Source organism: Streptomyces sp. SD15 (assembly GCF_054462255.1).
In genome coordinates, this window is the sequence record NZ_JBTLMO010000001.1 from 227,007 (window position 1) to 284,677 (window position 57,671).

Annotated in this window: 46 protein-coding genes, 1 tRNA gene and 4 pseudogenes (1 of these 51 only partly in view); 17 read left to right on the forward strand and 34 right to left on the reverse strand. The window is 68.5% G+C overall.

What is annotated here, in order from left to right; genetic code table 11:
• Both ACX28W_RS01000 and ACX28W_RS01005 read left to right on the forward strand, forming a co-directional pair.
• Positions 1-1,028: the 3' portion of a CaiB/BaiF CoA-transferase family protein gene (locus ACX28W_RS01000; protein WP_458996823.1), read on the forward strand. Its footprint begins 1,306 nt before the window's first position; only the last 1,028 of its 2,334 coding nucleotides appear in the window; its start codon lies off the left edge, out of view; it ends in the stop codon at positions 1,026-1,028.
• 5 nt (positions 1,029-1,033) lie between these two features.
• A complete protein-coding gene (locus tag ACX28W_RS01005; protein ID WP_458996986.1) occupies positions 1,034-2,536 on the forward strand; it encodes an AMP-binding protein in 1,503 nt (500 codons plus the stop codon).
• A 13-nt stretch (positions 2,537-2,549) separates the two neighbouring features.
• Here the strand turns inward: ACX28W_RS01005 and ACX28W_RS01010 are convergent, their stop codons facing one another.
• From ACX28W_RS01010 to ACX28W_RS01025, 4 genes and pseudogenes are all read right to left on the reverse strand, one after another.
• The gene (locus tag ACX28W_RS01010; protein ID WP_458996824.1) at positions 2,550-2,672 is read right to left on the reverse strand and encodes a hypothetical protein; all 123 of its coding nucleotides are present in this window, start codon (positions 2,670-2,672) and stop codon (positions 2,550-2,552) included.
• A complete protein-coding gene (locus ACX28W_RS01015; protein ID WP_458996825.1) occupies positions 2,669-2,845 on the reverse strand; it encodes a hypothetical protein in 177 nt (58 codons plus the stop codon). The genes ACX28W_RS01010 and ACX28W_RS01015 overlap by 4 nt, the downstream gene beginning before the upstream one ends.
• A 497-nt stretch (positions 2,846-3,342) precedes the next feature.
• Positions 3,343-4,500 (reverse strand): annotated as a pseudogene (locus tag ACX28W_RS01020) (PP2C family protein-serine/threonine phosphatase); the annotation flags it as partial.
• A gap of 107 nt (positions 4,501-4,607) precedes the next feature.
• Positions 4,608-5,366 (reverse strand): IclR family transcriptional regulator, encoded by a 759-nt coding sequence (locus tag ACX28W_RS01025; protein WP_458996826.1) that lies wholly within the window; start codon positions 5,364-5,366, stop codon positions 4,608-4,610.
• Between the two features lie 200 nt (positions 5,367-5,566).
• Here ACX28W_RS01025 and ACX28W_RS01030 point away from each other — a divergent pair, with 200 nt between their 5' ends.
• Entirely contained in the window at positions 5,567-5,752 is a 186-nt protein-coding gene (locus ACX28W_RS01030; RefSeq protein WP_458996827.1) for a CsbD family protein, read from the forward strand.
• Positions 5,753-5,826: 74 nt separating this feature from the next.
• Positions 5,827-6,282, forward strand: coding sequence for an ATP-binding protein (locus ACX28W_RS01035; RefSeq protein ID WP_458996828.1), 456 nt, complete (start codon positions 5,827-5,829; stop codon positions 6,280-6,282).
• A 110-nt stretch (positions 6,283-6,392) separates the two neighbouring features.
• Here the strand turns inward: ACX28W_RS01035 and ACX28W_RS01040 are convergent, their stop codons facing one another.
• Positions 6,393-6,776: a hypothetical protein gene (locus tag ACX28W_RS01040; RefSeq protein WP_458996829.1), complete on the reverse strand. Its 384-nt coding sequence runs from the start codon at positions 6,774-6,776 to the stop codon at positions 6,393-6,395.
• Positions 6,777-7,130: 354 nt separating this feature from the next.
• Here ACX28W_RS01040 and ACX28W_RS01045 point away from each other — a divergent pair, with 354 nt between their 5' ends.
• On the forward strand, positions 7,131-7,835 hold the full coding sequence (locus tag ACX28W_RS01045; protein WP_458996830.1) for a GAF and ANTAR domain-containing protein: 705 nt from the start codon (positions 7,131-7,133) through the stop codon (positions 7,833-7,835).
• Between the two features lie 227 nt (positions 7,836-8,062).
• Here the strand turns inward: ACX28W_RS01045 and sbnA are convergent, their stop codons facing one another.
• Genes sbnA through ACX28W_RS01070 form a run of 5 tightly spaced genes read right to left on the reverse strand, consistent with a single transcriptional unit; the run spans position 8,063 to position 17,129 of the window.
• Positions 8,063-9,094 (reverse strand): 2,3-diaminopropionate biosynthesis protein SbnA, encoded by a 1,032-nt coding sequence (gene sbnA / locus ACX28W_RS01050; protein ID WP_458996831.1) that lies wholly within the window; start codon positions 9,092-9,094, stop codon positions 8,063-8,065.
• A gap of 37 nt (positions 9,095-9,131) precedes the next feature.
• A complete protein-coding gene (gene sbnB / locus ACX28W_RS01055) occupies positions 9,132-10,205 on the reverse strand; it encodes a 2,3-diaminopropionate biosynthesis protein SbnB (RefSeq protein WP_458996832.1) in 1,074 nt (357 codons plus the stop codon).
• On the reverse strand, positions 10,202-11,206 hold the full coding sequence (locus ACX28W_RS01060; RefSeq protein WP_458996833.1) for a TauD/TfdA family dioxygenase: 1,005 nt from the start codon (positions 11,204-11,206) through the stop codon (positions 10,202-10,204). Before ACX28W_RS01060 ends, sbnB begins: the two co-directional genes overlap by 4 nt.
• 42 nt (positions 11,207-11,248) lie before the next feature.
• Entirely contained in the window at positions 11,249-14,512 is a 3,264-nt protein-coding gene (locus ACX28W_RS01065; protein WP_458996834.1) for a non-ribosomal peptide synthetase, read from the reverse strand.
• Between the two features lie 13 nt (positions 14,513-14,525).
• Positions 14,526-17,129, reverse strand: a complete 2,604-nt coding sequence (locus ACX28W_RS01070) for a Pls/PosA family non-ribosomal peptide synthetase (RefSeq protein ID WP_458996835.1) — start codon at positions 17,127-17,129, stop codon at positions 14,526-14,528.
• Between the two features lie 936 nt (positions 17,130-18,065).
• Here ACX28W_RS01070 and ACX28W_RS01075 point away from each other — a divergent pair.
• Complete coding sequence (locus ACX28W_RS01075) at positions 18,066-18,884, forward strand: methyltransferase (protein ID WP_458996836.1); 819 nt, start codon at positions 18,066-18,068, stop codon at positions 18,882-18,884.
• Positions 18,885-19,023: 139 nt separating this feature from the next.
• Positions 19,024-19,200 carry a CsbD family protein gene (locus ACX28W_RS01080; protein WP_458996837.1) on the forward strand — a complete coding sequence of 59 codons (177 nt, stop codon included), beginning with the start codon at positions 19,024-19,026 and terminating at the stop codon, positions 19,198-19,200.
• Positions 19,201-19,611: 411 nt separating this feature from the next.
• Here the strand turns inward: ACX28W_RS01080 and ACX28W_RS01085 are convergent, their stop codons facing one another.
• Complete coding sequence (locus ACX28W_RS01085; RefSeq protein WP_458996838.1) at positions 19,612-20,211, reverse strand: TetR-like C-terminal domain-containing protein; 600 nt, start codon at positions 20,209-20,211, stop codon at positions 19,612-19,614.
• 97 nt (positions 20,212-20,308) lie between these two features.
• On the opposite strand from ACX28W_RS01085, the gene ACX28W_RS01090 reads away from it, so the two are divergent.
• Positions 20,309-21,055 carry an SDR family oxidoreductase gene (locus ACX28W_RS01090; RefSeq protein WP_458996839.1) on the forward strand — a complete coding sequence of 249 codons (747 nt, stop codon included), beginning with the start codon at positions 20,309-20,311 and terminating at the stop codon, positions 21,053-21,055.
• Between the two features lie 210 nt (positions 21,056-21,265).
• Positions 21,266-21,778 carry a peptide-methionine (S)-S-oxide reductase MsrA gene (gene msrA, locus ACX28W_RS01095; RefSeq protein WP_266590675.1) on the forward strand — a complete coding sequence of 171 codons (513 nt, stop codon included), beginning with the start codon at positions 21,266-21,268 and terminating at the stop codon, positions 21,776-21,778.
• A gap of 153 nt (positions 21,779-21,931) precedes the next feature.
• On the opposite strand, the gene ACX28W_RS01100 is transcribed toward msrA, so the two are convergent.
• From ACX28W_RS01100 to ACX28W_RS01185, 18 genes and pseudogenes are all read right to left on the reverse strand, one after another.
• A complete protein-coding gene (locus ACX28W_RS01100; RefSeq protein ID WP_458996840.1) occupies positions 21,932-22,909 on the reverse strand; it encodes a sugar kinase in 978 nt (325 codons plus the stop codon).
• Positions 22,910-22,919: 10 nt separating this feature from the next.
• Positions 22,920-23,828: an SMP-30/gluconolactonase/LRE family protein gene (locus ACX28W_RS01105; RefSeq protein WP_458996841.1), complete on the reverse strand. Its 909-nt coding sequence runs from the start codon at positions 23,826-23,828 to the stop codon at positions 22,920-22,922.
• Positions 23,825-24,460, reverse strand: a complete 636-nt coding sequence (locus ACX28W_RS01110; RefSeq protein WP_458996842.1) for a bifunctional 4-hydroxy-2-oxoglutarate aldolase/2-dehydro-3-deoxy-phosphogluconate aldolase — start codon at positions 24,458-24,460, stop codon at positions 23,825-23,827. The genes ACX28W_RS01105 and ACX28W_RS01110 overlap by 4 nt, the downstream gene beginning before the upstream one ends.
• Positions 24,461-24,487: 27 nt before the next feature.
• A complete protein-coding gene (locus tag ACX28W_RS01115; RefSeq protein ID WP_458996843.1) occupies positions 24,488-25,285 on the reverse strand; it encodes a hypothetical protein in 798 nt (265 codons plus the stop codon).
• Positions 25,279-26,424: a galactonate dehydratase gene (dgoD, locus tag ACX28W_RS01120; protein ID WP_458996844.1), complete on the reverse strand. Its 1,146-nt coding sequence runs from the start codon at positions 26,422-26,424 to the stop codon at positions 25,279-25,281. The genes ACX28W_RS01115 and dgoD overlap by 7 nt, the downstream gene beginning before the upstream one ends.
• Positions 26,421-27,182, reverse strand: coding sequence for a FadR/GntR family transcriptional regulator (locus tag ACX28W_RS01125; RefSeq protein WP_458996845.1), 762 nt, complete (start codon positions 27,180-27,182; stop codon positions 26,421-26,423). The genes dgoD and ACX28W_RS01125 overlap by 4 nt, the downstream gene beginning before the upstream one ends.
• 49 nt (positions 27,183-27,231) lie before the next feature.
• Complete coding sequence (locus ACX28W_RS01130) at positions 27,232-27,990, reverse strand: SDR family NAD(P)-dependent oxidoreductase (protein ID WP_458996846.1); 759 nt, start codon at positions 27,988-27,990, stop codon at positions 27,232-27,234.
• Positions 27,991-28,072: 82 nt separating this feature from the next.
• Entirely contained in the window at positions 28,073-30,184 is a 2,112-nt protein-coding gene (locus tag ACX28W_RS01135; RefSeq protein WP_458996847.1) for an alpha-galactosidase, read from the reverse strand.
• The gene (locus tag ACX28W_RS01140) at positions 30,181-31,104 is read right to left on the reverse strand and encodes a carbohydrate ABC transporter permease (RefSeq protein ID WP_458996848.1); all 924 of its coding nucleotides are present in this window, start codon (positions 31,102-31,104) and stop codon (positions 30,181-30,183) included. Before ACX28W_RS01140 ends, ACX28W_RS01135 begins: the two co-directional genes overlap by 4 nt.
• Positions 31,104-32,000, reverse strand: coding sequence for a carbohydrate ABC transporter permease (locus tag ACX28W_RS01145; protein WP_458996849.1), 897 nt, complete (start codon positions 31,998-32,000; stop codon positions 31,104-31,106). Before ACX28W_RS01145 ends, ACX28W_RS01140 begins: the two co-directional genes overlap by 1 nt.
• A 2-nt stretch (positions 32,001-32,002) precedes the next feature.
• Positions 32,003-33,295 carry an ABC transporter substrate-binding protein gene (locus ACX28W_RS01150; RefSeq protein ID WP_458996850.1) on the reverse strand — a complete coding sequence of 431 codons (1,293 nt, stop codon included), beginning with the start codon at positions 33,293-33,295 and terminating at the stop codon, positions 32,003-32,005.
• Positions 33,296-33,632: 337 nt separating this feature from the next.
• Positions 33,633-33,893, reverse strand: a pseudogene (locus ACX28W_RS01155) (glycoside hydrolase family 27 protein); the annotation flags it as partial.
• 135 nt (positions 33,894-34,028) lie between these two features.
• On the reverse strand, positions 34,029-34,313 hold the full coding sequence (locus ACX28W_RS01160; protein ID WP_458996851.1) for an integrase: 285 nt from the start codon (positions 34,311-34,313) through the stop codon (positions 34,029-34,031).
• Positions 34,314-34,691: 378 nt separating this feature from the next.
• Positions 34,692-34,799, reverse strand: a pseudogene (locus ACX28W_RS01165) (YbhB/YbcL family Raf kinase inhibitor-like protein); the annotation flags it as partial.
• Between the two features lie 240 nt (positions 34,800-35,039).
• A complete protein-coding gene (locus tag ACX28W_RS01170; RefSeq protein ID WP_458996852.1) occupies positions 35,040-35,789 on the reverse strand; it encodes a hypothetical protein in 750 nt (249 codons plus the stop codon).
• 7 nt (positions 35,790-35,796) lie between these two features.
• Positions 35,797-37,857, reverse strand: coding sequence for a hypothetical protein (locus ACX28W_RS01175; protein ID WP_458996853.1), 2,061 nt, complete (start codon positions 37,855-37,857; stop codon positions 35,797-35,799).
• The gene (locus ACX28W_RS01180) at positions 37,857-38,273 is read right to left on the reverse strand and encodes a hypothetical protein (RefSeq protein WP_458996854.1); all 417 of its coding nucleotides are present in this window, start codon (positions 38,271-38,273) and stop codon (positions 37,857-37,859) included. The genes ACX28W_RS01175 and ACX28W_RS01180 overlap by 1 nt, the downstream gene beginning before the upstream one ends.
• A 98-nt stretch (positions 38,274-38,371) precedes the next feature.
• Positions 38,372-39,598, reverse strand: a complete 1,227-nt coding sequence (locus ACX28W_RS01185; RefSeq protein ID WP_458996855.1) for a DNA sulfur modification protein DndB — start codon at positions 39,596-39,598, stop codon at positions 38,372-38,374.
• Positions 39,599-39,751: 153 nt separating this feature from the next.
• On the opposite strand from ACX28W_RS01185, the gene ACX28W_RS01190 reads away from it, so the two are divergent.
• Genes ACX28W_RS01190 through ACX28W_RS01220 form a run of 7 tightly spaced genes read left to right on the forward strand, consistent with a single transcriptional unit; the run spans position 39,752 to position 51,550 of the window.
• Positions 39,752-41,455 carry an N-6 DNA methylase gene (locus ACX28W_RS01190; protein WP_458996856.1) on the forward strand — a complete coding sequence of 568 codons (1,704 nt, stop codon included), beginning with the start codon at positions 39,752-39,754 and terminating at the stop codon, positions 41,453-41,455.
• Complete coding sequence (locus tag ACX28W_RS01195; protein WP_458996857.1) at positions 41,452-43,518, forward strand: type I restriction-modification system subunit M; 2,067 nt, start codon at positions 41,452-41,454, stop codon at positions 43,516-43,518. Before ACX28W_RS01190 ends, ACX28W_RS01195 begins: the two co-directional genes overlap by 4 nt.
• The gene (locus ACX28W_RS01200) at positions 43,515-44,789 is read left to right on the forward strand and encodes a restriction endonuclease subunit S (RefSeq protein WP_458996858.1); all 1,275 of its coding nucleotides are present in this window, start codon (positions 43,515-43,517) and stop codon (positions 44,787-44,789) included. The genes ACX28W_RS01195 and ACX28W_RS01200 overlap by 4 nt, the downstream gene beginning before the upstream one ends.
• Positions 44,786-46,042, forward strand: a complete 1,257-nt coding sequence (locus ACX28W_RS01205) for an AAA family ATPase (protein ID WP_458996859.1) — start codon at positions 44,786-44,788, stop codon at positions 46,040-46,042. Before ACX28W_RS01200 ends, ACX28W_RS01205 begins: the two co-directional genes overlap by 4 nt.
• Complete coding sequence (locus ACX28W_RS01210) at positions 46,039-46,662, forward strand: DUF4276 family protein (protein ID WP_458996860.1); 624 nt, start codon at positions 46,039-46,041, stop codon at positions 46,660-46,662. Before ACX28W_RS01205 ends, ACX28W_RS01210 begins: the two co-directional genes overlap by 4 nt.
• A 5-nt stretch (positions 46,663-46,667) precedes the next feature.
• Positions 46,668-49,871 (forward strand): type I restriction endonuclease subunit R, encoded by a 3,204-nt coding sequence (locus ACX28W_RS01215; RefSeq protein ID WP_458996861.1) that lies wholly within the window; start codon positions 46,668-46,670, stop codon positions 49,869-49,871.
• 38 nt (positions 49,872-49,909) lie between these two features.
• Entirely contained in the window at positions 49,910-51,550 is a 1,641-nt protein-coding gene (locus ACX28W_RS01220) for a protein kinase domain-containing protein (protein WP_458996862.1), read from the forward strand.
• Positions 51,551-51,602: 52 nt separating this feature from the next.
• On the opposite strand, the gene ACX28W_RS01225 is transcribed toward ACX28W_RS01220, so the two are convergent.
• Positions 51,603-51,788: a DUF397 domain-containing protein gene (locus ACX28W_RS01225; protein WP_458996863.1), complete on the reverse strand. Its 186-nt coding sequence runs from the start codon at positions 51,786-51,788 to the stop codon at positions 51,603-51,605.
• On the reverse strand, positions 51,785-52,618 hold the full coding sequence (locus ACX28W_RS01230; protein WP_458996864.1) for a helix-turn-helix domain-containing protein: 834 nt from the start codon (positions 52,616-52,618) through the stop codon (positions 51,785-51,787). Before ACX28W_RS01230 ends, ACX28W_RS01225 begins: the two co-directional genes overlap by 4 nt.
• Positions 52,619-52,763: 145 nt before the next feature.
• Here ACX28W_RS01230 and ACX28W_RS01235 point away from each other — a divergent pair.
• Positions 52,764-53,203 (forward strand): annotated as a pseudogene (locus tag ACX28W_RS01235) (ATP-binding protein).
• A 15-nt stretch (positions 53,204-53,218) separates the two neighbouring features.
• Here ACX28W_RS01235 and ACX28W_RS01240 read toward each other — a convergent pair.
• The 3 genes from ACX28W_RS01240 to ACX28W_RS01250 all read right to left on the reverse strand — a co-directional run bounded on the left by ACX28W_RS01240 (position 53,219) and on the right by ACX28W_RS01250 (position 57,550).
• Positions 53,219-55,354, reverse strand: coding sequence for an AIPR family protein (locus ACX28W_RS01240; protein ID WP_458996865.1), 2,136 nt, complete (start codon positions 55,352-55,354; stop codon positions 53,219-53,221).
• A gap of 157 nt (positions 55,355-55,511) precedes the next feature.
• Positions 55,512-55,599 (reverse strand) — tRNA-Leu (locus ACX28W_RS01245).
• 397 nt (positions 55,600-55,996) lie between these two features.
• The gene (locus tag ACX28W_RS01250) at positions 55,997-57,550 is read right to left on the reverse strand and encodes an aldehyde dehydrogenase family protein (protein ID WP_458996866.1); all 1,554 of its coding nucleotides are present in this window, start codon (positions 57,548-57,550) and stop codon (positions 55,997-55,999) included.
• Between the last annotated feature and the right edge of the window lie 121 nt (positions 57,551-57,671).

Genomic DNA, 57,671 nt, shown 5'->3' on the forward strand with positions numbered 1-57,671 from the left:
ACACCAACGGCTACTTCAACGAGGTCAACCGCAACAAGCACAGCGTCGCGCTCGACACCAGGTCCACGGAAGGCATCGCGGTGCTCCGCGAACTCATCGTCTCCTGCGACGTCCTGGTCGAGAACTTCAGCTCCACGGTCATGAAGAAGCTCGGCCTGGGCTACGACACGCTCCGGGAGATCAACCCGGGCATCGTGTACGTGAGCATGTCGGGAATGGGACACACCGGGCCACGCAACGGCTGGGTGTCGTACGCCGACACCGTCTCCGCGAGCGCGGGGCTGACCGGACTGACCGGCTGGGGACCGGACGACGTGGTGGGCGTGATCTACGGCCACGGCGACATCGTCGCGGGCCTTCAGGCCGCTCTCGCCACCGTCGCCGCTCTCGAGTACCGGGCGGAGACCGGCCGCGGGCAGCACATCGACCTGTCCCAACTCGAGGCGATCACTGCCCACATGGGCACCAGCCTTCTCGCGGAGCCCGGGACCGCGCCGATCGGCAACACCCACCCGAGCTGGAGCCCGCAGGGCGTCTACCAGTGCCTCGGCGTCGACCGCTGGCTGGCGGTCAGTGTCCGCTGCGACGCCGAGTGGGCAGCGCTGTGCGAGGTGATCGGGCAGCCCGAACTCGCCACCGACGAGCGGACCCGCACGGCCGAGGGCCGCAGGCGTGAGAGCACACTGATCGACGACGCGCTCGGCGCCTGGTTCCGCGGAATGCCCGCCGACGCCGCCGCGGAGTTGCTCCAGGAGCGTGGCATACCGGCCGGAGCGGTACGGGACGGCCGGGACCTCGTGGAAAACGACCCGCAGCTACGGGCCCGCGGGTTCTACGTACGCATGGAGCACCCGGCCGCGGGTTCCTTCCTCCACGAAGGGGTACCGATCCGTCTCACGCGCACGCCCGGCGGCATCCACAAGCCCGCCCCGCTGCTCGGCGCCGACACCGACGCGGTCCTGCGCGACTGGGCGGGCATCGCACCGCAGCGGCTTCGGCAACTGCACGAGGCCGGAGTCCTCGTGTGAACGGCATGACGATCCCGGGGCTGCTCGACGCCGCGGCAAAGGAGTACGGCGACCGGGTCTTCCTCCGCGCGGGCAGGACGGACCGCACCTACCGGCAGACGCGTGAGGCCGCGGCGAGGATGGCCGGAGCGCTCACCGCGCGGGGCTGTCGCCCCGGCGACCGGGTCGCGGCCTTGCTCTCCAACCGGATCGAGTTCGTCGATCTGATCCTCGGCTGCGCGTGGCTCGGCGCGGTGCTGGTGCCGCTCAACACCGGCCTGCGCGGCCAGGGACTGCAACACGTACTACGAGAGGCGAAGCCGTCCTTTCTGCTCGCCGAGGCCGAGTCGGCGGACCGTGTGGCCGAGGCAGGCTTCCGGGGGACGCTCTGGATCGTGGGCGAGGAGGACGCCCCGGCACCGGCCGAGGCCGAGGCGCTCCCGCCCGCCGCGGTACGTCCGTACGACACCGCCTCGATCCTGTTCACGTCGGGCACCTCAGGGACGCCGCGGGGCGTGTGCTGCCCGCATGCCCAGTTCGCCTGGTGGGGCCGCAATGTCGCGGGCTCATTGCGCCTGAACGCCGACGACGTGCTCTACAACTGCCTTCCGCTGTTCCACACCAACGCCCTCAACACGCTGGCGCACGCCATCGCGGTGGGCGCCACGTACGCACTCGGCGAGCGGTTCTCCCCCGCCAAGTACTGGGCGCGGCTGACCGAGGCCGACGCCACCGTCGTATACCTGCTGGGTGCGATGGTGCCCATGCTGCTGGCGCAGCCTCCGGGTCCCCAGGACCAGGCTCATCGGGCCCGGCGGGGGCTGTCCCCCGCCACGCCGGGCCCGGCGTGGCGGCCCTTCCGTGAGCGCTTCGGCATCACGCTCGTCGACGGGTTCGGCTCCACGGAGACGAACCTCGTCATCGGGTCCACCCCCGAGGAGCAACGGCCCGGCCTCATCGGCACGGTGCGCGAAGGCTTCTCCGCACGGGTGGTCGACGAGGACCTCGCGCCCGTCCCGGACGGCACGCCCGGCGAGCTGATCGTACGCAGCCATCAGCGCTACGCCTTTTCCACCGGCTATCTGGGAGACCCGGCGCAGCCCGCCGACTCGTGGCGCCGGACGGGTGACCGGGTGATCCGAGAGCCCGACGGCTGGTTCCGCTTCGTCGACCGGATCAAGGACGTCATCCGGCGCCGCGGCGAGAACATCTCTTCGTACGAGGTGGAGTCGGCCGTCCGCTCACACCCTGCGGTCTCCGAGGTCGCGGCCTTCCCCGTCGCCTCGGAACTGGCCGAGGACGAGGTCATGGTGGCCGTCGTCGCGTGGCCCGGCCGCGTCCTGGATCCCGCGGACCTGGTCCACCACTGCGCGGGCGAGCTGCCCGCCTTCGCCGTACCCCGCTATGTGGACGTGGTTCCCGAGCTGCCGCTCACCGAGACCGGCAAGATCCGCAAGGCGGTGCTGCGTGCCCGCGGCGTCACGACCGCCACCTGGGACCGGACTGCTCATGCTCTGGGCGCGACGTGATCGACCGACTCCGTCATCGGCTGAGGCGGGCGATCAGCGAGCGTTCCTTGAACGCGCGCAGCACGGCGAGCTCGGTGCCGCGCTTGGCCGTGGGGTAGAACCCGCCGGCCTCGTCGTCCGGGTCACCGTCGATCACGGCGGCGTGCTCGTCGGCGCCGTGCGGTTTCGGTACACCATCCAGCCGGCGACGTACCCGAAGTGTCGGACCCGGTCGGCCAGGAGCGCGCTGCTGTCGGCGACAGCCCGGGGCGCTCCGTTCCAGGTGTCGAAGGCCGCGTCCCACTTCTGGTCGCCGATCGCCCGGCGCAATGCCTGCGGATCGGTCCGGTCGGCGAGCAGGGACTCGCCCCCCCTCGGCGGCGGGTGCGCTGAGGCCGCGGTGGAGAGTGCTCACTTCGTCACCGCGCGCCAACGCCGGCGGTGGCGACCACCGAGATCAGGGCCTGTTCGGCCCGCCGCCGTTCAAGGAGCCAGTGCGGGAAGCAACCACCCTGCCGCGGTTCGGGAATGGCGAGCCGCACGGGGCGTCGGCCTCCGCGGACATGAGCGCGTCGGCGAACGTCTTGACCATGCGGGCATCAGCCAGTAGCCGTAGCGCCCCCCGGGGTCGAACCCGTACCCCACTTCCATGGACGCAGCCACGCTCCCGTTGCGGCCGCCCGGCGTGAAGGCGGCGAGGGGACACCCGGGTCCGCCGCTCCTTCGGCCTTTGCGACAGCCGGGCTTCCGCCGCCCGAGCCCGCGGCAGAGGTCCGGGAACGGGCACGGGACGAGACTGTCGATTCGGGAACCGCCGGTTCGGAAGCGGTCGAAACGGTCGGTTCGGAAGCGGTCGGCTTGTGGAGCAGGAGCAGCGCCGCGTCGTCGTGCAGTCGGCCACCCACATGCGCCAGCAGTTCGTCATGGAGGGCGGTGAGGGTGCGCGCCGGATCATCGGACACGTGGCGGGCCAGCCCTTCGGCGAGCGGGTAGAACTCACGGCCGTGGTCGCGGGCCTCGGTGACCCCGTCGGTGTAGAGCAGCAGATGCTCTCCGTCGGCGAAGGGCAGCACCTGGAGGCTCGGGGCCTCGCCCGAGAGCGCGCGCAGTCCGAGAGGCGGGACCGGATGGGTGGGCTCCACCGCCATGACGCTTCCGGACGCGCGTACCAGCAGCGGAGGCGCGTGTCCGCAGTTGACGATCTCCAGATGGCCTGCCTGCGGGTATCCGGCGACCACCGCGGTGACGAAGTCGTCACTGCCGAGATTGCGCGCCAGGCTCCGCTCGATCCTGTCGACGACGGCGAGGAGATCGGGCTCGTCGTAGGCGGCCTCTCGGAAGATACCGAGCACCAGTGCAACGGTCCCCACGGCCGGCAGCCCCTTGCCGCGCACATCCCCGACGATCAGCCTGACCCCGTACGGGGTGGCCACCAGTGCGTACAGATCCCCTCCGATACGAGCCTCCGCCGCCGCGGCGCTGTAGCGGACGGCCACCCGGAAGGGGCCCACGGTCTCCGGTACGGGCTTGAGGAGCGCATGCTGAGCGGTCTCCGCGACCGAGCGAACGTCCGCGAGCACCCGTTCACGACGTCCGCGCAGCGCGCTGGCCAGGCCGCTCGCCAGAGTCACGGTCACCAGGGCGGACAGTACGGCCGCCAGTTCGCAGCCCCGAACACCGTCCCGGATACCGAGCGCCGCGCACAGCGTCACCGCGAGGAAACCGGTGCAGACGACTCCGCGCGGCCCGTTGGTGGTGGCGGCCAGCGCGGGCCCGGCCGCGAGCAGCGGCAGCCAGGCCATCCCTGCTCCGCATAGGAGATCGACGAGCACGACGGCCACGACGATCAGCACGGGCAGTACAGACGTACCGGCGGCCAGTTGTGCGGCGGCACGCCTCTGCACCGACGCTCCGAGAGTGGCGATGCGGTTCCCGCAGGGCCGCTCCGGCGAATGGTCGCCACCATGGTCTCGGGCCTGACTCATGTTCGTCCGCAAATCCTCACCTGGTGTACGCGGGAGGGAGAGAACTCCCGACATGTCCGTTTCATCCAGGAAACGGGGTCGGCTCGAGTGCCGCAAGGACATGATTTTCAGATAGTGAGCGAAAGGCTCCTGGTCACGCGATTCGCGGTCGAGATCAGCCGCGCCCGGATCTCCTCCAGTCGGGAAAGCCGGCTCACCGGCATGGAGACACCGAGCGAGCCGAGCGTGTCCCGGCTGTAGACGGGCACGGCGACGCAGACCGTGCCGACGGCGTACTCCTCCAGGTCCGTGACAGCCGGGGCCGCGGGTGAGTCGTCGAGTCGCCGGAGCAGTTCCGGAGAGCTGGTGATGGTCCGTGGCGTGAGGTCGGCGAGGAAGTGCCGGGAGAGGTAGTCCTTGCGGGAGTCGTCGTTCATTTCTCGCAGCACGGCCTTGCCCAGCGCGGTGGCGTGCCCCGCATCCTCGAATCCCACCCAGAGGTCGACCCGGGGCGCCCGGGGGCTGTCGACGATCTCCGCGACCCGGATCTCGCCCTCCTCGTAGAAGGTGAGGTAGGTGGCGGTCGCAAGCTCGTCCCGCAGAGCGGTGAGCGTGGGGCGGACACGGCTGAGCAGCGCCTGTCCGCGGCCTGTGGTGTGCAGCGTCTGCAGCTTGTCGCCCAGGACGAACCCGCCGTCGCCCAGCTTGCGTACATATCCGTCGTGACACAGCGTTCGCAGCAGGTGATAGGCAGTGGCCAGGGGCAGGCCCGTCTCGCGTGCCAGCTGCTTCGCCGGTGCGCCGTTCTCGTGCGCGCTCACCGCCTCCAGCAGGCGGAAGGCGCGCTGCACGGAAGTGATGAGCGTAGGGCCGTCCTGAGCACGCATACGACCAGCGTGCGCCGGGCGCACGGCGCAGGCAAGGCACACACAGCCCGTCCCCAGCGGGGAATTTCCTTTCCGAGAAAGGAATAATTCGACCCTTTTGGGGAACCGCAGATTTGTCGACCGGCCGTGTTTGGACTGAATTTCCCCGGTCAGCCGTAGTAGTAGGTCGCACCGTCGAAGCAGTGAGGACGTGATCTTCCATGGCCAAGCACCAGAAGGCAAAGGCCAAGGCGGAGCAAGCCAAGGGAAAGACCAAGGAGGCCGCCGGGCGTGCTGTCGGCAACGAGGGTCTGACCGCCGAAGGCAAAATGGAGCAGGCGAAGGGCGACGCCCGCCAGGCCAAGGAAAAGACGAAGGACGTAACGAAGGACGTATTCCGGCACTGAGGATCACCCATTGCGCAGGGCCCGCCGCACGCTCTTGCGGCGGGCCCGCGTCTTTTCAGGCGAAGGAGAGAGAAATGTGCGGGGAGCACCGGCCGCACTCCACCGACGCGGCGACCGCCCCGGGCCGGCTGCGCTCGCCCGGACCGCGCAGTCCCGCCGAGGTGCGTGAGGCGGTCAGGCACGTGCTGGAAGGCGCACGACGATCCCGCGGGCATGACACCACAGGCGAAGACGACGCCGTGGGCGACGCCCTGCTCGTCGCCTCGGAACTCACCACGAACGCGATGCTGCACGGTGGTGGTGTCACCGAGTTCGAGGTGATGCTGGTCGACGGGGACATACACCTGTCGGTGAGCGACCACAGCCAGAAAGTCCCCATGCCGCCACGGCGCGTCGACGAACCGGGGGCCGGAGGGATCGCGGGCCATGGCTGGCCGATCGTCTGCCGCCTCGCCCGCGACATCATCATCTCGGACCTCCACGCCGGAGGTAAGCGCATCACGGCCGTCGTACCGCTCTCACCCCGGTAAGGACCACCGCGGGCGCGCCGACGGGATCGGTCACGGCACTGGTCGGGGTGAAGACCATCGACACCGGTCCGGGTGAAGACCACCGACGGCCGCCACTCCACTTCCCGAGTTCACGCCGTGAGGACCTGTCGGGATGCCCCTGCCGCGGAGGGTGCACCCCGCACGGCGAGGCGCACCGGGTACGTGGTCTTCGACGGATCCACCACTGGGTCCCCCAGCACGATCCGGCCCGCCGCATGCAGCGCGTCACACTCGTCGGTGGGCAGGGCCACATAGCAACCTCCCCGCCCTGTACCGGAACTGAGTGCCTGCCAGTAGCCGTACCGGCGACGCCCGTTGGCGTGCACGGTGAGGCAGACGGGGACGCGCTGCACGGTGATGAGCCGCAGAACCTCGGCACCGCCGGGGCCGAGGGGAGCGGGCGTTCCCGGGCGGAGCGTCGTCAGCGGGCTCCGGTCGGGGCTCGCGGCGCGGCGGCGGAGAGCGGGCGTCATGTGCAGGCGGCCTTTCGACGGACGGGTTCGATCGCGTACCGCCGGGAGCGGTGACGTTCTCGCTGCTCACCATTGTTCCGGAGGGCACTGACAACGCGGTCGGGACCGCTCCGGAACACTCCCCTGAACCCGTTGCCGAAGGGCGTCCGTGCGCGAGGGGCGCGACTGTCCGGCTCACGAAACGGACTGCTTGAACGTGAAACGGGCTGCTTGCACTGAAACGGACATGGACGGCCGGCCCTTCGCGGGCACGGCCCCCTGAAAATGCCCGTCCGGCGCGGCAGGGAGGCCAGGTGGCAAGATGGGACCGCGGATGAGGCGCGATGGCGCTTCAACAGATAAGCAGGTGGGCACATGTCCCATGAGCCCGGCGAGGTCTGGGAGCGGTTTGCGGTCGCCTTGGCGGAAATGGCGCGGGATCTGCTGGCACAGGACTCGGTCCAGGACACTTTGGACCGCATCGTGGAGCATGCGACGGTTCTGATCAACGGATGCGACGACGCCGGCATTCTCACCGTGCGGCGGGGTGAAGTGCACGCCCTGGCGGCGACGAGCGACGTGGTGCGCCGCGCGGACCGGATACAGCAGGATCTGAGGGAAGGCCCGTGCTTCGACGCCGTGACCGAGCGCCGGCAGGTCTACACCATCGAGGACTCGCGGCGGCCGCATGAGCGCTGGTCCCGCTTCGCCCCCGAGCTGAGGAAGCTGGGCATCGGGAGCGTGTTGGGTTTTCTCCTGTTCACCGAGGACGACGAGCTCGGTGCTCTCAACCTGTACTCCCACCGGCCGGACACCTTCGACGAGGCCGCTCGGCGTGCCGGCTGGATCCTCGCCTCGCACGCGGCCGTGGCCTTCTCCGCGTCTCGCACGCACCAGCAGCTCGGCCACGCCTTGGAGACCCGTCACGAGATCGGCGAGGCCATGGGCATCCTCATGGAGCGCCACGGTCTGAACGAGGACACGGCGTTCAAGGTGCTCAAGAAGGCGTCCCAGGACCACAACATCAAACTGCGCGAGATCGCCCGCCGCATCTGCGAAACCGGCGAGAAGCCCGGCTGACCGCTCCCGGGCACGGGACAACGACCGCGTTGCCGGTCACCGCCGCCCGAATCCAGCAGGTCGCCGTCACGACGAATCCCTCGGACCCTTGGACGGCCTCGAGCAGGAAGCCGTCGACTCCGGAGCGGAGGCGCGTGTGCGTAGGGGGACGGCTGGGGTCATCCGGCCGCTGGGCAGTCCGCGGCCGGATTCGGCGTTGGTGTACGGCCCGAGCCTGCTCCCAGCCGTCAGCTCTGCGGATTCCGGCGTCGGCCCGGTCTCCGCGGCATGGGCTGGGCTTCCCGGGAACCGGCGGTCACTTCCTCCGAGTCGAGTATCTGGTCGCCGTACACATCCTGTATCCAGGTGGTCTGGTAGACCGTGTCGAGGTAGCGCTCTCCGAGGTCCGGGGAGATGGACACAGCGGTGAGGCCAGGCGTTTCGTTCTGAGCCAACCAGTCCATCGCGCCGCTGACCACCGTTCCGGTGGAGCCGCCGAACAGGAAGCCGTGTCCGGCCAGACGGTGGCAGGCGCGGATGGTGTCGGCCTCCTCGACCCATATCACCTCATCCACGTAGGACTCGTCCAGCAGCGGCGGGCGCATGCTCATGCCCAGGCCGGGAATCAATCGACGGCCCGGCTCACCGCCGAAGGCCACCGAGCCGACGGTGTCCACCGCGATGATCCGCACGGGCCGGTGCCACTGGCGGAAGTAGCGCGCGCAGCCCATCAGGGTTCCGGTGGTGCCCGCCCCGACGAACAGCACGTCCAGCTGCGGGAACTGGAGGGCGATCTCCGGCGCCGTCTTGCGGTAGTGCGCCCGCCAGTTGCCCGGATTGGTGTACTGGCTGAGCCACACGTATCGGTCGTCGGAGGAACACAACTCGCGTACGTAGTCGATCCGCGCGCCGAGGAATCCGCCGTTGGCGTCCAGGTCGGCGATGACGTGCACCTCGCCGCCCAATGCCTCCATCAGCAATCTGGTCGACAGATTGCAACGGGAGTCCGTCACGCACAGAAACCGGTAACCCTTGCTCGCGGCAATCATGCTGAGCGCTACACCCAGGTTTCCGGACGAGGACTCGACCAGAATCGAATCCGGCATCAGGAGTCCGTCCCGCTCGGCGGCCTCCACCATCTCTACCGCGGCCTTCAGTTTGATCGAGCCCGCGAAGTTGAAGCCCTCGCACTTCAGGTAGAGGGAGCGCCCATAAATCGGCTGGAGGTCGACATAGAGTTGACTCTCGTTGAAGGCATGGGGATCGGAGATGACGGGCACGCTGGCCTCCTGATGCCAGGGCTGACGGACAGGGTGATCAGCCGTATCGGCGCAGTTCGTGGAAGAAGTCGTCGATGAGGCGGAGGTGTCCGGCCCTGGCCACTTCGTCGTAGACGTACTTGCCGACAGCGAGGTCGAGGACACCGAGTCCGAACGGCGAGAAGATCACAGGCCGGTCGGTCGGAAGAGTGATCCTTCCTGTCATGACATCGTTGAGGGTGCCGTCCAGGAAGCCGCGGTTGCCGACGAGTTGCTCGGCCAGGTGGGGAGAGGTGTCGGCTTTCAGACAGTGCTCGACGTCGTCGACGATGTTGGCCGAGCCGAGCAGGATGTCGGGGGCGAGATCGCGCAGCGACACATGCAGGACCACGGGATGGTGGGTGAACCACGCCGGGTCGGTGACGTGGGGCTTGCCTGCGATGGTGGCGAAGACCACCAGGTCGCTGGAGCGGATCAGGTCCTCGGCGCTGCCGTGGCTGACGACCTGGCCGGTGGTGCCGGCCTGCTGCAGATAGCCGCAGAAACCGGCGGCGCTGTCGGCGGACACGTCGTGCACACCGATGGTGTCGAAGGTCCAGCCGGTGCCGGCCAGGAAGGTGTGGATGTAGCGGGCGATCAGCCCCGTACCGAAGAATCCGATACGGGTGGGGCGGGGCCTGGTGCGGGTGAGCCAGTCCGCCGCCAGCGCAGCGGATGCGGCGGTTCTGGTGGCGCTGATGATGGAGCTTTCCAGACAGGCGAACGGATAGCCGGTGTCGTGGTCGTTGAGGATGAGGACCGCGGAGGCTCGGGGCAGGCCTGCTTCGACGTTGGCGGGGAAGCTGGAAACCCACTTCAGGCCGTCCACGCGTACCGGCCCGCCGATGGAGGCCGGCAGCGCGATGATCCGGGCTGTGGGGCGGTCGGTGAAGCGCAGGAAGTACGACGGGGGATTGACCGAGTCACCGGCGCCGTGCAGCCGGTAAGTGGCCTCGACCAGTTCCACGATCTGCTTCTCACGCCCGGCGAGCGCCTGCTGCACCTGGGCACCGGAGATCACCGCGAAGGACGGCGCCGAAGGCGGATGGGAGGCGGTGCCCCCGGCGGTGGCGGGGGACGTCACAGGGTTCATCGCTGACTTGCCTCCGGGGTCGGGCGGCCATCGGCCAGTCGCTGGGGCTCGGCCATGGCGACCAGCACCTGGCGCTCCCCTGTGTAGGCCTCTCTGCTGTGTGCGGTGCGAATGTTGTCGACCAGCATCACGTCACCGGCCTGCCAGGGCTCGCGTCGGGTGTGGTCCTCGTACGTGGTGTTGAGCAGCTGGACGATGTCCTCGCCGATCGGAGTGCCGTCTCCGAAACGGGTGTTGAACGGCAGTCCGTCTGCGCCGTAGACGTCCACCAGGTACTCGCGGACCTCCGAGGCAAGCGTCCACTCGTTGAGGAAGGCGATCTGGTTGAACCAGCAGCGCCGGCCGGTGAGAGGGTGCCGTACCACCGCGCTGCGGCGCTGCCGCGTGCGCAGGGACCCGTCGGGCTGCCAGGCGAAGTCGATGGCCTGGGCGCGGCAGTACTTCTCGATGGCAGCGTGGTCGTCGGTGCCGAACGACTCCGCCAAAGACGCCCCGATCTCGTCGTTGTAGCTGCGGGTGAGCAGCCAGCCCTCACGCTCGAACCGCTCACTCAGCGCGGCGGGCAGCGCCTGGAGCACTTCTTCCGCGTCGGCCACCGCGGTCGCCCCGCCTTGGCCGGGCGCGCCGAGACACGCGAAGAGCATCAGGCCGGGGACCTCCAGCAGGTAGCTCAGCTCATGGTGCATGCACATCGGCTGGTTGGTCGGCCAGGTGGTGGAGGAGTACAGCCCGGGGGCGTAGGTCTCCCGGGGGGCGAAAGCCTCCCTCTCCGTCATCAGAGAACCGGCCAGCTTCGTGAAGACCGCACCGACCTCGTCCGGCTCCCGCAGCCCCAGACCACGGACGAGAACCACTCCGTGCTCGGTGACCAGCGTCCGCAGCGCGTCGCGGTGCTCCGCCGCCCACCTGGACGCCTCGACAGGGGCGTCGACACGCAGGATCGGCGGCTTTCCCGATGGCATTTCCACCTCAAGCGTGGATGCCGGGGATGAGAACGACATCTCGTTTTCCTTTCGTTCGTCACCGGGGAGACTCAAGGACGTTCAGGAGGGGGCCGGCACTTCGACGGCGTTCAGTACGGCCTGCGCGGCTTCGGCCGGACGGGTGCGCAGGAAGTAGTGGCCGCCGTCGGCGAGCTCGCGCAGGTTCACCTGCTCGGCCAGGAGCCGCCAGTCCCGGTGGCGGTCGGGGAAGTCCTCCGTGTTCGGGTCGTCGGCGGCGACGACCACGGTGACCGGCGCGGAGAGCTTCACCGACGGCGGGGATTCCAGGACATCGGCGAAGTAGCGGTGGGCGGACACGCAGTCGTGCCGGTAGGCGGCCCCGACATGCTCGGCGTGCTGTGCGCTGATCTCACCGAGCTCGGTGTAGCCGCTGTCGGCGCTCAGCCTCGCGGCGATCTCGGCGCCGCTCTGCCTCGTCAGTTCGGTGATGGCGGCGCGCCGGTCGATGGCCGTGCCGAGCAGCTGCGCGCCGAGGAACACCCGCGGTACATCCACCCCGCGCTCCTGCAGCCTTCTCGCCGTTTCCACGGCGGGCGCGGCGCCCGAGGAGTGGCCCCACAGCATGACCCTGGTCAGGCCACGCCCGGTGATCTCAGCGATGACCTGCTCCACCACCTGCGCCATCGGCGCGAACGGCTCGTTACGGGCGGCGAGATCGTGACCGGGCAGTTCGACGGCGTAGACCGCCGGCCCGCTGCCCGCCAGGGCGCTCGCCATCGGCTGGAAGTTGACCGCGTTGCCGCCTGCGTAAGGGAAACACACCAGGGCGCACTCCGGCGCACCCTTCGCTTCCGACAGCGGTTGTAGCAGCTCTGCACGCTGCGTGGCTGTGCCGTCGAGGAGCGTGGCGAGGTCGGCGAGTTTCGGGTGACGGGTGATGTCCTTGAGGGACACCGCACGGTCCAGAGCGATGCTGAGTTTCACTGCCGACAGTGAGGTGCCGCCGGAGTCGAAGAAGTGGTCCTGCCGTCCGATCCGGTGCCGGGGGACGCCGAGCAGCTCGGCCCAGGCGGCTACCAGCTTCCGCTCGGTCGGGGTGCGCGGGGCGCGGTGATCGTCCCCGGCGACATCGTTTTCCATGCTCGGCGCGGTCTGTTCGGCCAGCGCGGTCAGGGCCTTTCTGTCGATCTTGCCGTTGGCGGTCAGCGGCAGGCTGGGCTGCCGGTGAAAGGCGGTCGGGACCATATAGGCGGGGAGTGTGGCGTCCAGCGCCTGACGCAGCGCCGCCGTCTCCTGGCACCGACCGGTGTAGAAGGCGATCAGGTGCCTGCTGTCGCCGGCAAGCTCGGCGACGACCACCGCGGCGTCCCGCACTCCGGGAACCCGCAGCAAGGTGTTCTCGATCTCACCGATTTCGATACGGAATCCGCGGATCTTGACCTGGTTGTCCCGGCGGCCGAGGAACTCCAGCTTGCCGTCGGGATGCCAGCGCCCCCAGTCGCCTCCCAGGTAGAGCCGCTCGCCCGGCCGGTACGGATCACCCAGGTACGCCGCCCGGGTTCGTTCGGGATCATTGACGTAGCCCCGGCCCACGCAGACCCCGGAGAAGGCGATCAGCCCGGGGGCGCCCAGCGGCACCAGCGACAGCTGCTCATCGACGACGTACACCTGCACGTTGTTGACCGGACGCCCCAACAGCACACGGTCCGGCACCTCGTCCATGACCTCGTGGTTGGTGTCGTCCGAAGTCTCGGTCAGCCCATAGGCGTTGACCAGTTTGATCCCCGGCTGAAGGGCGAACCAGCGCTGGACCAGTTCCCGCTTCAACGCCTCGCCGGTCACCGACACACATGCCAGGTCGGGCAGTTCGCGGGGATGCTGCTCCAGATAGGAGACCACCACCTCCAGATAGGAGGGCACGACCTGCACCACCGCGACCCGGCCGCGGACCAGCGTGTCGACGAATCGCTCCACGTCCACGATCACGTCCTGCTCGACCAGCAGTGTCCGCCCGTCCACGAGCAACGCGGCCACCAATTGCCACAGTGAGATGTCGAAGCACTGCGGTGCCGTCTGCGCCACCACCTGCCCCGGACCGATCTCCAAGTCATCGATCTTGGCGTACAGATGATTGAGCATGCCCGCGTGCTCGCACATCGCCCCCTTCGGTTCCCCGGTGGAGCCGGAAGTGAAGTACATGTACGCCAGCTGATCGGCCGTGACCTTCACCCCGACGTCACCGTCGGCGTGCTGCTGCGCATACGCCTCCTCGACCAGCAGCCTCTCGACGTCCGGCAGCGTGTCCAGGGCCCGGTCGAGGGCCTGCTTGCTGCCGGACTCGGTCAGTACCATCCGGCAGTCGGCTCGCGACAACGTCGCCGCGATACGGCCGGCCGGAAAATGCGGCTCGATCGGCAGATACACGCCTCCGGCCTTGAACACCGCCAACACCGCGGCCAGCCAGTCGAGATTGCGCTCGGTGACCACGCCCACCACGTGTTCCCGGCCCAGTCCGCGCGCCAGCAGCGCCCGCGCCAGCCGGTTGGCCCGCGCATTGAGCTCCCCGTACGTCCATGAGTGATCGCCGTGCACAGCCGCCACCGCCTCCGGATGCGCCCGCACGCGCTGCTCGAACAGCTCATGCGCCCGCCCTTCCGGCAGCTTCCGGCGTGGCCCGGCGAGCCCCTCGATCTGATAGCGCACTTCTTCGGGCGACAGCAGACCCTGCCGCGTGTGCTCGGCGTCCACGTCAGTCGCCATCGCGCCCAGCGCGGCCAGGTGATAGCCGCCGATCCGGGCCGCGCACTCGGCATCGAGCACGTCCGTGCGATACCGCGACAGCATCACCGGGCGCCCGTCCCGATCACACCAGCCCACCCTCAGCACGGCGCCGTCGACCAGCTCACCATCGGTTCCGACGGGGTCGAACACGAACTCGTACGACGGCTCTGTCGCCCCCAGCTCCCGTCGCAGCTCCTCCACCGGAAACTCCCGATGGGCCAGCAATTCCGCCTCGACGCCGCAAGCGCTCAGCACCAACTGGCGCCACGATCCGGGTGCGACGGACAGTCGGCACGGCAGCGGACCGTCCACCGGCGCGGCGACGTAGCCCGTCGTCACCTCCTGCTCGCCCGACAGCGCGGCCAGCACCTTGGCATGAGCGGCGAGCAGCACCGCGCTCACCGGCACGCCCAACTCCACCGCCAGCCCGCGCACCGCTTCGAACACATCGCCCGGTACCACCGTCTGGTGCACGGCCACACCCGCCACCGGCTCCCGCACCCACCGTGGCACGGGGGTGGAACCACCGGCGGCCAGCACACCGCTCCAGAAGTCTCGGTCCGCCTGCACGTGCGCTCCCATCGAATGGTTTTCCTCAACCCGCCGACGCCGCAGCGTCGTTCGTCGCGGACGTTCCTACTGCCGTGGCCGAGTCCATGCCGCGAGGTTGAGTCGCGGCATACGGAATCTCCGCGGCGGGGTTCCCGCCCCACCGTGCGTCCGGGGGGACTTCCTCACCTTTCATGAGGAAGGAATCGGTTTCCATCTCGGCTCTGTCACCCATCGTCACGCCGTAATGCACGTGCGCGCCGACCCCGAGGGTGCAACTGGCGCCGAGAACGCTGTAATCCGACTTGAAGGTGCCGTCCTCCTGCGAATGGCACTGGATTTTGCTCCCGCTATTGAGCGTGCAGTCATCACCAATGGTGGCGAGCGTCCGCTCCGTGATATAGCACCCGTCGTCGAACACCCTGCTGCCGATGCGTACCCCCAGCATTTTCCAGATCATGTTCTTGAAGGGGGTTCCGTTGAAAACGTTGAGGTATTCGTCCGGCACCTTCCAGACGCGCTCCTGGAGCCAGAAGATCGGGTCGTATATGGAGCACAACTGGGGACGCAGCGGGCGGAAGGAAGCGACGCAACGCTCCACCAGGACGTAGTAGATGGCGGTGAATCCGAGGGTGAGTGCCAGGAACGCGGCAATCACCACATGCTCGAGCGCACCGTACAGAGCGAGGGCCGCGAGGCCGAGCGCCGTGAGAGCGACGGTGTGAAGCCAGCGCAGGAGCAGGAAGAGGGCCATGGAGCGGAGGTTGTAGCGGTTCTTCGCGGCGAGATTGCGGCGCAGTTCGTCGCCGGTCCGGAGATGGTCGAACCGTGAGTCGCGCTCCACCGACCGGGGAATCTCGAAGGGCGGTGAGCCGAGCAGTCCGACCCCTTCGCGCATCTCACCGTCGAGGGGAACCAATACCTTCGTCGCGAGCAGGCAGTTGGCACCTGTCCTGGCTCCCGCGGGAAAGGCGATGTTGTTGCCCAGAAAGTTGTGCGGTCCGATGGATGCCCGGGATACTACGAAGGATGTGCTCGAGTAGTCCGCATTGATGATGGAGATCCCGTCGGCCACCATCGTTCCCGTGCCGACGGAGGCCAGAAACGGGGTCTCGTGCTGCAATTCCGTGCCGAAGTTCGACCCGGTCTGCTCGACCTGGGACAGGTCGTATCCGATGCGGCGAAGGTAAGGGACGATGTAGGAGCTGTCGCCGAGGAGCCAGGTGAAGAACTTCAGGTTCGTCATCCTGGATATCGTCCGGTGTGTTGCGTAGTGGAAGCCGTAGAGCGGATAGACCTTGTCGGGCTCGACGACCAGATTCAGCAGCCGTGGAACGACGAACACGACGGCGATGCCCACGACGACGGAGCCGAAGAACAGCAGGGCGGATACGGCCATCGTGTCGAGGAGGAACTCCAACGACATGACGTGGGCCGCCTCGCCCCTGAACCACTTGCCGAACGTCGGAACCTCGGTGACGAGCATGTACACACCGCCGACCGCCAGCGGCATGTACAGGAAGAACAGTTGAAGCAGGGTGAGCAGGCCGAAACCGAACCGGCGCGGCGCGCCGCACGGAGCTGGTGCGACCCTCACGTAATCGGTCTCCGTGGCTTGTGCCGGGGACCCGTGCCGGCGCTCGCCGTCCGGGATCGCTTGGCCTCGGTACAAGGCGGACGTGTGACCCAGCTGAGCACCGTCGCCCATCGACGTGTCGATGTCGAGGACGGTCTTCTCCCCTATGTACACGTCCCGGCCGAGCGTGACCCGTCCGGTCTGGATACGCCCGGCTTGCGCGCGGTAGCAGAGGAAGGACGAGTCCTTGCGGATCACCGTACCGGCGCCGATCGTGAGCAGGTCGGCGCAGACCGGGATGGAGGGGGAGAGGATCGTGACTCTCTTGCCGATCCGCGCGCCGAGCGCCCGGAGATACAGCACATACAACGGATTGCCGACGAAGAAGATCATGGGGTTGGCGTGGAGCAGCACCTTGACGATCCAGAAGCGCAGATAGGTCAGACCCCAGATCGGGAACTCACGGGGTTTCCAGCGTCCGATGAGGATCCATTTGGCCATGATCGGGAAAGCGCAGAGTGCGACGAATCCGATGCCGGCGAACAGGACCGCTCGCAGATAGATGCCGAGGACACCTGAGCCGGCGGCAACCCACTCATAGCCCTGAGCGGTGACAACGCCGGTGACGAAGGAATACCCAAGGAAGAACAGCAGTTGCATCGTGCCGCACAGGGCATAAGCCGGTGTACTCGCCGTTGTGATCGGTGTCGGCGACACCTTGGGCTCAGTTGCCGACGCCGGAAGCGATGAATCGACGGGGGCTGGAGAAGCCTCCGCGAGAGCCGCGGCCAGGCTTCGGATCGTGGGGTTCCGATAGATGTCCTTCATGGACACGGACGGAAGATCCGGTTGCTTCCTGATCCGTGCACAGAATTGAGCCATGACCAAGGAGTTGGCGCCCAGGTCTTCAAAGAAGTTACTTTCGGCCGCTATTCGTTCGGCGCACACAACTCCGGCAAGTACTTCGGAAAGTCTCCGCTCGGTGTCTGTCGTCGTCGGGTCGGCACTCCCACGCCCGGCGACCCAGGGCTCGTCCGGCCCGGGTATCAAGATGTCGGCAGACATCTCTTCCATTCGAGCTCCTAGATGAAAGGCCGACACCATTGGCCGGCGGCGGCCGGTCCGGTGTCGTCGCTGGGCAATGGCCGAACCGCCCAATCCGAAGGCTGTGTGACCTTGCGCTATTGCCTGATCACGAAGCCATCCGCTTCAGTCTGGATCGGCCATCGTCGGGTTGCCACTCGAAGGCGATCACGAGGACAAGACAGAAACGCCCGCCAGGCCGGTACTTCCGGGCTTCTCCCCACCGCTGGGGAGAGCGAGCACGTCACCCGAATGGGCCTTCGCTCCAGCAGGCGAGGCGTCGAATCAGCTCCGCAGCACGTCGGCTCGGCACTCGGGCAGTCCGATAGGTAGGGACAACGGCAGTCCGAGGGGTAGGTCCTGGGCCCGACGCGTCTCGACCCTTCGGCGACCGGGTCACCGCATTCGTCCACGGCTGTACCGCACTCGCCTGACGCGCTGCCCGCGCGAACATTGCGGCCGGCCGCCGGGGGCGGAAGATTGAGCTCATGACGATCCAGGGCATCGTCGAGCCGACCATCGCGTCGGGGGACGAGATCGGCGTGCACGTGGCGGCCCACGTCGATGGCGAACTCGCCATCGACATCGCCGCGGAGATCATCTATCGCGTCGCCGGCCGCCCCGTCGACGAATCCTCCGCGACAACGTCACCAGGGCGCTCGGCATCGAAGGCGACCACGCGTTGCTGTCCGGGACCGCCCTCTTCGCCGCCCCGTGTGGCCGGCGGAAGGTCCTGCCCCCGTCGGTGCGCAGGGGCGGTTGCCTTGTTCGCCGGGCTGTGGATCACCCGGCAATCCGGCCGTACCGATCGCCCCCCCCGTATGCCCGTACCTGGCGGCCCGTACCTCTGCCGCACGCCCTCGGCCGGGACCGCTGCGTCGCCCACCTCGGACCCCGTACGACCCACGCGAAGAAGGAGGCCCCAGGATGACCGCATCCCGTACCACCAATCGCGCCCGCCTCGGCCACAGACTCCGCTATGCCTCCCAGCACCCCGACCGCGTCGTGCCGTATCTGCGCCGGCTCGGCCGCGACTGGAGGCTGCGGCTCACTGCCCGCGACCATGTGGCCTACTACCGCGCGGTGATGAAGGCGGACACCGCCAAGAGCCCGTCGGCCGCGGTGGGGAGCGCGACCGAGGACCGGTGGCTCGCGCTCGGCGAGATGCAGTTCGACTATCTGCTGCGGCACGGGCTCGCCCCCGAAGACCGCATGCTGGAGATCGGTTGCGGCGGTCTTCGCGCAGGCTGGCGCTTTATCGAGCATCTGGACGTCGGGCACTACCACGGCATCGACATCTCCCCCGAGATCCTCCTCGCGGCGGGCGACACTCTCGCCGCACGCGGACTCCAGGCGAAACTCCCCCACCTCACCCTCGTCCGCGATCTGCGCCTCTCCGCCCTGCCCTCCGGGTATTTCACGGTGGTGCACGCGCACAGCGTGTTCTCGCACTCGCCGATCGAGGTCATCGACGAGTGCCTGCGCCACATCGCGCGGGTCATGGCCCCGGACGCGTTCTTCGACTTCACCTTCAACCGCACCACGGGGAAGGAACACCACGTTCTGCGCGAGGACTTCTACTACCGGGTCGAAACACTGACCGAGCTCGCTGCCTCTCACTCGCTCTCGGCCTGCCTCATGGAGGACTGGGAGCAGTTGCCCCACAAGCAGTCCAAGATCCGCGTCAGGCGCGGAGACGCCTCGGGCGCCCAGGAAGTCGGGACCGGTGAGCGCCTGCAACGATGACCGAACGGTTCGGTCCGAGCCGGGCGCGGGTCGGCATGACGATCACGGTTTGCGGTGTCCCGCGGGCGGGCGCAGGGTGAACACAGATGCAGGCCCACCGGGGCCGCACCCCGCCGGATCCGAGAGGACAGCGATCCTGATGAGCAAAGGCAAGGCCAAGACGACACAGCTGAAGGGCAGGCTCAAGGAAGCCCTCGGCAAGGCCACGGGCGACAAGTCCACGAAGCGGGAAGGCCGGGGCGAGAGGCTGAGCGGCCAGGCGCACGAGTTGGCGGAGAAGGCCGCCGAGCAGGTACGGAAGATGAGGAGGCACTGACCCTGGAGCCGTCGGGAGAGTCGTCACTGCTTCTGGGTGGCGGTCGCAGGTGATTGCGTGGCAGTTCCCGCGCCGCGACCATCGCCGTCCGCCGGATCGCGTCCAGTCCGCCGACGCCGCCGGCGTGCGGTCCGCGCACCACGGTGGGCTCGCGGCGCGCAAACGGCGCCGAACAGCGTGCCGACCTGCCGTCCGCTGGTGTGCCTCGCCGCGGAAAGTCCAGGACGCGCCCGGCGCATCCGCCAGGGCCGCACCGAGCCGGCCCGCGGTGAGCGACCGGGCGACCGGGCGACCGGGCGACCGGGCGACCGGGCGACCGGGCGACCGCGCCAGTGTGCCGCGCAGCAGCCGACCGTGGTGTGCGGCCGACGCGCGAGCACCTCAACGCGGTCCAGCTGACGCCCACCCGCCTCACTCCTGGATGCCGCGCAGCAGGTTGCGGATCAGGGCGTCGGCGAAGGCCGTGTCGAGCGCCTCGTCCGGCAGCAGGAGGCGGTGGTAGCAGGCGCCCCAGAGCTGGTCCACGACCACCTGGGGGTCGACATCGGTGCGGATCTGACCGACGCGCTGCGCTCGGGTGAGCCTGTCGACCGCGAGCCGGCGGCGCGGGTGGGTGTAGTGCGTCGCCAGGGCTGCGGCCAGGGCGGGGTCGGTTTGCGCCGCGCCGACGAGTTGGGCGATCACGGGTCCGGCGGGTGGTTCGGTGAGCAGGCCGACGAAGGCGTGGAGCTGGGCGGTGAGGTCGCGCTCGATGTCACCGCTGTCGGCGAACATGAGGGTGTCCTCGACGGCTGTGAAGTAGGCGTCGAAGGCCAGGGCCCCCGGCGAGGACCACCACTTGTACAACGTCATCTTGCTCGCCCCGGCGCGAGCGGCCACCTTCTCGAAGGTGATCTCGGCCAGTCCTGCCTCGAACAGCATCGCACCGGCGGCCTCCAGCACCGCCTGGCGCACCTGCGCAGCCGGCCGACGGCCGCGGCCGCGCCTGATGGGCACCTTCGGTTCCTCCATCTGCCCTCCCCTCTTTTCCTTCAGGCTTGCAGTATATGGACAATCGGTCTACATTTTTTTATGGACGGATGGTCCATAAATGACGGGAGACAACCCCATGGAAGGCACCACCGAAACCGCACCACGCGTCGCGATCGTCACCGGCGCCTCCGGAGGCATCGGCCGCGCCATCGCCGAACGCCTGGCCGCCGACGGCCTCTCCGTGGTCGTGCATTACGGCAGCGACCAGTCCCGCGCCAAGGAGGTCGTGGCCGCCATCGCGGCAGCCGGCGGGGTCGCGACCGCGATCGTCGGCGACGTCGCCGACGAACACCAGATGAAAGCGCTCTTCGCGACGACCGAGCAGCTGTACGGCGGTGTCGACGTGGTCGTGAACACGGCCGGCGTCATGCAGCTGGCACCGATCGCAGAGCTCGATCTTGCCGACTTCGACCGCATGCACCGCACCAACGTGCGCGGGACGTTCGTCGTGTCCCAACTCGCCGCCCGCGCCCTGCGCCCCGGCGGCGCACTGGTCAACTTCTCCACGTCCGTGACCCGGCTGCAGCAGCCCACCTACGGCGCCTACGCCGCCACCAAAGGCGCTGTCGAGGCGATGACGTTGATCCTGGCCCGCGAGCTGCACGGCCGCGATGTGACCGTGAACGCCGTTGCGCCCGGCCCGACTGCCACGCCGCTGTTTCTGGACGGCAAACCGCAAAAGGTCATCGACGGCATCGCGGCCCAGTCTCCGATGGAACGCCTCGGCACCCCGGCCGACATCGCCGAAGCCGTCGCGTTCCTGGCCGGGCCGGGCCGCTGGATCAACGGCCAGGTGCTCTACGCCAATGGCGGTATCGCCTGAACCCCGCACCATCGAACTGACCCCGACCGCGGCGGTTGACAGGACGAACATGTGAAGAACAGCGCGGGGCCGCGGGGCCGGTTGGGCGGGTACAGAAATTGTTTGGAACCCTCACGCGTTGATGCAGCCAGAGGGTACGGGATGCCGACGGTGTGCGAGCCGAGCCGAGCAGCACGAGCGACCCAGGCGACGGATATTGGAGGGGCCAAAATGGCAGCGCAGACACAGAGGGCCGTGCTGGCGGGCGGATGCTTCTGGGGAATGCAGGACTTGATCCGCCGGCAACCGGGCGTGACGGCGACCCGGGTCGGATACACCGGGGGTGACGTGCCGAACGCGACGTACCGTAATCACGGGACCCACGCGGAGGCCATTGAGATCCTTTTCGACCCCGAGAAGACCGACTTCCGCGCGATCTTGGAGCTCTTCTTCCAGATCCACGACCCGAGCACCAAGAACCGCCAGGGCAACGACATCGGTCTCAGCTACCGCTCGGCGATCTACTACGTGGATGACGAGCAGAAGCGGATCGCCGAGGACACCATCGCGGATGTGGACGCCTCCGGACTGTGGCCGGGCAAGGTCGTCACCGAGGTCGAGCCGGTCGGCCCCTTCTGGGAGGCCGAGCCCGAGCACCAGGACTACCTGGAGCGTTACCCCGACGGCTACACCTGCCACTTCCCGCGCCCGGGATGGCGGCTACCCGCCCGCGCGGAGGGCTGAGAGCCTCGCGTGGACGGGGTGGGCATCGGCGGTGAACTCCTCGCTGTGAACAGTGAGATCGACCGTGTGCATGGGCCGCACGGTAACCCGGCGGTCCGCCGCGACACGTCACTCCGCGGGAGGAGGCACCCCGGACGGTCCCGTCCGGGGGAATCAGTCGATCACGGCGGCCCGCCAGGTCGCCTCGTCCGCGTCCAGGAGCGCCGCGACGAGGGCGGGGTCCGGCAGCGGGCCGTGGTCGGCGGCGACCCTCAGGGCCGAGGCCGCGGTCAGATGGCCCAGCCGCAGGGCGCGGTCCACAGGCAGCTGCCGCAGCAGGCCGCTGAGGAATCCGGCAGCGAAGGCGTCGCCGGCGCCGACCGGTTCGGCAACGCGCACGGTCAGGGAGGGCACGCTGCGGGCAGTGGCCCCCACGAAGGCGGTGGCGGCGCGGTCCCCGTCCTTCACGACGAGGACGCGCGGGCCGGACAGCAGGTCCCGGACCCGTTCGGCGTCGGTGATGCCGTCCCCCCACAGGGCCTGGGCCTCGTCGAGGCCGACGAGGACGATGTCGGCCCGGTCCGCGAGCGGCCGCAACACGTCGGCGGCGGAGCGTCCGGCCCACAGCGCGGGGCGGTGGTTGACGTCGAAGCTGACGGGCCACGGGCGGTCGGGGCGCAGCGCGCGTTCGACGAGGGCGCGGCAGCCGGGCGACAGGGCGGGGGTGATGCCGCTGAGGTGGACGAGCGCGGCACCCGCCACCGCCGGGTCGTCGAGCACGTCGGGGGTGAGGGCCGAGGCGGCGGATCCGGCGCGGTGGTAGTGGACGCGGGTGCCGTGCGCGCCCGGGTCCTTGAGCAGCAGTCCGGTGGGCCGCTCGGGGTCGGTGCGGACGCCGCTGACGTCGACGCCGCCCGCGGCGATCCGGGCGCGGACGCGGCGGCCGAAGGGGTCGTCGCCGACCGCGGAGACCCAGCGGGCGGGGATGCCGTGGTCGGCGAGGTAGAGGGCGACGTTCGACTCGGCGCCCGCGATGTCGACGCGCAGCAGGTCGGCGCCGTCCAACGGCCCGAGGGGGTCGGGGGCGAGGGCGGCCATGGTCTCGCCGACGCAGACCACGGGGCCGGGGCGCAGTGGCCGGTGGGTGCTCATGGTGGGCTTCCTAGCGTGTGTCGGCGCGTTCCGCCGCCGGGGCCGGAACGGAGGGGACCGCCGGGCGGTACGGGGCGGTCGGGGCGCCGGGGACGTCCACCCGGACCGCGAAGACGGCACCGTCGAGGGGTCCCGGGGCGGCCAGGCCGATCTGCGCGCTGGTGACGAGGAGCGTACGGCCGTCGGGGCCGCCGAGGCAGAGTCCTGCGGGCTGCCCGGCGGGCAGGTCGACGATCCGGTCGAGGCTGCCGTCGGGGCGGTAGCGGTGGACCTGCCCGATGCCCCAGACGGCGGTCCACAAACAGCCCTCGATGTCGGTGGTCATGCCGTCGGGGCTGCCGGAGCCGAGGCTGACAAAGGGTTCGGGGGTGCCCGGGTCGCCGCTCACGGGGTCGACCGGGTAGCGGCGGATGACGCCCCGGGCGCTGTCGGCGAGGTACATGACGGTGCCGTCGGCGCTGAAGGCCGGGCCGTTGGGAATCGTGACGTCCCGCAGGACGCGGGTGACGCGGCCGTCGCGGTCCAGGCGGTAGAGGGAGCCCGCGTCCTCGGTGGCCTCGTACGCCATGCTGCCCGCCCAGAAACGGCCGTGCGGGTCGGCGACGCCGTCGTTCATCCGCATCGGCACGGGTGCGCCGTCCTCGGGGCCCGCGATCCAGTCGACGCGGCCCTCGGGGTCGATGCGGCAGATGCCGGTGCCCGCAGCCGCGATCCAGTGGCCGGGGCGCCCCTCCACCGGTGCCACGGCGCCAAGCGGGCAGGGCAGTTGGGTGATCGGGGCGAGCGGCGCGTCGGGCCCGTCGGGCACGGCGAGCAGCCGGCCGGTGAGGATGTCGGTCAGCACGGCGCGGCCGTCCGTCCAGCGGATGCCCTCGCCCAGTTCGAGCCGGTCGGTCCCCAGGACCGCGGGGGCGGTCACGGGCGGGCCTCCGGGCGGACGACGTCCAGGAAGGCGCGGGCGCGCTCGCGCAGGGCGGTGGGGTCGCCGCCCGCGGCGGCGTCGCCGATCAGGGGCGATCCGACGCCGACAGCCGTGGCTCCCTCACGCAGGTAGTCGGCGGCCGCCGCCGCGTCCACTCCCCCGACGGGCACGAAGGGCAGGTCCGGGAAGGGGCCGCGCAGGTCACGCAGATAGCCGGGGCCCCCGGCGCTGCCTGCCGGGAAGAGCTTGAGGGCGTCGACGCCGAGCCGCCGTGCCTGAAGGACGTCGGTGGGCGTCATCACTCCGGCGAGCACGGGGAGTCCGAGTTCCCGCCCGGTGGCGATGCCGTCGCTGACCCCCGGGGTGACGAGGAAGGCGGCCCCGGCCTTCTGGGCGGCCCGGGCGTCGTCGGAGCTGAGCACGGTTCCGGCGCCGAGCGTCGCGTCGGGGCCGAGCGCGGCGCGGGCCCGCGCGATGACGTCGAGCGCGTCGCGCCCGGAGAGGGAGACCTCGATGAGAGTGACGCCCTCCTCGGCGAGGGTGAGCACGGTGGTCAGTGCGGCGTCCGGGTCGCTGCCGCGGACGATGGCGAGCAGCCGGTGGGCGCGCAGCGCGGCGAGCAGGTTCATCCGACATTCCCTTCTGGTGATGGGGGTTCAGGGGCGGCGGGTCGCGGTGACGGTGAGCCGCCAGGCGACCTCTCCGGTCGGCGGCACGACGGCGGTGTCGCCGTCGTCCGCCGCGGCACGGTCGAAGACGCGGCCGAGCATCGGCTCGACGCCGATCGAGCGGTACGGCGCTCCCTGGGGGAAGCCGCCGAGGTTGCGCCACAGGGCGACCGCGACCGGCTGTCCGTCGGCCTCGACGGACAGGTGCAGCGTGTCGGCGCCGTCGTGCACGGACACCCGGGAGGTGAGGACGACCGCTCCGACGGCGCTCCCGTCGTCCGGGCCGAGCCGGTCCAGCGGTACGCCGTCGACGCTGGGCCAGTTACCGGCGACCCAGCGGTCGCCCTCGTCCGGGTAGAGCCGGGTCACCGCCGGTCCGACGATGCCGATCCGGGCGGCCGGGGAGAGGTCCAGCAGGGCGTGGGCGGCCCACACGAAGCGGTAGCCAGGCTCGGCGGCGAGCGTGTAGTCGACGACGACCGCGTCCCCTCGCTCGCCGATGCGTCGGGTCAGGCGGAAGTCGGGGCACTCCGCGACGTCTTCCTCCCCCGCCCTCCGCCAAGGCCGCGACCAGGTGTCCCCGTGGTCGGGCAGCCCGCGCACGGTGGGCACGCACTCCTCCAGCCCGCCGGCGTCGGCGAAGGGGTCTCCGGGCCGGACCACGCGGCGGCGGGGCTCGTCGCGGTGCCACAGCCACTCGCGGCCGCCCGCGGTCAGCGACGTCCAGCGTCCGCCGTGGTCCGGGTCGGTGGCGACGCGGACGGGCAGCCGCGTGGCGCTCACCATTCGGCGAAGGAGCCGTCGGTGTGCCGCCAGACGGGGTTGCGCCAGGCGTGGCCGGACCGGTCGGCGGCGCGAACCGCGTCCTCGTCGACGGCGATGCCGAGTCCGGGCAGTCCGGTGCGATGCGCCTGGCCGTCGACGAAGCGGAAGGGCTCGGTGTCGACCAGGTAGGACAGCAGGTCGGCGTCCTTGTTGTAGTGGATGCCCCGGCTCTGCTCCTGAATCAGGAAGTTGGGCGTCGCGAAGGCGACTTGGAGACTGGCGGCCAGCGCGATGGGACCGAGCGGGCAGTGCGGCGCCAGGTGGGCCCCGAAGGTCTCGGCGAGCGAGGCGATCCGGGTGACCTCCGATATCCCGCCGGCGTGCGACAGGTCCGGCTGGGCCACGGCGACGCCCGCGGTCAGCACCGGTAGGAAGTCGGCCCGCCCGTAGAGCCGTTCGCCGGTGGCCAGCGGCACGGACGAGGCGGCGACCAGCCCGGGCAACAGGTGTGCCTGCTCGGGCAGGACGGGTTCCTCGACGAACAGCGGGTGCAGCGGGGCTATCTCGTGGAGCACACGCCGCGCGTTGGCGGCGCTGAAGCGGCCGTGGAAGTCGACGGCGATGTCGCGGTGCGGGCCCAGGGCCTCGCGGGCGGCCGCCATGCGCTCGACGACGGCGGCCGTCTCGGCGGGGCTGCCGATCGGCGGGGTGCGCCCGGCGGCGTTCATCTTGACGGCGGTGAAGCCGGCCTCCACCTGGGCGGTGACCTCCTCCTTGAGCCGCTCGGGTTCGTCGCCGCCGACCCAGGCGTATACCCGGACGGTGTCGCGGACCGGGCCGCCGAGCAGGGTGTGCACCGGCACCCCGAGGGCGCGGCCCGCGATGTCCCACAGGGCCTGGTCGATGCCGGCGACGGCGCTGGAGAGGACCGGCCCGCCCCGGTAGAAGCCGCCCTTGCTGAGCACCTGCCAGTGGTCCTGGATGCGCAGCGGGTCCTGGCCCACCAGGTACTCCGCCAGCACCTCGACGGCTGACCGGACCACCTCGGCCCGGCCCTCCACCACCGGCTCGCCCCAGCCGACGACGCCGTCGTCGGTCTCGATGCGGCAGAACAGCCAACGGGGCGGGACGAGGAAGGTCTCGACGCGCGCGATCTTCACTGTGACTGGCCGTCCTTCTCCTCGGCGGAGCCGTCCGCGCCCTCGGGCGCGGACGGGCCGCTGAGCTTGTCGAGGTCGCGCGTCGCCTGGTCGAGCAGGGCGCGCATGGCGTGTTCCGCGGCGTCCGGGTCCCGGTCGCGCACGGCGTCGAGGACGGCTCGGTGGCTGGGGACCGGGTCCTCGCTGTGCGGGGCGCTGTGCACGAGCTGGTCGCGGTGGGCCAGGCCCGACTCGATGACCATTTCCATGCGTTCCAGCAGTTCGTTGTGGGTGGCCGCGAGCAGCGCCCGGTGGAAGGCGAGGTCGGCCTCGACGGCGTCGCTTGCGCTGCCCTCCTGGCCCATTGCGGTCAGTGCCGCCTCCAAGGCCTTGAGGTCGGCGTCGGTGTGGCGGGCCGCGGCCAGCCGCACGGCGGCGGGTTCGATGATGCCGCGGACCTCGCCGAGGTTGCGGAGCAGCGCGGGGTCGGCGCCGGTGCTGTTGCTCTCGGACAACTGCCAGCGCAGCACGTCGGCGTCGAGCAGGTTCCAGTCGGAGCGGGGCCGGACAAAGGTGCCGCGCTTCTGCCGGGCGTCGACCATGCCCTTGGCCGCGAGCACCTTGAGCGATTCGCGCAGGGCCGTCAGGCTGACGTCCAGTTCGCTCTGCAGGGCAGCCATGTCGAGCGTCGCTCCCTCGGGGATCTCGCCGCTGAGCACCCGGCGGGCGAGGGTCTCCACGGTCTGGCCGTGCACTCCGCGGCGTGCGTAGGGCGGCATGTGTTTGCCTTTCTTGCTGGTCGGTCGGTGGCTGGAGTGGTCGGTTCCCTCAGGCGGAGGCCTTGGTGACGCTCCAGCCGCCGTCCACGAGCAGGCTCGATCCGGTGATGTAGGAGGCTTCGTCGGCGGTGAGGAAGGCGACGGCGGCGGCGACCTCCTCGGGGGTGCCGAAGCGGCGGGCCGCGGTCTCGGTGATGCTGAGCTCGCGGTCGGCCTGCGGGACCCGGTCCCAGGCGGCGGTGAGAATCGGTCCCGGCAGCACGGCGTTGACGCGGACCTCGGGGCCGTACTCGACGGCGAGCTGGCCGCACAGCGACAGCAGCGCTCCCTTGCTCGCGGCGTACGCGGGGTGGCCGGGGATGCCCCGGTGGGCGTGGACGGAGGAAACCAGCACCACGGACCCTTGGTGCTCGCGCAGGTCGGGCAGTGTCGCCTTGACGCCCAGGAAGGCGCCGGTGAGGTTGACCGAGAGCTGCCGTTCCCAGGAGGCAAGGCTGGTCTCGTGGGCCGGTGCGACCGCCACCGTGTACGCGTTGCTGACCAGGACGCCCACGGGCCCGAAGCTGTGGGCGGCGGTGATCACCCGCTGCCAGTCGTCCTCGTTCGCGACGTCGGCAGCGACGAAGAGGGTCCGGGCCCCGTCCTTGCGCAGCCGCTCGGCGGTCTCCTCGCCGCGTTCGGCGGCGATGTCGACCAGGACGACGGCCGCACCCTCCGCGGCGAGGCGTGCCGCGGAGGCCGCGCCGATGCCCGACGCGGCGCCGGTGACAACGGCGACGCGGTTGCTGAAGCGGGCGGCTGCGTTCATGGGGTGGATCGTCTCCTGTTCGAGAGGGAGGTGGGGTGCAGATGTTCGAGATGCAGGTGGGGTGCAGATTCTTCCGCTGTCGTCACTGCCGGGCCAGGACGGTCAACTCCGCGTCGTGTCCGGCGGTCCAGGCGAACGGCAACCCGAAGTGGAGCAGGTGGGCGCCGCGGTAGCGGGTGCCGGTCGCGGTGTCGGTGTAGACGGCGTCCGGCCTCAGGCCGCGCAGCCGGAGCCGGGCGGCCCGGCCGGGCACCAGGGGCGCGCCGTCGAGCGGGCCGGTGTTCCAGGCCGTCACCACCAGGCGGGCACCGCCCGGTTCCTCGTACTGGATGCCGCAGGTCGGGTCGGCGGGGTTGCCGAGCAGGCTCACCTCGCCGTGGTGGACGATGTCGCGGATCTCCTTGTAGCGGGCGATCCACTCGGTGGCCTCGGCGCGCTGCTGCGGCGTCCAGTGGCGTATGTCGGCGCCGATGCCCAGGACTCCGGCGATGGAGTTGACGAACCGGAAGGCGAGGGAGCGGGGGCGCGGGTCGAAGACGCCGGGGGCGTCGGTGACCCAGGAGCTCATGGTGTGCGGGGCGTGCGCGTGGAGGTAGCCGTACTGGATGCGCAGCCGGTCCATGGGCGCGGTGTTGTCGCTGGGCCACACCACGTCGGTGCGGGCGAGGGTGGCGTGCTCGACGCGGGCACCGCCGCCGGCGCAGCCCTCGACGGTGACGTGCGGGTGGGCGGTGCGCAGGTGGTCCAGGACGCGCAGGTAGCCGGCGACGTGGGCGGCGTCGAGGTCCTGGAGCTCGGGGTCGGGGCCCGCGGGGTGGCCGGGGCGGCCGCGCTCGGTGGGCGGCCGGTTCATGTCCCACTTGAGGTAGCTGATGGCGTACGAGCCGAGCAGCCGGTCGAGGGTGCCGATGACGAAGTCCTGGACGTCCTCGCGGCCGAGGTCGAGGAGAAGCTGGTTGCGTACGAGCGTCGCGGGCCGGCCCTCGATCCGGTACACCCAGTCGGGGTGCTCGGCGTAGAGCCTGGAGCGGGGGCTGATGCCCTCGGGCTCCACCCAGAGGCCGAAGTCCATGCCGAGGGCGCGGACGTCCTCGACGAACCCGTCGAACCCGCCGGGGAATTCGGCCGGGTCCGGGTCCCAGTCGCCGAGGCCGCCGGTGTCGTCGGGGCGTCTGGTGAACCAGCCGTCGTCGACGACGAAGAGTTCGGCGCCCAGTTCCGCGGCCGTCTTGGCGAGCTCCAGCTGCCCGGCGGCGTCGACATCGAAGCCGGTCGCCTCCCACGAGTTGTAGAGGACCTTGCGGGGCCGGTCGATGCGCTCGCCGGTGAGGTGCCGCTCGTAGCGGTGCCACACGCGGGCCAGCCCGTCGAGCCCGTCCGGGCTGAAGGCGCAGGCCAGCCGGGGCGTGACGAGGGTGGCGCCAGGGGCGAGGCGGACCGCGCCCTCGTGGGGCACGCGGCCGGCGCGCACCCGTACGGCGCCGCCGGGCTCGGCGTCGGCGGTGATCCGCCAGTTGCCGGACCACTCCAGGGCGATACCGTAGGTGGGGGTGGCGCCCTCGGCGGGGGCGGCGGCGTCCTGGACGGCGAGCCAAGGGTGGTACGCGTGCCCGGCCGAGCCCTGCGTGCTCTCCATCTCGAAGCGCCCTCGCTCCAGTTCCACGTCCTTGAGCTGGAACTCCTGGGACCACTGGCCCGCCAGGTACGTCAGTCGCGCACCGCCCTGCACGGGTACGTTGACGGCGGCGGAGTCGAAGCGCTCCAGGCGTACCTCGTCCTCGCCGGTGCAGGTCAGCTCCGTCCAGCGCAGGACGACGTCGGTGCCGGGCACCGTCTCGTAGTGGAGGGTGGTGCGCAGGCCGAGGAGGTCGTCGGCGAACTCCAGGCGCAGCGCCCGGTCGCCGTCCTGCGTGGCGCCGGTGAACCGCCACCAGCTGCCACGGTCGCCGCCGGGGCGGGAGGCGATCAGGTCGGCGCCGGTGAACGGCCGCAGCCCGTACGGGATGTACTCGGCCGGGGCGGCGTCGGCGGGGATGATGAAGTGGGTGCGCCGCGACCAGTCCATGGGCGACGGCCCGTCCTCGACGCCGTGCGGCCCCCAGGCCGCGAGTTCGGCCCAGCGGCCGTCGCCGCCGAGGGTGACGGCGTAGGCGGTGGTGTCGGTGCGCAGCAGCCACCGGTCGTGCGGGGTCACTTGACGGCTCCGAGGTTCAGTCCGGCCACGAAGTAGCGCTGGAAGCGGAGGAAGACGGCCACCGTCGGGGCGGCGGCGATCACCGAGCCGGCCGCGATCACGTTCCACATGGACACGTACTGGCCCTGCAGCCCGATGAGGGAGGCGGTGATGGGCATCTGGGTGTCGGTGCGCAGCACCGTGATGGCCCACAGCAGGTCGTTGAAGATCCAGGTGAACGACAGCGCGGTCAGCGCGGCCAGCGCCGGGCGGGCCAGCGGCAGGATGATCCGCCAGTAGATCTGCCACGGGTTCGCGCCGTCGATCACGGCGGCCTGCTGGATCTCGCCGGGGATCGCCCGCATGAAGCCGTGCAGGACGAAGACGTAGAAGCCGACGCCGAAGCCGACATGCACGCCGATCAGGGCGTACAACTGGTCGTAGATGCCGAGCACTTCACTGAGCTTGGAGACCGGGATCAGCAGGATCTGCGGAGGCAGCAGGTTGCCACCGAGCATGAGCAGCAACAGGACGCGCCGGAAGGGCAGGTCGTAGCGGCTGAGCGCGAAGGCCGCCATGGAGGCGAGGCCGAGCGAGAGCAGCACGGTGGGGATGGTGACCAGCAAGCTGTTGATGAGGGCACGCTGCTGGCCGCCGTCCACCCACGCCTGGCGGAAGCTGTCGAAGGTGAACGAGTGCGGCCAGCTGCCGACGCCGTGCGCGGCGATGTCGTCGAACGTCCGGGTGCTCGTGACCAGCACGAGGACGATCGGCAGCAGCCACAGCACGGACAGCAGGCCCGCGGTGAGGTGGAAGCCGGTGGTGCGCAGGGCACGGCCGCTCAGGACAGGGCGGCGGGGCGCCGCGACCTTGGCGGGGCCGGCCCGGCCCGCCGGGCCCTCGGCGTCCTTGACATGCGCGGTCGCGTCAGTGGCGGTCATCAGTCGGCCTCCCGGAAGGCGCGCACGAGGTAGCTCGCGATGACGCCGAAGGCCAGCACGAAGATCACGACGGCGAGCGCGGAGCCGTATCCCAGACGCAGGGACTGGAACGCGGTGGAGTACATGTAGGTGCTCAGCAGTTCGGAGGAGTGGTAGGGGCCGCCGCGGGTGAGCGCCCACACCACGTCGAACGAGCGCAGCGAGTCGATGACGATCACCGACAGGACGACCGCGTTGACGCTGCTCAGCTGTGGCAGGGTGATGTGCCGGAACTGCTGCAGGCGGGTGGCGCCGTCGACCTTTGCCGCCTCGTACAACACGGGGTCGATGCCCTTGAGGCCGGCCAGGTACAGCACCATCACATAGCCGACCTGGCGCCACAGCGCGGGCACGATGACCGCGTAGAAGGCGGTGTCCTGGTCGGCGAGCCAGGCGTGCTTCCAACCGCCGAGGCCGATGCCCTCCAGCACGTTGTTGATCAGGCCGTCCGGCTGGTACATGGCCTGCCACACCAGCGCGGTCGCGACCAGTGAGAAGACCACCGGCAGGAAGAGCGCCGCCCGGTAGAACCCGATGCCGCGCCGCTCCTGCTGGAGCAGCAGCGCGGCACCGAGCCCGAGGGCGGCGGAGAGCCCGCCGAAGAGCAGCAGCCACAGCACCGTGTTGATCGCGGCGGTGCGGAAGACCGCGTCGTGCAGCATCTCGCTGAAGTTGCCGAGGCCGACGAACTCCGGGGCCCCCAGGCCGTCCCAGGAGGTCAGGGAGAGGTAGAAGCCCTGGAGGGCCGGCCAGAAGACCCAGAACGCCTCGGCGAGCAGCGGGACGAGGACGAAGGCCAGGACCACCGGGGGCACCCGCGTGGCCCTGGACCGTCGTGTGGAGCCGATCAGCGCCATTGTCACTGGCTCCAGATCTTCTGTGCGCTGCGCTGCCACGTGGTGAGGATGGAGCCGATCTCCTTGGGCTTGGCCAGGTAGTGCACCAGCGCGGTGTCGGCGGTCGGCTGGAGGGCGTCGCTGGAGTCCCGGTTGAAGAACTGGGTCAGATCGGCGGCGCTCTCGATGAGCTTGCGCCCCTTGAGGACCAGCGGGGTGCCGGCGTCCTTGGCGTCGGGGTGCGTGGGCAGCGTGGTGCCGGAGCCGCTCTTGAGGTAGAGCTCCTGCGACTCGGCGGTGGCCAGGTAGCGCAGCAGCTCCTTGACCCCGTCGGCGCGCTTGGTGCGGGCGCTGGCGAAGAAGCCGTCGGTGGGCGCCTCCTCGGCGACCGGCACCTTCGGGTCGATGATGGGGAACTGGAAGAAGTCCAGGTCGCCCAGGGCGTCCTTGGGGGCGGCGTCGGCGAAGAAGGTGCCGATGAGCATCATGCCGGTGCGGCCCTGGAGGAGGGAGGTGGTGGCGTCCTGGAAGGGGATGGCCGTGCCGTTGGGGTCGAAGTACGGGCGGGCCTCGTCCCACTTGTCGAAGACCTTGCGGACCTCGGGGGCGTCGAAGCGGTGCTTGCCCGCGAGGAGCTCGCGGTGGTACGCGGCGCCGTTGACGCGGATGTTGAGGTAGTCGAACCAGGCGGAGGCGACCCAGGGGGTGTCCCCGCCGGCGCCGAGGCCGATCGGGGCGACGCCCTTGCTCTTGAGCTTGTCGCACAGGTCGAGGAACTCGTCCCAGGTCTTGGGCTCCTTGACGCCCCACTTGGCGAAGTTCGATTTCCGGTAGAACATGCCCCACCAGTAGTAGCTGGTGGGCACGAAGACCTTCTTGCCGCTGGAGGCCGAGGTGCACAGCTTCTTCAGCGCGTCGGAGTAGCCGGAGAGCTCGGGCTTCTCCCATATGTCGTCGAGGTCGAGGAGCAGGTCCTTCTTGGCGTACGACTCGGCGACGGAGCCGGGGTACCAGCTGTAGACGTCCGGCGGGTTGGCCGAGGTGAGGTAGGTCGGCAGCTGGGTGCGGAAGGTCTCCGACGCGACGGTGTTGAGCTGCGCCTTGGCGTCGCCGCGCTTCTCGAAGGCGGCGACGATCGCCTGCATCGCGGTCTTGGCCTGCGGGGAGGAGAGGTTGGACTGCAGGGTCACCGGGCCGCCGGACTTTCCTCCGGAGGCGGACGGGCTCTGGGTGACGCAGCCGCTGAGCAGCGCGCCGGCGCCGACTGCGCCTGCTCCTACGAGGAGTCTGCGGCGGGTGGCGTTGAAGGCGGTCATCTGTGCACTCCCTTGTGCCCACGGAACGGAGCTGAGGCCCCCTGACGGCCCGGCTCTGAGTTCGGCAGGCACAGCCTGTCGCAGGGGTCCGAGCTTCGTCAAGATTAATTACTAATTTATTTATCGGAGGGTGTGCCTCCGGGCCGAACAAGGCCCGGAGGCACACCTGTTGGTGCCGGATGGTGCGGGGTGGTACGGGTTGACGCAGGTGAAACCAGGTGAAGCCAGATGAAACCAGGTGAAACCAGATGGAGCGGGGTGAGGCGGAGCGAGCGCGCGGAGCTCAGAGCTCGGTCTGGTGGACGCGGCCGTCCACTCCGCGGAAGGCGGCCAGCACGCCGCCGTCCAGCCAGACGATGTTGTAGCCGCTGTCGCGCAGCCCGCTGCTGACGAGATAGTCGGCGATCTTTCTGACCTGGTCCTCCGTCGGGGCGCCGAGCCCGTAGTAGGTGTTCCATCCCATGTACGGCGCAGGGGCGAGGCCGCTGTCGTAGTACTGCGGCGCACCCTGTTCGCCCGCGGCGTGTGCCGCCGGAACTGCCGACCCGACCAGCACCACGACACCGAGCGCCACCGCGGTCCGCCGCAGTCGCGCCATCCCTGCACTATGTGAAGCCACTGAAGTCTCCGGAGAGTTGGGGTGTTTGGGCACACCGCTCCGGTCGTGCGGGGCGTCGGTGCCACGGCGAAAACTGTGGCCGGACCCCTCGAGCCTGTCAATATTAATTGCTAATTAACTTAAAAATGCGATCTCACGGTGATGCAGGCATCGCCCGCCGGGTCGATCACGTCGCTGGACGCTCAATCGCTCGAATCGCTCGGGGCCGGTCGTCGGTTCGTGGACCGGCCGCAGGACCGCCGCGCTGCGCAGGGTGCAGTGAGGCCTGTACTCGTCGCAGAAGGATTCGAACTCGGCGAGCGCGTGGAGCAGGCGGGCCCGGACCCAGATGAGGGTGCGGTCGAGTAGTTCGCGCTCGTGCCGACAGGTCCACGCCCAGCGTTCCATGATCGAGTTCATGCGGGTGACGCGGACACCGGCGGTGACGACCTCGATTCAGGTGTCTGACGCTGGCGCCGGCGTCCTGGAGGTCCATGACCGTGTTCCTGGCGGCCCGGGTGACCCAGTACGCGGTGGAGTGGGCGGTCGCGCCGAGGATGCGGATGCGGCGGTTGGCGTGCTCAATGACGGCGAAAACGTGAACGGTCGCACGGCTCAGCGTGGTGGACTCCGGCACGGACACTCCTCGCCCTTCGGCGAAATGCCTCAGCAAAATCCTTCGGCGAACACGGAGGCCGGACCCGATCAGCCTCTCGTTCGGAGCCCCCTTCTCCGCGGTGTTGTCGGTGATCCGCGTCACCGCCTACGGCTCGGTGTGAGCTGTAGGCGGCCTGGCGGTCAAGCGGAGGTCTCGGCGGTGGCGGTCAGCACCGCGCGGCCCAGGATGTGGCGGGCCATGGTGAAGCCGAGGAAGACGGGCGTGCTGACTGCCTCGACGCCGAGAGCCAGGCGCACTCCGCCGACGGCCGGGGCCGGGTCGGCCAGGTCGTAGCGGTAGCCGTCCGGCACGGACTCGCCTGCCGCACGGCGGCCAGGGTGCCAGCCAGGTGGAGATGGAAGCGCTGCGGTGAGTATCCGGGCGGCGACCAAGTGGGGAAGTCGCGCCGTAGATCGCCGGACTGGTGCTGATGTGGCGGCGTCGGCAACGTCGTTGCTGATTCCCAAGCCGGTGGAGGCGGGTGCGGACTAACGCGATACGAGAGAATCGGAAGCGTTCGATGCCGACGCAGGCATCAGCGTGTGGATGATGACCTCCAACAGATCCGCCGCCCGCTGCCCTGTTGCCGGGTCCTCGAGAGCAGTAAGCAGCTCTTCCACGCGCGCGCGGATCATGGACTTCTCATCGGGCACGGCGTCCGCGCGATCGGCGCGCAAAGCACGGGTGAGTGTCTCGAAGGCGGACACCACTGCCTCGGCCTTCGCTGCGGGGTCCCCCGCAGCGAACTGCAGGTCGGCGTAGCGGTCGATCCACCACGCGAGGCCGAGCCTGTGGTCGAGCAGCCGCTCGCGGAGAATCTCCAACTGCTCCGTCATGACGGCCTCGTCAGCCCGCAGTCGCTCCACGGCCCGTCGACGCCCTCGAGCCGCCGCGGCCGTCTCCTCGGTGGTACTCAAAGCAGCCACCCCGGTCACCAGCAGTCTCGGATCGGTAGAAATCTCCCTCGACAGAGCGGAATTGACCGCGGCCTGAGCTGCGCCCACCGAGAAGATCTCGTACTGCCTCGCCACTGCCGCAGCCGCACTCCCCAAGAGGGTCTGGGCCACCGCATCACCGTGCAGCAACGGCCCGGTTCCGGCGACAGGCTTCCATTCGTACGTGAATCGAGCATCGAAGCACAGTCCGCGATCGGCGCTCTCGAGCCGGATGGGGAAGATCGCAGCGGACTTCCCCCACCTCAGCTCGTCGGCCCCGGACTTGAATCGACGGAACATCATCGCCTCCTCACGCCGCCTGTCCCGTGTCGGTGGCCGAACGGCGGGCAGCGGTCTCACGGACCACATCGACGAACCTCGCGCGCAGCCGCTTCCTGAAGACGCTTGCTCCACCGATGACCTTGTCGAGGTCGTCGCCGAGCGAGTCGGCTTCTTCTGTGAAGACCACGGCGACGATCTCCTCCACGGCCTCGGCGGGCAGCTCACCCTCATCGGCCGCGTCGCACCACGATCCCAGTACGTTCGCCGCTTCTCCCCGCGCCTCGGGACGCCGCCACACCGTACGCCAGCCCTGCTTCAACAGCTGCCGTACGACGCGGCCTTCAGGCCCCTCGGCCGTAAGCAGGGCGACCGTCGGATCCGCGGCACCGGCTGCGGTGTCCCGAACAAAGACCTTGAGGAATGCCTCCCGGCTGGGCGCCTCCAGGTCCAGGTCCTGCCCGGCCCCCCACGCAACCAGCGTCTGCAGCACGCGCGCCGACACCAACTCGTTCGTGAGCAGTTCCCGCAATGCCCCCTCGGCCTCCTGGCGTACCTGCGGATCGCGCGCCCGGTCCAGGACGTACCGGAGCCTCGTGAGCGCGATGCTCGTGTACTCCCGCCCCAGACGCCCACGGCACACGGCGACGACCGCGCGCTGCCGCTCAGGACGCGTCACCGCCTTGGCCCACGCGCTCAGTTCCTTGCGCACGGAAGAACCCAGCGACTGCTCGACCGACAGCCGGTCCAAGACGTCGACAGCCAGGTCGACATGGCGTGCCTTACCGGTGAGCAGCCAGTCGTGCGTGAGGTCGAGAACGGCACTGGGGCCTTCGGATTCCGCGATGTACGTAAGCGACTCGGCGAGGCGGCCAAGGCTCGCGTCCGCGATGCCGCCGGGCTTGCTGATCTCGCAGAGCCAGCGCGTCAGGATGGGCACCAACTGGGGCCGCTTGCGCCAGACATGCCGGAGCAACGCCCGGTCGATGCCGGGCCTGGGCTTACCGATGGACACCGTTCCGTCCATCGCGAAGTCCACGTCGGCCACGGCACACCGTTGGGTGTCATCGGCTCCGGCCAGCGGACCGCCTTTCCGGGCGGGCCAGTTGATACCGGAGTCGGCAAGCAGTGCGTCAGCAGCATCCAGCACGGTGCGTGCCGAGCTTCCGTCAAGGAAAGCGGCCGCGATCTGCAGGGCACGGTGCTCCGGTGCCTTCCCGTCACTGCTCCCGAACCATGCCGCGAGCCGCTCTTCCCAACCCAGGAAACGGTCACGAGCCTGTGCATCGTGGACGGAGGTGGCCTGCAGGATGATCTCCGCGAGGCGTACGCCTTCGACAGGCGGCTCGTCGCCGCTCAGAAGACCGGCGAACACACCAGAGGTGTCCTGCAGCCATGCCATACGACCGGCCTGATGTGCATCGTCACCGATCCGCCGCAGCGCGACCTTCCGCACATCGGGCCGTCCGACCCGCAACACCGTGACAGGGGCGGTCCGGCCACTCTCCTCACCCTTGTTCCAGACATGTTCGCCTACAACGACGACCAGCTTCGTGTCCTGCGCCGCCACCCGTCGTGCGTACTCGTCAAGCTGGTCGTGAAACCGTTCCCCGAGCGGCTCCTGCACCCCGGAGAGATTCAGGAGGTACCCCGTCTCCGGCTCGGACGGGAGCCGTGCGACGTCAGGCTCCTCCCAGTCCGGGAACAGCTCGAAGATCCGCTGCCCGGCAGGGAGCATGAGATCCAGCATGCGGAGTGCGGCGGTACGCCGCCCGGACGCTTCCCTTCCGAGCAGCACACGCACGCTGTTGGCCAGTGGGGCGGCCCCGGGGAAGGCATGCGCGGGTGCCTTGCCGTAGTGGACGGGCGGCTCCACGAAGAGGTGGCTGCCGAGCACGGCGCCCCGGTCGATCAGGTGCGGACGCAGGTGCGCAAGTTCCGCGACGTAGTTGGTGACCCGGATGTCGCCACCGGAGACGAGTACGTCGTGTCCCGCCTGGACGCCCTCCAAGTGAGGAGCGAATTCAGGCGTGGACTGCTGCTGCGGCTCGTCTGCGGAGCCTCCGAAGTCCTGATACAGGTTCTCGTCCATCACTTCTCCCCCGAGATGTGGGTGTTGTTGCCGCTCCAGATGAAGTCATGGCCGGCCTTGACGTTCCGGTACGTCAGATTGCTGTGCGCGCCCCCCTGCGAGGGAGCCGTCTTCAGCTCCTCGGTGAGGGCCTGAACTGCCTCCGCTGCCTCACGCGAACGCGCTGCAACGGCCCCGAAGATCTCCACGACGAGGCGTTCGAAGTCCGCCGCGACGACCGGGAACTCATCAGGACCTGCGGCGGCAACGGCCTGCTGGTAGGCGTCCAGCCGGGCAAGCACGCGGTCGCTTTCGTCGGGTGCATGCCGGCCGAGCAGGACACCGCACCGACTACGTGCGTACGTCCACACGTCGCCGACCATGGAGTTGATGACGGCCGAACCGACCAGCGCTGCGATCTCTGCGGACGTACTCATGTGTACCTCTTCCTCGTCGTCAGTCATGGGCGGGAACTGCGGATCGTTCAGGCCTGTGCGGCCGGGGCCAAGGTGGAGTGAGCTGAATCGAGCTCGCCCTACCAGCCGCGGATCTTGCGACCGTGCTCACTGTCGGGGTACAGGAGCGCATCGGCGACACGGCCGCCCGAGTCCTTCGCGCCACCGCCGAAGTTCAGCGTCCCCTGTGCGTTCGCGGAGGCGGCGACGCCGTCCCAGTAGGTGGCCTCGCGCTCCCAGCGCACCGAGTCGAGCAGCGCGAACAGGTCGTCTTCCGAGAGCGGCTGCCCGGAGGTGGCCCAGCCGGTGGCCTGGTGAGCGGCGATCCCGATGCCGGCGAGGACAGCGGGCGCGGAGACAGCCGTACGTGCGGCGAAGTGCGGATAGAGCCGGGAGACCACTGCTGACAGCAGCGGCAGGAGACGGCGCTCGGCGCTGTCGCTGCCCACACCGTCGGGCAGATCCTCGGCGTGCAGGGTGGCGGAGGACAGCCCGAGGCCACCGCGTCCGTGCAGCGCGGTGATGACGAGGACGCGCAGCGCGGAGAGCGTGACCAGCTCCGGATCGGTCTTGGTCAGCTGCCGCTTGCGCGCCTGCACCAGCTTCCCGAAGGGGACCACCTTCCCGTCGTGCTCGACCTTCACCGACTCGGCGATCCGGTGCGCGAGCTGGGTGCCGATGTCCCGCTGGTCCATGGACATGGCGAGGTTCTTCGCGACGGGTACGCCCTCGACGTTGCGGTCGTAGAAGATCTGCCGGGCGTCCTCGACGCCGAGCCCGAAGTACAGCTCGAAGGGCAGCCGTACGCTGCCGAGCGTCTCGTACGTCGTCGCGAATCGCTCGGGGTTGTCGTACAGCTCGTGCCAGGCAGCGACCTGCGTCTCCCCGTCGATGGCCACGACCGGTGAGCCCGGCAGCACCGTGATCGTGCGAATACCGCTACCGGCAATGAGCTCCTCGCTCACCGCACCGGGCTGCCCGTCGAGCCACAGCGTGATGGGCGGCGTCGACCAGGCCGCGCCATGTCCGCCGCTGACGCCGGCGGCGATGTAGGAGGCGTACGAGGTGACGTTGCGCCCCTTCTGCGTGGCCTTCAGCATGCGCTGCACCAGGCCGCGCACTTCAGCGTGGCGGCGCAGTGCGCCCGACGCGTACTTCAGGGCCCGTTTGTCCTCCTCGGCCTTGGGCGAGGGGACGAGCTGCAGCAGCGTGGGCAGCCCCATCGTGCCGATGACGGCGTCCGGGCGGAACGGGGTGACCGTGAGCTGGATTCCCTCGACGGTCGTGGTCGGCATGGTGATGGTCATGGCGGAGCCCTTCGGGACAGGTGGGATCGGCGACGAGCAGCTGCAGGGGAGATTGCGCTCACCAAGTCAGCCATCGAGAGACTGACAGCATCCGTTAGCACTGTCAACACGCTAACGTCTTTGCTGCGCCGTCGCCGCGTGTACTCTTGCCTCATGGAGGACGAAGGATCCACAACAGCGCCGGTCGTCACGGCAGCTCAGATCGCACGGCTCGCCGGTGTCACCCGCGCCGCCGTCGCCAATTGGCGAAGGCGACACGACGACTTCCCCGCGCCCGTCAGCGGCACGGCGGCAGGCCCTCTCTTCGCCCTGACCGAGATCGAGACCTGGCTGGCCGGACAGCGCAAGGGACGAGGGGTCTCGCAGGAGGTCGCCCTCTGGCAGGCCCTGCGCGCCGCGTACAGCGACGACATGGCAGCCGCCCTCGTGGAGGTTGGCACGCACCTGACTGGTGAAGGCGCGAAGACACTCCAGGAACCGATCAGCGAGGCCGTGGATCGCCTGGCTGCCGAGCGCACCGCACCGCAGCTGTTCGAGGACCTGCTCGCTCGCTTCCTCACCTCGGTCGGCCGCAGCGGCGCGCAGGCAGTCTCATCCCCTCGGCTTGTTCGCGCCTTCGCGCACTTCGCCGGCCAGCTCCCCGAAGCTAGTGGGTTGGTCTACGACCCGGCGTGTGGTGCCGGCTCGCTCCTGCTGTCGATGACCGGATCGGCCGCGACGGAGGTGGTCGGCCAGGAACTCAACCCTGGCCTGTTGCTGCTGGCCCAGCTACGGACCCGGCTAAAGGGCGGACCTGTAGCCCACTTGGAAGTCGGAGACTCGCTACGAGACGACCGGCATCCCGATCTGCGGGCCCAACTCGTCGTCTGCGAGCCACCTCTGGGACAGACCGACTGGGGCCGTGAAGAACTACTGCTCGACGCCCGCTGGGAGTTGGGCGCACCGCCCCGCGCGGAGGGCGACCTGGCCTGGCTCCAGCACTGCTACTTCCACACAGCGCCCGGAGGGCGCACGCTGATCGCGCTCGCACCGTCCGCTGCGTACCGCAAGAGTGGCCGCCGAATCCGTGCCGAGTTGGTACACCGCGGTGCTCTCACTTCGGTGGTCGCTCTACCTCCTGGCCTGGCAACAAGCCACAACTTGCCGCTCCTGCTGTGGGAGCTCCGGCGGCCGGCAACACCGGGCGAGGAAGCCCGGTCGGTACGGATGATCGACCTGACGGCGAACGACCCGGACGGCCCTCTGGACCCCTCACCGGACCAGATCGCGGATGTCCCGCTGATCGACCTCATCCGCGCGGAGGTGGACCTCACCCCCTCCGCGTATGTGACCGCAGCTCAGCCCGACTACCCCACGGAATACGCAAATCTCCGCGCGACGCTGGAGCAACAGCTGTGCGAGCTGGCCGAGTTGCTGCCTACGCTGCCGCCGGGACCAGGGGCAGGAGCGTTGGACGAGATCACCCCCGTGGGCGTGGGAGACCTGGTACAGGCAGGTCTGGTTCGCACGACGGAGGACGGCGAGGCCACCTCTGAGAGCGTTCAGCTCGACACGGACTATCTGCGGGGCTTCCTCCGCAGTGCGAGCAACACCCGCCGCAACACCTCCGCCACGGGCACCCACCGCAGCGACCTCCGCGGGGCCCAATTGCCTCAGATGGACATCGAACAGCAACGGCAGTATGGGGCAGCGTTCCGCGACTTGGGCGAGTTCGAGCGAAGGCTGAAGGAACTTGCCAGGATGGGCGATCAAGCGGCCAGCCTGGCGTACAACGGGCTGACCAACGGCGCCCTCGCGCCGGCGGCGGCCGCACACATTGCGACAACTGACAGTGCGACACGAGAAGGTGCCGAGTGAGCAACACCAACCAGGACCTTGCCGACTTCATCTGGTCGGTGGCCGACTTGCTGCGAGGCGACTACAAACGCTCGGAGTACGCCAAGGTCATCCTGCCGCTCACGGTGCTACGCCGTTTTGACTGCGTGATGGAGGAGAAGGGCACGCGGGAGGCGGTGCGGGCCCGTGCCGCAACATTCGCCGGCGAGAAGAAGGACGCGCTGCTACTCGGTATCTCCGGACTGCCCTTCTTCAACACGTCGGCGCAGAGCTTCGAAACCGTCGGCAGTGACGACAGGAACGTCTACGCAAATCTCAAGGACTACATCCGCGGTTTCTCGCCCGAGGTCACCGAGATCATCGACCGGTACGACTTCCACATCCAGATCGAGCGCCTCAACGACGCCGACCTGCTGTATCTAGTGGTCCAGGAGTTCGCGGCGATCGACCTCAGCCCGTCGACGGTCAGCAACCACGACATGGGATACGTCTTCGAGGAGCTGATCCGCAAGTTCGCGGATGCCTCCAACGAGACAGCCGGTGAGCACTTCACCCCGCGCGAGGTGGTCAAGCTGATGGTCGAGCTGCTGCTTGGCCCCGACGAGGAGCGCATCCGCAAACCCGGTGCGGTCATCGACATCCTGGACCCGGCCTGTGGCACGGGCGGCATGCTTGCCGCGGCCGAGGAACACATCAAGGAGCTCAAGCCAAACGCCCGGGTCAACCTGTTCGGCCAGGAACTCAACGCGGAGTCGTACGCGATCTGCCGCTCCGACATGCTGCTCAAGGGACATAAGGCCGAGAACATTCGGTTCGGCAACACCTTCACCCGCGACTGGCACGAGGATCGCCGCTTCAACTACATGCTGGCCAACCCCCCCTTCGGCGTGGAGTGGAAGAAGGCGGAGAAGGCCGTCCGCGAGGAACACGACGACCACGGCTTCGACGGCCGTTTCGGTGCAGGTCTGCCTCGCATCAACGACGGCTCGTTCCTCTTCCTCCAGCACATGCTGCACAAGATGCAGCCGCTGAAGAAGGACGAGAACGGCGAGGAGATCGGCGGCTCGCGCATCGCCATCGTCTTCAACGGCTCCCCGCTCTTCACCGGCGGGGCAGGCTCGGGTGAGTCGGAGATCCGCCGCTGGATTCTCGACCACGACTACCTGGAGACCATCGTCGGCCTCCCCGACCAGCTCTTCTACAACACCGGTATCTCCACGTACTTCTGGATCCTCAGCAACCGCAAGCCCGCCCATCGCAAGGGCAAGGTCATCATGATCGACGCGCGCGGGGAGTGGGTGAAGCGGCGGAAGTCACTCGGCGAGAAGCGCAAGGAGATCTCCGAGGAGCAGATCGCCGGCATCTGCGCGATCTACCGCGACGCGGAGCAGATCGCGGCAGACGAGGACCACCCGCAGCACGCCAAGGTCAAGGTCCTCCGCAACGAGGAGTACGGCTACCAGCGCATCACCGTAGACCGCCCGCTGAAGCTTCGCTTCGAGATCACGGAAGACACGCTGACTGAGCTAGCAGCTTCCGCGGCGCTCCAGAAGGTCCTGGGCGACAAGAAGATGTCCGAGGAGGACGTCGCCAAGCGACAGGCAGAGTTCGTGGCGGCGCTGCGACCACTGGCCGGGCGGGTCTGGTCGACCAAGGCTGAAGCCCGCGACGCCTTGCACCAGGCAGTCGCGTCGGCTGGCCTTTTGTGGCCGTCGGGTGCCGCGTTCCAAAAGGCGCTGTGGGGCGCGGTGGGGGTACGCGACCCGCAGGGTGAGGTCCAATTCGCCAAGCCCAACCAGCCCGAGCCGGACCCGGACCTGCGCGACTCGGAGAACGTGCCGATGGGGCAGATCATCGACGACTACCTGGCAAAGGAAGTCAAGCCTCACGTCGACGATGCGTGGATCGCCGAGCTCAAGAACCCGAAGACGAAGCTGACCGAGCGCTACAAGGTGGGCTACGAGATCCCGTTCACCCGGCATTTCTATGTGTACGAGCCGCCGCGACCGTTGGCGGAAATCGACGCGGAGCTCAAGTCGCTTGAGGCGCAGATCCAGGAGCTGCTGGGCGAGGTGACGGGATGACCGACGTGGCCAACAATGAATTCGCACAACTCCCCCTCAGGCGCTTCATCAGAGACATCGTCGATGGCCCGTTTGGTAGTTCTTTGACGAGCAGCCACTATTCTGATGAGGGTGCTCGCGTAATTCGACTAGGCAACATCGGGGCTGCACATTTCAAGGATGGCGACGCCGCTTACATCCCTTTGGAATATTTCAAACATCTGCGGCAACATGAGGTGAGTCCTGGCGATCTGATCATTGCTGGCCTTGGGGATACAAACCATCCTGTCGGACGGGCGTGCGTAGCACCAGCCCATCTCGGCCTGGCAATCGTGAAAGCGGACTGTTTCCGCGCCCGGCTCGACGAAGATCGGCTCTCCCATCGATATGCGGCATGGGCGCTCAGCTCATCCTTCGTGTCCAGCCAGGTACAAACCCTGACTCGGGGATCCACCCGAGCACGAATCAACCTCGATGTGGCGCGCGAGATCCAGGTTCCAACCCCGTCACTGCTGGAACAGCGCCGCATCGCCGACTTCCTCGACGCCGAGACCGCCCGCATCGACCGGCTCGCTGAGTGGCGCGCTCGCCAAGTAGAGCTCCTTCGCACCTCCGAAAAGAGCGTCATCTCCGAATTGATCGAGAGTAATTCAGGGACCCCCACCCGCGTGAAGTATCTGTCAAATCAAATTACCAGCGGCCCCAGAGGGTGGGGGGATCTGGCGGTTGACTCTGGAAGCCTTTTCTTGCGAATCACTAATATTCCCCGGCATGGCATTGAGTTGGACCTACGCGACTCCCTCTACGTATCTGCCCCCGAAGGGCCGGAACGAGAACGTTCTCGCACTCAATTGAACGACGTTCTGGTTAGCATCACAGCAGATATCGGATCGGTCGCGCTCGTGGACGAACGGGCCATCGATGGGAACATCAGTCAGCACGTTGCACTCATCCGCCCTGTAGCCAGATACGCTCACGCCGCTTGGCTTGCGTACGCCATCAAGTGCGCCAGGTCGAATCAGAGGTTGCGCATGAGCAGCTACGGAGGAACTAAGGTAGGCCTCGGCCTGGGAGACGTCGCAAACTTGGTAATTAACGTTCCGGAATATTGCACGCAACAGGAAATCGCTGATCGAATTTCTCAGGAACTTGCTAATCGAAATCGCCTTCTCTCGGCGATGAAAAATCAACGCAAACTCCTGCTCGAGCGCCGCCAAGCGCTGATCACCGCCGCCGTCACCGGTCAGTTCGACGTCTCTACCGCCTCCGGCCGAGGAGTTGAGAGTCCATGAGCTCCGACAAGGCAAGCCGCTGGCTGATGACGAACACCAGGCCCGCCGTTCCCTTTGTGAACCGGCTGCGCGTGAGCGGGTTCCGTTCCATCGCTGGCTGCGATGTGACGTTCGGGCCGCTGACCGTGCTCATCGGGCGGAACGCCTCGGGGAAGTCGAACCTTCTGGATGCACTGCGCTTCCTGCGTGACTGCGTGGAGAGTCGCCCTCTCCACGCAGTCACAAACCGTGGAGGAACCGACGTCCTCTTCCACCACTCGTCGGACACCGGGACTTCCGAGACCCTGTCCATCGAGGTTCACCTCTCACTCCGCTCCTCTGACAGCGACCACCCTTCAGCCCACCCCGTGCACGCCACCTACGGATTCCGTCTGGCCCGGGACGCCGCCCGTATCCGTCAGCTCGTTGCCGTCGAGTCGGAGTGGCTACAGATCACCCGCCCCGACGCCGAGGCCGACACTCCTCGTGGGTTTCACCGGGAGGGCGACACCGTCACGGCCCTCGACGACGGCTCCACATCGGGCCCTGTCATGTCGACAGACCTATGGCTGGGCAACGCCGCCGTCACCGACGAGACATTCGCCGGTGTCCTCCACGCCCTCTCCTTCCTCACCCTCTACACTCCCGACCCCGCCCGGATCGCCGAACCACAGCGCCCCGCCCCCGGCGACGCCCTGCTCCCCGACGCATCAAACCTGGGTCAGATCCTGGGCGCCCTGGCTGCCACCCGCCCCGAGGTGAAGCAGCGCATCGACGACTACCTCTCGGCGATCGTGCCCGGCTCGCTCGGGATCGACGAGCGGCCCCTCGACGCCTACTCCTCCGTGCAGTTGAGGATGCGGGACGCCGACACCATCATCCGCTTCGGCGCGGACCAGCTCTCCTACGGCACCCTCCGCGCCGCCGGCCTGCTCGCCGCCCTCTTCCAGCCCGACGCGCTCGACGGCTGGACGTCCCTCGTGTGCGTCGACGAACCGGAGCTGGGGCTCCACCCCGCCGCCGCCGGAGTGATGTTCGACGCTCTCACTGAGGCAACCCAGCACGTGCAGGTCATCGTCGCCACCCAGAGCGGGGATCTACTGGACCGGGACGAGTTCGATCCGGACTGGGTGCGCACGGTCGCGGTCGTCGACGGGGCGACTGTGATCGGACCGATCAGCGACGTCGCCCGCCGCGTACTGGACAAAGGCCTGGACACGATCGGCGGCCTGATGCGCGGAGACCAGCTGGCACCCGGCGAGGTAGAGCCGTGACCCACTCCGCGCCACCACCGGTGATCGCCTCAGTCGTCGAGGGCGACGGTGAGATCCAGGCCTTACCGAAGCTGCTGCACCGGATTGCGGGAGACCTGAACATCTGGCGCATCAGCACACCACGCCCCGCCCGCGTGCCCCGCAGCCAGCTCGTCAAGGCCGGCGGCATCGAGAACGCCGTACTGAAGCAGGCTGAATTCGTACGCGGCTATGCGGGTGGTGTCCTCGTCCTCCTCGACGCTGATGACGACTGCCCGGCAACCCTGGGGCCGACGCTGCTCGCCCGCGCACAGGACGCATGCCATGACATCCCCGTCGCCGTCGTACTGCCTTCACGCGAGTACGAGTCACGGTTCCTCGCGGCGGCCGATTCCCTCGCCGGGGTCCGCGACTTCCCCACCTCCATGACCGCCCCTGCGCAGCCCGACACCACCCCGCAGGACGCCAACAAAGGGTGGCTGACACACCAGCGCGGCAAACACCGCCCATACAGCCCCACCGCGGACCAGGCGCCACTCACCAGCGCCATGGACCTCACTCTGGCGCGTGCCAACTCCCCGTCCTTCGACAAGCTCTGCCGTGACGCCCACTACCTCATGACCGGAAAGCGAGGAGCCTGATCACCATGACCCGCGTCGACACCGAGGAAGCCTTCGAGAACGCCGTCGAGGACGGACTCCGTGCCCACGGTTGGGAGCCGGGCCTGTCCAACGAGTACAACCATGACCTCGGCATCGATACAGGCGAGTTGGCAACCTTCCTCGGCGCATCGCAGAACGACGCCTGGTTGCGTCTCCAAGCGGAGTACGGAGAGGGCGAGACCGCCTCCATCCAGCGGTTCGCCAAGCGCGTGGCTCAGCAGATCGACGCCCGCGGCGTGCTCGACGTGCTCCGACGCGGCGTGAACGACCGGAACGTGAAGATCCGGCTTGCGTACTTCCGGCCCGCACACACGCTCGCCGTCGACGCCCTGGCCGAGTACGACACCAACCGGCTCACCTACATCCGGCAGTTTCACTACTCGGCGAAGACGCCCGCCAAGTCGGTCGATGTGGCTCTGTTCGTGAACGGAATCCCCACCGCCTCCATCGAGCTGAAGAATCACTTCACCGAGCAGAGCGTCGAGGACGCCATTCGGCAGTACCGCACCGACCGCGACCCGAAGGAACTCTTCTTCGCAAAGCGTGCCCTCGTTCACTTCGCGGTGGACCCGACCCTGGCCTTCCTCACCACTCGCCTGGCCGGAAAGAAGACCCGCTTCCTTCCGTACAACACCGGCTCCGGCGGCCCTGGTGTCACCGGCGGTGCGGGCAACCCACCGCTCACGGAAGACGCGGATGACGGCACATACCCCGTCTCCTACCTCTGGGAGGAGGTGTGGGACCGCCACAACTGGCTTGAGCTGCTTGAACGTTACCTACATGTCGAGGACGAGCAGGCGAAGGCCGGCAAGTCCCCCACGTACCGACCCGGCCGGGTCCACACCCAACCGTTGATCTTCCCCCGCTACCACCAGTGGCATGCCGTACGGCAGCTCACCACACATGCACGCCAGAACGGCGCCGGCGAGAACTACCTCGTCCAGCACTCCGCGGGGTCAGGTAAGTCCAACACCATCGCCTGGCTCGCGCACCGGCTGTCCTCTCTGCACACCCCCGAGGATCCGGCGCAGCTCGGCAAGGCCGTCCGGGAAAAGGGAATGGCCCCCAACCAGCCGGTCTTCGACAAAGTCATCGTCATCACCGACCGGCGGGTCCTGGACAAACAACTCCAGGACACCATCTACCAGTTCACCCACACTCCCGGCGTGGTCGTCCGTATCGACGAGGACTCCTCCCAGCTTGCCGGAGCCCTGGCCGGTTCCACCGCGCGGATCGTCATCACCACCCTGCAGAAGTTCCCGTTCATTCTGAAGAAGGTCGGCGGGCTCGGCAGCCTCCGCTACGCCGTGATCATCGACGAGGCGCACTCCTCGCAGGGCGGAGACGGCTCGGCAGCACTGAAGAAGGCCCTGGGTTCCAACGCCGTGGACGCGGACGGCGACCCGTTGACGGCAGAAGCCCTGGCCCGCGGGCAGCAGCCGAACATGTCGTTCTTCGCGTTCACCGCCACCCCCAAGCCCAAGACGCTCGAACTCTTCGGCACGAAGGACCCCGTCACCGAGGAGCCGGGGCCCTTCCACGTGTACTCGATGCACCAGGCCATCGACGAGGGCTTCATCCTCAACGTGCTGGACACCTACATCACGTACGGCACCTACTTCAAACTGCACAACGACGCGGCCGAGCAGGTCGAGCAGCAGGTCGATCCGCGAAAAGCGCGCTCCAAACTGGTGCGTGCGGCGCTGTTGTCCGAGGCGTCGATGGCCCAGCGCGCGAAGATCATGGTGGATCACTTCCGCTCGCACAGCGCGGGCAAGCTCGGCGGTCGGGCCAAGGCCATGGTCGTCACCCCGAGCCGGGAGCACGCGATCCGACTCTACCTGGCGATTCGTAAATACGTGGACGAGCGAGGGGCCACAGACTGCGGTGCGATGGTTGCCTTCTCCGGGGCACTGACAGTGGACCAGGTCGAATACACCGAGTCCAAACTCAACGGCTTCCCCGAGAAGGAGCTTCCGGGCCGCTTCGGCTACGTACGCGCCGATGACTCAAACCCGCCGACCGTCCCGAAGCCCGAGTACCGCATTCTCGTCGTCGCGGAGAAGTACCAGACGGGCTTCGACCAGCCGCTTCTGACGACGATGTACGTGGACAAGCCACTCGCGAACGTCGCCGCCGTACAGACTCTCTCCCGGCTCAACCGCACGCACCCGCTGAAGTCCCAGGAGGACCTGTTCGTCCTGGACTTCGCCAACAAGTGGGAGGTGGTCCGGGACGCCTTCCAGGACTACTACGAAACGACGCGGACCGAGCCCACCGACCCCAACCTTCTGTTTGACCGTCAGGACGAGGTCATGGGCTACCAGCTTCTCGTCGAAGCCGAGATGGACGCGCTGGTGAAGGCGTACTTCGAGGCCTTCGACGACGGGCGCGCCTCCGAGGACCAGGTCAAGAAGGCTCATGCACTGCTCTACCGCTACACAGCCCCTGCCGTGGACCGTTTTAACGGTCTCATGGCTCAGGAGCCCGAGAAGGCCAGGGAGTTCCGGCGAGCCCTGGAATCGTACGTCAAGGCGTACGGCTGGCTGTCGCACATCATCGGCTTCGAGAACCTCGAGCTCGAACGGCTCTTCCAGTACGGGCGGTTCCTGCTGCGCAGGCTTCCGCGCCCCGACGGCACCGCGGCCGCCGACATAGGGGAGACGGTGCCCAGCCACATGCGGGTCAAGCAGACCGGAGCCCCCGAGCTGAAACTGGAGGTGGCGGGGACCCAGGTTCTGCCAGGACTGGTCGCTCAGGCAGCCGGAGCGGCAGCGGAGATCGAGGAGAAGTCGCTCGCCGAGGTCATCGAATCCATCAACGACGAACTGGGCGCAGACCTGTCCACCGCCGACCAGATCCTTCTCGGCCAGCTGGTCGTGACGATCGCCGAGGACACCGACATGCAGGAAGTGGCTCTGGCTCAGGACGAGGAGACCTACGGCCGTGAACTCGCCAAGGACATGGACGAGTTCGTCATCAAGCAGGCCCAGTCCAACGACGCGCTGATGGTCCGCTACTTCGACGACGAAAAAGTGAACCGCCTCTTCCGGCGGGTCGCGACAGCCCAGTCGTACAACTTGATCCGACGTCCTGCACGCCGTGAGGCCGATCGGCAGGCAACCGCCGAACGGGCAGCGGAGTTGAAGAACCGCGGATCAAAGCGCACCGGTCCCGCCACGCCGTAATCTGCACTGACGACTGTCACAAGGGAGAGGGATGCGGCATGGGGGACGACGTGGCGCCGGCCCAGGATGCGAGCGAGCAGACGCGAACACTCGCCGGCCGGTACCGGCTGCACGCACCTATCGGCGCGGGTGGCATGGGCGAGGTCTGGCACGCCTACGACGTGAGCCTGGACCGGCGCGTCGCCGTCAAGATGATGCTCGACGAGCAGCCGACCGCATACGCCGTCCGGAACGCCGCCCACCGTGAAGCCCTTGAGGTCCGGCGCCAGCGCTTCCTGCGCGAGGTACGGACCACCGCCGGGCTCCATGAGCACCCTGGCATCCCCGCGGTCTACGACACGGGATACGACGAGGCCAGTGGGCGGCTGTATGTGGTGATGCAGCTCTTGAAGGGGCGCGAGGTCCAGACGCTCGTCGATGAGACGGACTACGACTACGACCCTCTGCCCCTCCCCTGGGCCGCGGCCATCGGTGCACAGATCGCCTCCGCCTTGGACGAGGTTCACCGCCACGACGTCGTACACCGCGACATCAAGCCGGCCAACCTGATGCTCACCCCTGGTGGAGTGGTCAAGGTCCTCGACTTCGGTGTCGCCGCCTTGCTCGGATCGGGGTCGAACCCCCACCTGACCCAGGCCGGAATGACCGTCGGCACGCCCGCCTACATGTCTCCAGAACAGAGCCTGGCCAACGCGGTCGGCCCGGCCGCCGACATATACGCACTCGCCTGTGTGATCTACCAACTCCTCACCGGAACAACACCGTTCACCGAGTCCGGCGGTAAATCTCTCCCCTGGCACCACGTGCACACTCCGCCTCCTGCGATCAGTGCGCTGCGGCCCGATGTGCCCGATGGCATAGAGCGCCTGCTGCTCGGCATGCTCCACAAGGATTCCGAACTCCGGATGTCGGCGGCTACGGTCTACGAGACCTTGCTGCCGTTGGCGGCTCAAGGCGCTCCGGTCGGTACGTCGCCTCTGATCACCGCCGACGGGCTCGAACTCGACCCGTGCACCCCCTTCACCAGGCCGTTCGGCGGGACCGTGCGGCGCGGGAACCCACAGGCAAGGGCATACACGCCGACAGCACAGGACACTCCGGCGGTCGTGGAGCCCGGCAGGCTTCCCCTGAGCGAGACAGAGGCGGACGAGGCGACCGACCGCGCTTCGGAACTCGTGAACCAGAAGCAGTTCACACAAGCCGCAGACGTGCTGACTGCCGCACTGGCCAGGGCCGTCGACGAAGCCCTCGTGGACGATCTGACGTTGTCCCTCGCGCATGTGAAATTCCTCGCCGGTGCGCACAGTGAGGCTCTCCAACTCTTCCAGCAAGCTGCGAAAGGTCTCGCCCGGCGGCTCAGCGCCGACGACGTCGAGGTGCGGCGATGCCTCTACTACGCAGCCGAGTGCCGTATGGAGCTCGGTGAGACCACTGCCGCCGTCGCCGCCTTCGGTGACTATGTGCAGCACGCCCCGGACGAGGACGACGAAGACGCGGTCGATCGTCATCTGGAGGCACTCGCCCAGATCATGCGTTTGGAGGCGGGGGCGGAGCGGTTCGCGCAGGCCCGGGCCGCCGCGATCACCCTCCGGAGTGCGACGCAGCGCTACCGAGGGCTGCACGCACCGGAGTTGGCCGACATCGACGGATTCATCGAGCGGCTGCGACGCTTCGAGTAGGGACCGAGGAGGGGCTCGACGTGCGACCCCTCCCTCTGGCGTCTGCGGACGTTCAGTGCCCCCTCGCGTAGGCGACGAACGCGGACCAGGTAGTGGGTTCGACGGCCAGTTGGGGACTCTGCTCGATCTTCGAGTCCCGGACATGGACGGCGCTCGTCGAGGCGGCCACTTCGACGCAGTTGTCGCCGGACGTGCCGCTGTAACTGCTCTTGAACCAGGCCAGTTCGGTGGTGCTCATAACTCTCCTCGCATCCGCTCCAGCAGGTCCACGGTGGCCTCGCGGCCGAGGGCCTGAGCACGCATCTTTCCATAGCGCTGGAGCAGGGCGCTGACGTCTTTCGGCTCCCCGATCAGGCTGCTGTACTGCTGCCCTTCGGAGTAGCCGAGCCACTGATGGTCCGATGTCTCGGCGAGATACATGGGGCCGTCGAGACCAGCATGGTCCTCACTCCGCGTCGGCATGAGCTGGATCTCCACATTGCGCAGCCTCCCGGTCTCCAGGAGATGCTCGACGAGGATCCGCGTCACCTCCCGTCCGCCGGTCCGGCGCTCCAGGAGGGACTGCTCGACGATGAAGCTGAAGGCCGTGTTGGGCCGCTCGGCGAGCAGCCGCTGTCGTTCCAAGCGGGCCGCCACCTGTTGCTCGACCTGCTCCTCAGTGAGTGGTGGCAGTCGACCATTGAAGATGGCCCTGATGTACGCCTCCGGCTGGAGCATCCCCGGCACCAGCCGGCACTCGTACGCGTACAGGCTGATCGCCTCCTCCTCGATCGCCGCCCACTGCCGGAACCAGGAGGCCAGCCCCGCCCGCCGCGTCAGAAATCGAGCGGCAGCCCTCAACACCCCATCAGCGACCAGCACTTCCTCGCCACGGTCGATCAGTTCCTTCGGCGGGAAGCGGCGGCCCTGCTCGATCGAGCCGACGAAGTGGGCCGAATACCGCACCCTGAGCGCATACTCCTCCTGGGTCAGCCCAGCCTTGTCCCGCATCGCCTTGTGGACCGACCCGAAGGTCTTCAACGCATCCGACGTCTCCGGTTCCACACTGCTGTCCGCCACGCCCGCCACCTCCCGTGCACCACTGCAGCCCCGTCCAACTCACCCATCGTCACGGTGCGTTACCCGTACTGTCCATAGCGCGGACTCGTACAGCGCCGACCGTACGAGTGTCACCACTGGTCATCCGCGCTCCACCACCCGGACTGTGGACGGCATGCAGGCCCAACCACCCGTCACCGTACGTGTGTTCACCCAACGGCTCAGCTCCACCAGCAAAGGCGCCCGCCTGGCCCGTCTCCTCACACTCCAGCAGCTCGATGTTTGGTTTGGGGCATCCCCTACTGCTGCGACGTCTCGGACGCCGCAGCCCTGGTCGTGGCGGAACTCGCCGCGAATGCCGTCCGCCACGGCCACCTCCCCGGACGCGACTTCGAGCTGACGCTCGTCCTCGACACTTCGACGCTTCGAGTCGAGATCGCAGACGCCCGCGCCGAACGCCTGCCCCGCACAGGACCGGAACTCCCGGGAGGCGAAACGGGCCGCGGCCTTCTCCTGCTCTCGGCCCTCACCATCCAATGGGGTACGGAGCCCCGTCCTTACGTCGGCAAAACAGTCTGGGCCGAACTCGACACCAGTGCCCGCACGACGATGTGACCGCCTCGGCGGATGTCAGTCCTCGTCGTTCTGACTGTCGAGCCACTCGGTGGCAAGTTCGTACAGATTCCGTTTACCGTCAGCAGTCCAGCGCGCCGGCGCCTGTACCGACGTTGGGGCCTCGTCCCAACGGGCAAGTTCCCAGATACGAAGAACCAACTTGTTGGCGGAGTACAACTGGCCGTCATAGGCCCAGAGCAGCGGCTTGCTACGGTCGTTCTGCCAGGTTGCCTGCGTCCTGCGGGGGTCGGCCGCAAGCCATTCCTTCACGGCGCGAGCCTCGGGAACATTTCCGGGGATGTAGGTCAGCGGCGTGCTGTCCGCGAGGAGCCCCGCATTGATCAACGTTGGCACAGTGTCGGGACGCCGCGCCCTCCGATTCTGCTGCGCGGGCGGCTGGTAGTTCGCGGGAAGCTCCGGCACAGGGCGGCCACTGCGAACATCCGGCAGAACCAGGCGTGCAAGATCCCGACACTTGGTCTCGTTGGTGAAAGTGCTCGTGAGGAAGGAGGTGGGGCCGAACTTCACATCGACATGGTGAATCAGCCACGAGAGCACGGACTCCGCCAGGCCGGGCACCACGGCGAGTGCCGCGTCCAGGTCGTAAGCCGGTTCGTCGATGTCATCCACGTCGAGAAGCTGGAATACAAGGTGGGCGATCAGCAGATCACCGCGCTGAGTCGTATCGGCCGCCCGCCCGTGCGTCCGCTTGCGCAGTGCGTCCAGCTCCTCGCCCACGGCCCGGTGGATGCGTACGCTGCGCCATATCCGAAAGGCGCTCGGAACCTCACCGAACAGCCGGGGATAGGCCCCGCTTCGACCTCGCTCCCACAACAGATCCGTGTCCCGCTTGGCCCGCACGGTGAGCTCGGGAGTCCGATGGGCACAGGCCAGGGCGATCGCCGCATGGACCACGGAGCATCCGGATTCCGGTGCGGGATCGGCCTCCCCTCGTTTGAAGACGTACAGCTTCTGAAGGGAAAGGTCGAAGTCCTCCCGGATCAGAGCCTGGGCGTCATCCAGCGCTACGAAATCCCGCTGGGACACGTCGTTCTGGGTATTCGTGGTCTCCGTGATGCGAGCCGCGTACTGCCCCCGCTCGGATCCGAGCGAAATGACGCGGACGGTGACATCGGCGTCGTCAACGGTCTCGGGAGTCCGCTCCCTCGCCTTGTGGATCTCTGTCACCGTCTGTGCTCCGTTGACGACGCTGGCACGTGTCAGTCGCAGCTCAACCGTTTCGTCGGGGCGTCGCCTCCCCGGCCAAGTGGGCTCGATCTCGTCACACAGGATGGTGATGCCGTTGTTGAAGTACCAGAAGTTGTCCGGCTCTTCGCTGAGGGTGGTCTGGATACCGGAGTTGATACGGGTGAGCCCAAGGGACTTACGGATGTTCTCGTCATAGAGACGATCCCCATGCTCCTCGTACCACTGCGCGACGTCAGCCGCCGCGACCGATCCTTGGTAGGCCACAAACGGCATGTCCCTCTTGATCCACTGCGGCATACGCACAGTGATGCCGACCGGTTCCGGAGCCCGGTCGTTCTTCAGCTGCTGGAGCAGCTCGCCAGCCCCCATGAGCCGATAGTCCAGCATGGGACCGAGGCCGAAATGATCATCGGCCGCTCGACGTAGGATCGCTTCGGTATCCGCATGAAGCGGGTCGTTGCCGACGACGGCAATCACCAAGGTGATCTTGAGCCGGGTATCAGCGAACGCTGAGTCCAGTCGGGCGGTAAAGGGCGCGAGCTTGTCGTTGAACAGATCGAACCGGCGCTGCTCCAGCAGGCTCAGCCCGTCGATGAAGGCACGTGCCGCATGGGTGTCGAAGCCGGCCGTACCCGAGTCCTTCCACTTCGCCTGCACGAGCCAGACCTGCGCGCCATCGGATACGGCTACGGCGTCTATGCCGTTGTCCCGACTACCGTCGATCACGGCTTCCGCACACGCCTTGTGATCCCACCCGGTCACCCGGCGAATGGCAGTCGCAGCCACCGCGCGCGAAAGGAACGCCCGGTCCCGCTCCGCCTCGGAATTACGTTGCAGATCGCCCTCATCGATCAGCCCCCGATGCCCCCGGATCAGGGCCTCACGGATCTGATGCAGCTCCAGCGCCGTCGCCCTGATCGGTCCTCGCCCCGTACCGCCCACTGTCTCCCCGCAAACGCTTGTGCACCCCTGATGATCCAGCGTCGCCAAGCGTATCTGGGCAGATACGACACCTCCCGGCAAACGACGGAAGGGCCTGTGCGCAGACCAAGAAACCAAAGAGCCCCACGATCCCGAAGGGTCGTAGGGCTACTGCTGGTGGTGTCCGAGGGGGGACTTGAACCCCCACGCCCGATAAAGGGCACTAGCACCTCAAGCTAGCGCGTCTGCCATTCCGCCACCCGGACTAGGTGTCTGCCGCCCGGCCGGGGGTGTTCCCCGCGGCGACATGGACAACAATACCAAGGTTTCGGAGTGCCTTTCACCTGCATATCCAGGTCGCGAGAGCGGCTGAGCATGGCGGGGCGAAGGGTATCCGGAGACTCACCAAAGGTGACTGAACGACTACCAAATGCTGCCGCGGTCGGCCCGCGGGCCACGCGCCCCATGCCAACCAGCGCACCCCCGGCCCGTCAGGCATCTCATCGGACAACCGCCCGACGATCAGCCCAGCAGCTCGCGAGCCCGGAGTCCGTCAGACCGGCAGCCCGCCGGTGCCCAAGCCCCAGCACCCTGCCACTGGGCGAGCAGGAGTACGAGACGACGGTGGGCGACGCCACAACGCGGGCACCGCCCAGCCTCGCCTCACGGAACGAGCTGATACTCCGGGAAGTTGCCCGGCAGCCGCTCCCCCGCCGGCCCCTGCGTGACGGCGCGCACCAGTAGCTCGCCGCCGACGAAGGCGCCGCGCCAGGACGCGCCGAGCCCGCCGAAGAGCTCGTCGCGGTCCCCGCGGGAGCGGGGTTTGCCGTGGCCGATCTTGAAGGCACGGATCTGCGGCGCCAGTCGGGCGTACGTCGATTCGTCGTCCGTGGACAGGGTGGCGACGAGCGCGCCGTTCGACGCGTTCATCGCGGCGAGCAGCTCCGCCTCGGTGTCGACCAGGACGATGGTGTCGACCGGGCCGAAGGGCTCCGCGTGGTGCAGCGGTGAGGACGGCGGCGGGTTGAGGAGCGTGACCGGTTGGACGTACGCCGCCGTGTCCTGGCCGGACAGGAAGCGCGCGTCGGACAGCTTGCCGCGGTGCAGCGGGACGGCGCCGCGGTCGATGGCCTCGGCGACCTGGTCGTGCAGCTCCTTCGCCTTGGCCGCGTTGATCACGGGTCCGAAGTCCAGTACGGGGTACGGGTCTTCGGGCTGTTCGACCGCGAGCGGGTGGCCGACCCGCAGGGTGCGGACGGCCGGGAGGTACGCGGCGAGGAACTCGTCGAACAGTGTGCGCTGGACGACGAAGCGCGGGTACGCGGTGCAGCGCTGTTTGCCGTAGTCGAAGAGCTTCGGGATGACGGCCGTCAGCGCGTCCCAGTCCGTGTAGTTCCAGATGCCCCAGGTGTTGAGTCCCTCCTGTTCGAGTACGTGCCGCTTGCCGAGGTCGGCGACGGCGGTGGCCACCGCGGCGCCCGTGTCACGGCCGCCGACGAAGGAGACACAGCCGATCTCGGGCGCACGGACGAGTGCCTCCGACAGCTCGCCTCCGCTGCCGCTGACGAGGGTGACGGGAATCCCCTCACGGGCGGCGAGCGCGCAGGCCAGGGTGAGACAGGAGACGCCGCCGTCGGTCGGGGTCTTGGCGATGACCGCGTTGCCCGCCAATGCCTGTACCAGCATGGCGTGAACGAGCACGCTCATCGGGTAGTTCCAGCTCGCGATGTTGGACACGGGTCCGTCCAGCGGGGCGCGGCCCTCGACCATGGACTCGATCCCGTCGACGTACCAGCGCACGCCGTCGATCGCCCGGTCCACGTCGGCCTGGGCGAGCCGCCAGGGCTTGCCGATCTCCCAGACCAGGAGGAGGGCGAGGAGTTCGCGGTGCTCGGTCAGGGCGTCGAGCGTCGCCGCGACGCGCGCGCGGCGTTCGGCCGGCGGAACGTGGCGCCAGGCGCGGTGCTGGTCGAGCGAGGCACGTACGGCTTGCTGGGCGGTGGCGCCGTTCAGCCGGGGCGGGCCCGCGATGGGACTGCCGTCGACGGGGCTGGTGGCGGGCAGTGCCCGGCCGTCCGCCTGCCAGCCGGCGCGCCAGAGGTTGAGGACGCGGTCGTCCTGGAACGCCTCGGGCGCGACGGCGAGGCAGCGCTGCCAGGCGTCGGCCCAGGACGTACCGGACTTCACGACGAAGTGGGGGTGGAGGGTGGATGCCATTCGAATGTCTCCGCTCTCGGTGCACGGTCGGGGGCGGGAGGTGCTGGCTCCTGGCGAGCTGCATGGTGCACGACGCATGGTGCATCGCCCGCACGAGCAGTGGTCGCGTTCGTACGGAGGA

What these genes read in the sequence shown, in the direction of transcription:
- ACX28W_RS01005 (WP_458996986.1), top strand. Translation starts at nt 1,034, where the DNA reads ATGACGATCCCGGGGCTGCTCGACGCCGCGGCAAAGGAGTACGGCGAC.
- ACX28W_RS01025 (WP_458996826.1), bottom strand. Translation starts at nt 5,366, where the DNA reads ATGCGTGCTCAGGACGGCCCTACGCTCATCACTTCCGTGCAGCGCGCC.
- ACX28W_RS01030 (WP_458996827.1), top strand. Translation starts at nt 5,567, where the DNA reads ATGGCCAAGCACCAGAAGGCAAAGGCCAAGGCGGAGCAAGCCAAGGGA.
- ACX28W_RS01035 (WP_458996828.1), top strand. Translation starts at nt 5,827, where the DNA reads ATGTGCGGGGAGCACCGGCCGCACTCCACCGACGCGGCGACCGCCCCG.
- ACX28W_RS01040 (WP_458996829.1), bottom strand. Translation starts at nt 6,776, where the DNA reads ATGACGCCCGCTCTCCGCCGCCGCGCCGCGAGCCCCGACCGGAGCCCG.
- ACX28W_RS01045 (WP_458996830.1), top strand. Translation starts at nt 7,131, where the DNA reads ATGTCCCATGAGCCCGGCGAGGTCTGGGAGCGGTTTGCGGTCGCCTTG.
- sbnB (WP_458996832.1), bottom strand. Translation starts at nt 10,205, where the DNA reads ATGAACCCTGTGACGTCCCCCGCCACCGCCGGGGGCACCGCCTCCCAT.
- ACX28W_RS01060 (WP_458996833.1), bottom strand. Translation starts at nt 11,206, where the DNA reads ATGTCGTTCTCATCCCCGGCATCCACGCTTGAGGTGGAAATGCCATCG.
- ACX28W_RS01065 (WP_458996834.1), bottom strand. Translation starts at nt 14,512, where the DNA reads ATGGGAGCGCACGTGCAGGCGGACCGAGACTTCTGGAGCGGTGTGCTG.
- ACX28W_RS01070 (WP_458996835.1), bottom strand. Translation starts at nt 17,129, where the DNA reads ATGGAAGAGATGTCTGCCGACATCTTGATACCCGGGCCGGACGAGCCC.
- ACX28W_RS01075 (WP_458996836.1), top strand. Translation starts at nt 18,066, where the DNA reads ATGACCGCATCCCGTACCACCAATCGCGCCCGCCTCGGCCACAGACTC.
- ACX28W_RS01080 (WP_458996837.1), top strand. Translation starts at nt 19,024, where the DNA reads ATGAGCAAAGGCAAGGCCAAGACGACACAGCTGAAGGGCAGGCTCAAG.
- ACX28W_RS01085 (WP_458996838.1), bottom strand. Translation starts at nt 20,211, where the DNA reads ATGGAGGAACCGAAGGTGCCCATCAGGCGCGGCCGCGGCCGTCGGCCG.
- ACX28W_RS01090 (WP_458996839.1), top strand. Translation starts at nt 20,309, where the DNA reads ATGGAAGGCACCACCGAAACCGCACCACGCGTCGCGATCGTCACCGGC.
- msrA (WP_266590675.1), top strand. Translation starts at nt 21,266, where the DNA reads ATGGCAGCGCAGACACAGAGGGCCGTGCTGGCGGGCGGATGCTTCTGG.
- ACX28W_RS01100 (WP_458996840.1), bottom strand. Translation starts at nt 22,909, where the DNA reads ATGAGCACCCACCGGCCACTGCGCCCCGGCCCCGTGGTCTGCGTCGGC.
- ACX28W_RS01110 (WP_458996842.1), bottom strand. Translation starts at nt 24,460, where the DNA reads ATGAACCTGCTCGCCGCGCTGCGCGCCCACCGGCTGCTCGCCATCGTC.
- ACX28W_RS01115 (WP_458996843.1), bottom strand. Translation starts at nt 25,285, where the DNA reads ATGGTGAGCGCCACGCGGCTGCCCGTCCGCGTCGCCACCGACCCGGAC.
- ACX28W_RS01125 (WP_458996845.1), bottom strand. Translation starts at nt 27,182, where the DNA reads ATGCCGCCCTACGCACGCCGCGGAGTGCACGGCCAGACCGTGGAGACC.
- ACX28W_RS01130 (WP_458996846.1), bottom strand. Translation starts at nt 27,990, where the DNA reads ATGAACGCAGCCGCCCGCTTCAGCAACCGCGTCGCCGTTGTCACCGGC.
- ACX28W_RS01140 (WP_458996848.1), bottom strand. Translation starts at nt 31,104, where the DNA reads ATGACCGCCACTGACGCGACCGCGCATGTCAAGGACGCCGAGGGCCCG.
- ACX28W_RS01145 (WP_458996849.1), bottom strand. Translation starts at nt 32,000, where the DNA reads ATGGCGCTGATCGGCTCCACACGACGGTCCAGGGCCACGCGGGTGCCC.
- ACX28W_RS01150 (WP_458996850.1), bottom strand. Translation starts at nt 33,295, where the DNA reads ATGACCGCCTTCAACGCCACCCGCCGCAGACTCCTCGTAGGAGCAGGC.
- ACX28W_RS01160 (WP_458996851.1), bottom strand. Translation starts at nt 34,313, where the DNA reads ATGAACTCGATCATGGAACGCTGGGCGTGGACCTGTCGGCACGAGCGC.
- ACX28W_RS01170 (WP_458996852.1), bottom strand. Translation starts at nt 35,789, where the DNA reads ATGATGTTCCGTCGATTCAAGTCCGGGGCCGACGAGCTGAGGTGGGGG.
- ACX28W_RS01175 (WP_458996853.1), bottom strand. Translation starts at nt 37,857, where the DNA reads ATGGACGAGAACCTGTATCAGGACTTCGGAGGCTCCGCAGACGAGCCG.
- ACX28W_RS01180 (WP_458996854.1), bottom strand. Translation starts at nt 38,273, where the DNA reads ATGAGTACGTCCGCAGAGATCGCAGCGCTGGTCGGTTCGGCCGTCATC.
- ACX28W_RS01185 (WP_458996855.1), bottom strand. Translation starts at nt 39,598, where the DNA reads ATGACCATCACCATGCCGACCACGACCGTCGAGGGAATCCAGCTCACG.
- ACX28W_RS01190 (WP_458996856.1), top strand. Translation starts at nt 39,752, where the DNA reads ATGGAGGACGAAGGATCCACAACAGCGCCGGTCGTCACGGCAGCTCAG.
- ACX28W_RS01200 (WP_458996858.1), top strand. Translation starts at nt 43,515, where the DNA reads ATGACCGACGTGGCCAACAATGAATTCGCACAACTCCCCCTCAGGCGC.
- ACX28W_RS01205 (WP_458996859.1), top strand. Translation starts at nt 44,786, where the DNA reads ATGAGCTCCGACAAGGCAAGCCGCTGGCTGATGACGAACACCAGGCCC.
- ACX28W_RS01215 (WP_458996861.1), top strand. Translation starts at nt 46,668, where the DNA reads ATGACCCGCGTCGACACCGAGGAAGCCTTCGAGAACGCCGTCGAGGAC.
- ACX28W_RS01220 (WP_458996862.1), top strand. Translation starts at nt 49,910, where the DNA reads ATGGGGGACGACGTGGCGCCGGCCCAGGATGCGAGCGAGCAGACGCGA.
- ACX28W_RS01225 (WP_458996863.1), bottom strand. Translation starts at nt 51,788, where the DNA reads ATGAGCACCACCGAACTGGCCTGGTTCAAGAGCAGTTACAGCGGCACG.
- ACX28W_RS01250 (WP_458996866.1), bottom strand. Translation starts at nt 57,550, where the DNA reads ATGGCATCCACCCTCCACCCCCACTTCGTCGTGAAGTCCGGTACGTCC.